Below are 54,969 nucleotides of genomic sequence, written 5' to 3' on the forward strand. Positions count from 1 at the left end.
TGCTGGCGGCGTTCATTCCCTTGCTCGGTGGCACCGGCGGCAACGTGGGGGCCCAAAGCTCCACGGTGGTGATCCGTGGTTTGAGCACCCAGAGCATTTCCAGCCTTGGCCCCTTGCGGGCCATTGGCCGCGAAGCCATGGCGGGGGCGTTGCTGGGGGTGTTGATGATGTTGCTGGTGGTTCCCTTTGCCTGGTGGCGTGGCGAAAGCGCACTGGTGGGACTCTCGGTGGGGATGAGCCTGCTGGCGATCACCACCCTGGCGGCCACGGCCGGTGCCGCGTTTCCGTTGCTGTTTGACCGCATGGGTCTGGATCCGGCATTGATGTCCACGCCCTTCATCACCACCTGCACGGATGTGGCGGGCACGCTGATCTACCTGAAGACGGCGGGATGGCTGCTGGTGCATCTGCCGCAGTTGGTGCAGGCCGCAGGTATTTCTACCCATTTCTTCACCTTCGGCATTTTCTGAGAGTCTGTTTACGTTTCTTAGGAGTACGCTTCACATAACTCAAAGAAGCGCCCCATGGCTCCGGCTGCGACCGCTGCTTCCAAGCCCAAAACTGCTGCGAAGGCTGCAAAAACAGTCACGGCAGACGTTGATCTGGTTCGTTCTTATTTGCGGGACATCGGACGTGTGCCGCTGCTGACCCACGAGCAGGAGATCACTCTGGGCCGCCAGGTGCAAGAGCTGATGGATCTGGAATCGCTCGAGTCGGAGCTGGAGAGCAAGGCGGGTGAGAAGCCCAGCCGTGACCAGCTGGCCAAGGCGTCCGGGCTGTCTTCGATGCAGCTCAAGCGCAAGTTGCAGCATGGCCGTCGCGCCAAGGAACGGATGGTGGCTGCCAACCTCCGGCTGGTGGTGAGCGTGGCCAAGAAGTACACCAAGCGGAACATGGAACTCCTGGACCTGATCCAGGAAGGCACCATCGGTCTGGTGCGTGGCGTGGAGAAGTTCGACCCGACCCGCGGTTACAAGTTTTCCACCTATGCCTATTGGTGGATTCGCCAGGGCATCACGCGGGCCATCGCGGAGAAGAGCCGCACGATCCGGCTGCCGATCCACATCACCGAGATGCTGAACAAGCTCAAAAAGGGTCAGCGAGAGCTGAGCCAGGAGCTGGGTCGCACGCCCACCGTCACCGAGCTGGCTGAGTTCGTCGAGCTGCCGGAAGACGACGTCAAGGATCTGATGTGCCGAGCCAGGCAGCCGGTGAGCCTGGAGATGAAGGTGGGAGATGGTGATGACACCGAACTGCTGGAGTTGCTCTCTGGCGATGGTGATCTGCCCAGCGATCAGGTGGAAGAGGATTGCCTCAAGGGCGACCTGCGCAGCCTTTTGGGCCAGCTGCCCCACCTGCAGGAGCAGGTGCTGCGGATGCGTTACGGCATGGATGGGGAAGATCCGATGAGCCTTACGGGCATCGGCCGGATCCTGGGCATGAGTCGCGACCGTGTTCGCAACCTCGAGCGTGATGGTTTGGCCGGTCTGCGCCGGGTGAGTGATCAAGTGGAGGCCTACGTCGCCTGCTGAATTGATTTTTTGTTGATCAGCCTTTGCAGCACCGGATTGACTTGATCCGGTGCTTCGTCGTGGGGGCAGTGGCCTGCGTTGTGAATCACTGAGAGGGATTGAACGCAGTTCAGGGTCTGGGCCCAGCGCTCGGCTTCAGCAATTGGCTCCCAGGGGTCGCGTTCGCCCCAGATCAGATCCACGGGGAGCTTGAGCTCTTCCATCAGTTGTGGTGCCAAGTAATCGTCGAACAGGTTGATGAATCCGCGGAAAGCCTCAGCGGCACCTTCGCGTTGGGTTGGTTGAAACAGCAGGTCCACCAGCTCGTCGTCGATGTTGGCGCCACTGGGATAAGCCTGCTTCAACACGCTGCGGATCACGCCGGGCCGTGCGGCATTGCGGAACAGCGCAGTGCTGAGCCAGCGCTGCCGCACCATCGTTTTCAGCAGCGGCCGGACCCATGCCATCCAGGCCGGTTGTGAGGCCAGTTGTTTGTCGTCCATCAAGCGCTGGGCGCAGTCGATCAGCACCACGCCACGGCAGCGCTCGCCGAGCAGTTGTGCGGCTCGCAGGGCAACGACCCCACCGATCGAGTTGCCCACCAGTCGCACCGGGCGATCGATGACTTGGCGGCAGAAGTCAGTCACCTGCTGCCCCCACAGATCAAAGCCGTAATGAACGGCATCCGCTGAAACGGATTCATCCTTCAAGCGAGCCCGAGGCTGATCGCTGCGCCCGAAACCGAGCAGATCGATGGCGTAGGTGGGCATCAGTTCGGCCAGTACCGGTTGGTTGAAGCGCCAGTGGTTGGTGTTGGCCCCGAAACCATGAATCAGCAACACGGCCTCTTCGGCATGGGGGTCGCCCATCAGGCTCCAGCCAATGGATCGCTCGTTCCAGCTCCAGAGGTTGTGGCTTGGGATCACGCCTTGGCTTGCTGCGCCCGTGCATCCTGGCGAGAGGAGCACTTGGATGACGGTCGTTGCTCGGGCCCTGTTCTGACGCCAATCGCGAACCCATGGATGCGTTGACCGAGGCCGAAGCTGCTGTTCTATCGACAGCCTTGCTGGCCTGGTGGGAGCGGCATGGCCGCGGCGGCATCCCCTGGAAGCAGTTGCCTGGCGGCGCGCGTCCAGCGCCGGACCAGGATCTCGATCCCTACGGCATCTGGATCGCCGAGGTGATGCTGCAGCAGACCCAGCTGGCCGTGGCTCTCCCCTACTGGACGCGTTGGATGGAGGCGTTTCCCTCTGTCGAGAGCCTGGCCGCGGCGTCTCTGGATGTGGTGCGGCTGCAGTGGCAGGGCCTGGGGTATTACTCGCGGGCGCGTCGGCTGCATGAGGCGGCGCAGCTGCTGGTGGGCCACCCGTGGCCGCACAGCTTGGAGGGTTGGATGGCCTTGCCGGGCATCGGTCGCACCACCGCCGGCAGCATCCTTTCCAGTGCGTTTAATGCACCGTTGCCGATCCTGGATGGCAACGTCAAACGGGTGCTGGCGCGATTGACGGCCCATCCGCGCCCACCGGCCCGTGACGATGCCTTGTTCTGGAGCTGGAGTGAGGCCCTGCTTGATCCGGTTCGGCCACGGGACACCAACCAGGCCTTGATGGACCTTGGGGCCACGCTTTGCACCCCCCTCCAGCCGGACTGCCACCGTTGCCCCTGGCAGCTGCACTGCGCTGCTTACGCTGCCGGCGATCCTTGCCGCTGGCCCGTGACCGACGCCCCCAAGCCCCTGCCCTTCCAGGTGATCGGTGTGGGGGTTGTGCTCAACGCGGCCGGGGAGGTGTTGATTGACCAGCGCCTGGAGGAAGGCCTGCTGGGGGGGATGTGGGAGTTCCCCGGTGGCAAACAGGAGCCGGGCGAAACGATCGAAACCTGCATCGCCCGCGAGTTGAAGGAGGAGCTGGGCATTGCGGTGACTGTCGGCGCTGAACTGATCACCGTTGATCACGCCTACAGCCACAAGAAGCTGCGCTTTGTGGTGCATCTCTGCGACTGGGTCTCGGGAGAGCCGCAGCCCCTTGCCAGTCAGCAGGTGCGTTGGGTGCGGCCGGAGGACCTGGGGAATTACGCCTTTCCGGCCGCCAATGCTCGGATCATTGCGGCGTTGCTTGGCAGCTTGGAAAGCTCTGCCCACCCTTAAGCAAAGTCCTGATGCGGTCGGATGGCGCTTGGTTCCGTTGTCGTTTGTCTCGGTGAAGCCCTGATTGACCGGCTCGGTCCACCGGGTGGTGATCCGGCGGTGGATCGTCCGGTCGAGGACCGTCTGGGAGGAGCGCCAGCGAATGTGGCCTGTGGCTTGGCCCGCTTGGGCACCCCTGTGGCTTTTGCTGGACGACTCGGCCAGGACGCCATTGGCACTGCCTTTTCCCGATTGTTTGTGGAGCGTGGTGTCGACACTGCGTTGTTGCAGCGGGATGCCGAGCGTCCCAGTCGCATCGTGCTGGTGCGCCGTGCGCGGGATGGGGAACGACAGTTTCAGGGCTTTGACGGAGATCAGGGGGCCGGCTTTGCCGACCAGGCGTTGGAGCCAGTTGCCCTACCCCCGGCCCGATGGTTGTTGATTGGCACGCTTCCGTTGGCAGCACCAACGTCGGCTTCGACGTTGTTGTCGGCCGTGCGCCAGGCCAGCAGCCAAGGCACGGCGATTGCCCTTGATGTGAACTGGCGCCCCACGTTCTGGGATGCCAGCGTTGATCCCGCGGCGGGTCCGTCGGCTGCGGCGAAGGCTGCGATTCAACCGCTCCTGGACCAGGCGGCCCTGATCAAGCTGGCGCGGGAGGAAGCGCTCTGGTTGTTCAACAGCGACGATCCCGGCGCGATCCAGCAGGCCTTGCCCCAGCGGCCCGATGTGGTGGTCACCGATGGGGCGGCCCCGGTGCGCTGGCAATTGGGGGCTGATTGCGGTCAGCAGGTCGCCTTTCAGCCCCCCAGTGTCGTCGACACCACCGGTGCCGGTGATGCCTTCACGGCCGGGCTGTTGCACCGCTGGGCCGCCGCGCCCCAGGAGCGCATTCGCTTTGCGGCTGCCTGTGGTGCTCTGGTCTGCGGCGGGGCCGGTGGCATTGATCCCCAGCCCACGCAGGCTCAGGTGGAGGCCTTTCTGGGAGAGGTGAGCTGAGCGAGCCGCCCTTCGTCTTGATGGCGAAGCTCCAGGTGCCAGGCCTCGGCCAGATCGAGCCCCAGCCGTTCCGGCCACTCCACGGCCATCAACGCCCCGGTGGCGCTGGCCTCCTCCTCCTCCTGAAGAAACAGTTCATCGGCAGAGGCCGGTTGCTCCAGGCGATAGAGATCAAGGTGCACCAGCTGTGGTTCCCCCTGGGGGTAGTGCTGGGCCAGGGCAAAAGTGGGGCTGGTGATCGCCTCGCTGATCCCGAGGCCCTCGGCCAGGCCCTGCACCAATGATGTTTTGCCGGCGCCAAGGGGCCCGCTCAACAGGAGAATTGCTCCCGTTGGAAGCTCGCGCGCCAGCAATCGGCCCAGGGCCCGGGTGGTCTCAAGGGTCTCAAGAGCCCAGACATGCCCTGTAGAGTCCGACTCAAGCGAGCCCGAAGCCTCGGCGTCTCTGCAGAGATTCAACTCCACGATTCATTAGGGAGCACCGAAACCATGGTGGCAGCGCCCACGTCCCCGGCTGAGCTGAAGCTCGGCGTTGATTGCGTTATTGCCGATATCAATCAGGCCGATTTCGGCCGCAAGGAACTCGACATTGCCGAGACCGAGATGCCCGGTCTGATGGCGCTGCGGGAGAAGTACGGCAGCGAGAAGCCCCTCAAGGGCGCCCGCATCGCCGGCTCCCTGCACATGACGATTCAGACCGCGGTTCTGATCGAGACCCTGGTGGAGCTCGGGGCTGAGGTGCGCTGGGCCTCCTGCAACATCTTCTCCACCCAGGATCACGCTGCTGCGGCCATTGCCGCCCAGGGCATTCCGGTCTTCGCCGTTAAAGGCGAGACCCTCGAGGAGTACTGGGACTACACCCACCGCATCCTCGAGTGGGGTGACGGCGGTTCTCCCAACATGATCCTGGACGATGGTGGCGATGCCACCGGTCTGGTGATGCTGGGCAGCAAGGCCGAGCAGGACATCACCGTTCTGGACAACCCCGGCAACGAAGAGGAGACCTTCCTGTTCGCTTCGATCAAGAAGAAGCTGGCCCAGGACCCCAGCTTCTATTCGCGCACCAAGGCTCAGATTCAGGGCGTGACCGAGGAGACCACCACAGGTGTGGCACGTCTGTACAAGATGCAGAAGAGCGGTGAGCTGCCCTTCCCCGCCATCAACGTCAACGACTCGGTCACCAAGAGCAAGTTCGACAACCTCTACGGCTGCCGCGAGTCACTGGTGGACAGCATCAAGCGCGCCACCGATGTGATGGTGGCGGGCAAGCAGGCCCTGGTGATCGGCTACGGCGATGTGGGCAAGGGTTCCGCCCAGTCCCTGCGCGGCCTCGGTGCCACCGTCTGCATTGCGGAAGTGGATCCCATCTGCGCGCTGCAGGCGGCCATGGAGGGCTACCGCGTCGTGCGTCTTGAGGACGTGGTCGAAGACATGGACATCTTCGTCACCGCCACCGGCAACTACCAGGTGATCCGCAACGAGCACCTGGTGAAGATGAAGGACGAGGCCATTGTCTGCAACATCGGCCACTTCGACAACGAGATTGATGTCGCCTCCCTCAAGGAGTACGCGTGGGAGAACATCAAGCCGCAGGTGGATCACATCACCCTGCCCAGCGGCAACAAGATCATCCTGCTGGCGGAAGGCCGCCTGGTGAATCTGGGCTGCGCCACCGGCCACCCCAGCTTTGTGATGAGCAACTCCTTCACCAACCAGGTGCTGGCTCAGATCGAGCTGTTCACCAAGGGCGATGAGTACGCCAAGGAGGTGTACGTGCTGCCCAAGCATCTCGATGAGATGGTGGCTCGCCTGCACCTCGGTCGCATCGGGGCCAAGCTCACCGAGCTCAGCAAAGACCAGGCCGACTACATCAATGTGCCCGTGGAAGGTCCCTACAAGCCCGACCACTACCGCTACTGATCACGATCCAGCGGATCGGAACCTGATCCTTACGGCCCCATGGAAGACTTGCGCGATCAAGCGCAGTCTCCATGGGGCTTTCCGATCTGATCACACAACTGCCGGAGTTGATCGGCCAGGCGGTTGAGGCGAATCAGTGGCTGGGTTACACCGCGATCTTCGCGGCGATGTTTCTTGAGAATCTGTTCCCGCCGATTCCGTCTGAGCTGATCATGCCCCTCGGGGGCTTTTATGTGCAGCAGGGTCAGCTGGATCTGGTGCCTGTGGTGCTGGCCGGTTTGCTGGGCACGGTGCTTGGTGCCCTGCCCTGGTACGGGGTCGGTCGCTTGATCAACGAGGAACGGATCGAAGCCTGGTTGCAACGTCACGGTCGCTGGATCGGCATCAGTGCCGATGAGTTGGCCCGCAGCCGCCGCTGGTTCAGCCGTTACGGCACCGCCCTGGTGTTCTGGGGGCGTTTGGTGCCTGGCATTCGCACGCTGATCTCGGTCCCGGCGGGCATTGAAATGATGCCGATGGCGCCGTTTCTGCTCTGGACCACCGCTGGCAGCCTGATCTGGACGGCCCTGCTCACCGTGGCCGGCATGGTTCTCGGAGAGGGCTACAGCAACGTTGAGCTCTGGATTGACCCGGTCTCCAAGGCTGTGAAGGTGTTGCTGGTGGTGTCGCTGCTGGCGGGCGCGATCTGGTTGGTTCTGCGCATCTGGCGCCGGCGTCAGTCGTCCGACTGATCACCGGCGCGAGGGTTTCCCTGGGGGAGAGGATCAGAAGGGGATGTCCTCATCGGAGGCCTGGCCGCCAAAGCTGCCTGCGGCCTCCTGGTTGTCCCGTTTGGAGCCGAGCAGTTCGAGCCGATCCACACGGACCACGGGCTTGCTGCGCTCTTCGCCGCTGGCACGGTCGGTCCAGCGGTCCAGCTTGAAGCTGCCGATGATGCCGAGCAAGGAGCCCTTCTTCACGTAATCCGCAGCAACCTGGGCCTGCTTGCCCCAGATCTCGAGGTTGAACCAGTCGGGTTCATCGTCGCGGCTGCGACGGTTCACCGCCATGGTGAGGTTGGCCACCATGCTGCCGGACTCGAAGTAACGCACTTCGGGATCGCGGCCGGCACGGCCGACGAGGGTGACGGAATTAACGCCCATAGACAATTCATCTCCTGAATTTGGATTCATGATGCGGCACCGGTTGGGTGACTGCTTTTAAGGAGTTCCACCCAAGCCGCTGGGTGTAACAGGCAACCGCTGAGAACGCCCCTATGATCCGGCGGTCTTAATTGCGGTGTCTGTGTTCTTTCGTCGTTTCCAGCTGTCGCGCGACATCGGCATCGACCTGGGCACCGCCAACACCCTGATCTACGTTTCCGGCCGGGGAATCGTGCTGCAGGAGCCATCAGTGGTGGCTCTTGATCTCGAGCGTGGCACCACCATGGCTGTGGGCGATGAAGCCAAATTGATGCTCGGCCGCACGCCTGGAAACATCCGGGCCGTTCGTCCGCTGCGTGATGGGGTGATCGCGGATTTCGATGCCGCTGAGCAAATGCTCAAAACCTTCATCACCAAGGGCAATGAGGGCCGCGGCATCATGGCCCCACGTCTGGTGGTGGGCATCCCCAGTGGCGTGACGGGTGTGGAGCGTCGCGCCGTCCGTGAAGCCGGGATGGCTGGGGCGCGCGAGGTTCACCTGATTGATGAGCCGGTGGCAGCTGCCATCGGTGCTGGCCTTCCGGTCACTGAGCCTGTTGGGACGATGATTGTTGATATCGGCGGCGGCACTACTGAGGTGGCGGTGTTGAGCCTGGGCGGAACGGTGCTGAGTGAATCCGTCCGCGTTGCCGGCGATGAGATCAGCGACTCCATCAGCGTCTACCTCAAAAAGGTGCACAACATGGTGGTGGGTGAGCGCACGGCCGAGGAAATCAAGATCCGCATCGGCTCCGCCTTCCCCGACGACGAGTTCGATCAGCAGTCCATGGATGTGCGGGGTCTCCACCTGCTCTCCGGTTTGCCGCGCACCATCAATCTCAAGGCCGGTGATCTGCGGGAAGCCATCGCCGAACCGCTCAATGTGATTGTGGAAGCGGTGAAGCGCACCCTGGAGCGCACACCCCCTGAGCTGGCGGCCGACATCGTGGATCGCGGCATCATGCTGGCTGGCGGTGGTGCGTTGGTGCGGGGCATCAGCGACCTGATCAGCCATGAGACCGGCATCTTTGTGCACATCGCCGAAGACCCACTGCTCTGCGTGGTGAACGGATGTGGTCAGGTGCTGGAGGATTGGAAACGCCTGCAGCGGGTGGTCGACACCCCCGAATTCGTCCGCGCTGCGGCAGGCGTCTGAAGTCATGGCCCCGACGCTCCGTCCCGGCAAGAGCCGCTGGCGCGGATTGGGGCAACTCACCCCCTGGCTGCTGCTTGTGGCCGGGCTGTTGATGGTGCGTCTGAGCAAGGGCGCTGGTTTCAGCGATGCCTATGCCCTGCTCAGCCGTCCGTTCTGGCCTGGGTCTGCCCAGCGGGAATGGGTCATGGCTGCAGCGGATTTGGAGGAGCGCTCTCGCCTGCAGCTGCTGGAAGAGGACAACCGGCGCTTGCGCACTCTGCTGGAGCTCAAGCAACAAGGATCAGCGCAAGGAAAAGTCTCGGCTGCAGTGATCTCCCGCTCGCCGCGGGGATGGTGGCAGCAATTGCAACTGGGCAAGGGCTCGCTGCAGGGCATCGGTCGGAGCGATGCGGTTCTTGGCCCCGGCGGTTTGGTGGGTCGCATCGACAGTGTCACCCCCGCCACGGCGCGGGTGAAGTTGCTCACCGCCCCGGGCCATGAGATCGGCGTCTGGCTGCCCCGCAGCCGCCGTCATGGGTTGCTGGTGGGCCGCGGCAACAGCCGTCTGTCGCTTCGTTTCATCGACAAGGACCCCAACGTGCGGCCAGGGGATCTTGTGGCCACGTCCCCGGCCAGCACCCTGTTGCCCCCCAACGTGCCGGTGGGGGTGATCCAGTCGGTGGACGAACAGGCTGTTCCTGCACCGGTCGCTGTGGTGCAGTTGATCGCAGCACCGGAGGCGATCGACTGGGTGCAAGTGCAGACCCGTTGAGATGAACCACTGAAATGACGCGTCTGCACCGCCAACCGATCTGTGTGGCCTCAGCCTTGGTGGTGCCGTTTCTCGCCCTGGCGTCGCCGCCTTGGTTGGCCATCGATGGGGTTGGGCCTGCCTGGGCCGTTCTCTGGCTGTTGCCCTGGGCTCTCGTGGATGGTCCGTTGTCGGGGGCGTTGTCGGGTGTGGCGTTGGGGCTGGTGCTGGATGGTCTCAATCTGGGCGGTGTCAGTCAGGTGCCGGCGTTGCTGTTGCTGGGCTGGTGGTGGGGACGGCTGGGGCGGCGTGCAGCGCCGATCCAGCGCAGCCTGAATCTGGGCTTGTTGGCCTGGCTCGGGTCCGTGGGTCTTGGTTTGTCGTTGATCCTTCAGCTCTGGTGGCGTCAAGGAGGAGTGTTGGATCCCCTCACCCAGAGCTGGGGCCTGCAGACCCTCTGGTGCCAGGCCCTGGTGACGGGTTTGCTGGCGCCGGTGTTGGTGTCGTTGCAGTTGCTGCTCTGGCGCAGGAGGGTTCCCTCATGAGGCTGACGCGTCGGGATCTGCTGCTGGGGACAGCGGCGATGGGACTGGCGGCTTGCGGCCCGAGGACCCCACAGACCAGGGCCCTGGAGTTGTGGACCCTGCAATTGGCTCCCAAGTTCAACCCCTATTTCGCCGATGTTCTGGGGGCCTGGGGCGGCGTCCATCCCGATGCGCCTGTGCGCTGGACGGATCTTCCCTGGGGGTCCGTGGAACGCAAGTTGTTGGCGGCGGTGTTTGCGCGCACGGCCCCGGATGTGGTGAACCTCAATCCGCCCTTCGCGGCCAATCTGGCCAGCAAGGGGGGACTGGCTGACTTGACCCCGCTGCTGCCGGCTGCTGCCGCTGGCCGTTATCTGCCCTCGGTGTGGCAGGCCTGCCGTGACCCCGATGCCGGGCAGATCGCTGTGCCCTGGTACCTCACGGTGCGGCTGAGCCTGGTGAACCGGGCGCTGTTGGATCAAGCCGGCATTGCTGCTCCGCCCAGCCGCTGGGAGCAGGTGCCGGCCTTCGCCCGTCGGATCCGCGAGCGCACGGGTCGTTATGGCTTGTTTCTCACCACCGTTCCGGACGACTCGGCCGAGCTCCTGGAAACCCTGGTGCAGATGGGAGTGACCCTGCTGGATTCCCAACGCAGGGCCGCCTTCGACAGCCCTGCGGGGTTCCGGGCCTTTCGTTTCTGGAGTGATCTCTACCGGGAGGGGTTGTTGCCCCGGGAGGTGGTGAGTCAGGGGCAACGTCGGGCGATCGAGTTGTTCCAGAGCGGTGATCTGGCCCTGGCGGCCACGGGGGCGGAATTCCTGCGCAGCATTCAGACCAATGCGCCCGGGGTGGCCGCGGTGACAGAGCCCCATGCCCCAGTGACCGGTGCCGATGGCACAGCCAATGTGGCTCTGATGACGTTGGCAGTGCCGCGTCAGAGCCAGCGCGCCCAGAAGGCTGTGGATCTTGCGCTGTTCCTGACCAATGCTGATCAACAGGCGCGCTTCGCGGCTGAGGCCCGGGTGTTGCCGTCGTCGTTGGAGGCCTTGGCCCGGGTGCGCGCTGAATTGGAGGATCAGGCGCCTGCCACGGCCGAGGAGCGTCAGATTCGCCAGGCCCGTTTGTTGTCGGCCAGCACGTTGGAACGAGCCAGGGTGTTGGTGCCGGCGCTGCCGGGGATCAAGCGCCTGCAGAAGATCATCTACACCCAGATGCAGCGGGCGATGTTGGCCCAGGTCAGCCCTGAGCAGGCCCTAACAGCGGCGGCATCGGAATGGAACCGTTACGCCCGTTCGCGCTGGCCTGAGGGCGCCGGCAATTCTTAAAACAATCGGTAAACCGGCTGCGCGCCAGGGTGTTTGCGTCGGTGTCCAGGCCCTGACCAGTAAGGTTGCAGCTCGTTAAGGGTTTGATTCGGATGACGGGCGACCTGCCCTCACAACCGAAAGCGACCATCCTTGTCGTTGATGACGAGGCTGCAGTCCGGCGCGTCTTGGTGATGCGCCTGCAGCTCTCGGGTTACCGCGTCATCTGTGCTGAGGACGGTGAACAGGCCCTGGAGATGTTCCACAACGAGTCCCCCGACCTGGTGGTGCTCGATGTGATGCTGCCCAAGCTGGATGGCTTTGCCGTCTGCCGCCGCTTGCGGGCTGAACCTGCGTGCCGATCATTTTCCTCTCCGCGGTTGAAGCGATCTCGGAGCGGGTGGCTGGCCTGGATCTGGGTGCCGACGACTACCTGCCCAAGCCCTTCAGCCCCAAGGAACTCGAGGCACGCATTGCCACGATTCTGCGCCGGGTGGGCCGGGGCAATGCGGTTGTTGAAAGCCGCGAACTGCCCACAGGACAGGGTGTTTTGCGTTTGGGCGATTTGGTGGTGGACACCAACCGACGCCAGGTCACCCGTGGATCGGAGCGCATCAACCTCACTTATACGGAGTTCAGCCTGCTGGAGTTGCTGTTCCGCGATCCCGGCCATGTGGTGCCACGGGCTGAAATCCTCGAGCAGCTCTGGGGTTATCCCCCTCGCCGTGCAGCCGATCTGCGCGTGGTGGATGTCTACGTGGCGCGTTTGCGAGGAAAACTGGAGCCTGACCCTCGCAATCCCGAGCTGATCCTCACGGTGCGCGGCATTGGTTACGCCTCCCAGCGCATGGGCGAAGCCTCCGCTGCCGGTTGACCAACCCGCGGGCGGGCAGGATGGCGCCCGACTGACCTGCTGCTGTGTCTGAGCTACGCGACACCCGTCTGGAAAAAGCCAAGACCTTGGAAGAGCTGGGGCAGGGCCCCTATGCCCTCACCTTCAGTCCCAGCCATCGCATGGCTGAGCTGCAGGAGACCCATGCCGATCTGCCCAAGGGGGAAGAGCGGGACGTCAGCGTTTCCGTGGCGGGACGGGTGATGACCCGCCGGGTGATGGGAAAGCTGGCCTTTTTCACCCTGGCGGATGAGACGGGCTCCATTCAGCTGTTCCTGGAGAAGGCGGGTCTCGAGGCCCAGCAGGAGGGCTGGTTCAAACAGATCACCACGCTGGTGGACAGTGGCGACTGGCTTGGGGTGAGCGGCACCCTGCGTCGCACCGACCGTGGCGAGCTGTCGGTGAAAGTGAGCGATTGGCGCATGCTCACCAAGGCGCTGCAGCCCCTTCCCGACAAGTGGCATGGTCTGGCCGACGTGGAGAAGCGCTACCGCCAGCGCTATCTGGATCTGGTGGTCTCCCCCGACAGCCGTGAGACCTTTCGTCGCCGCGCTCGCCTGGTGAGCGGCATTCGCCGCTGGCTCGATCAGCGTGATTTTCTCGAGATCGAGACCCCCGTGCTGCAGAGCGAACCCGGTGGTGCAGATGCTCGGCCGTTCGAGACCCACCACAACGCTCTCGACCTGCCCCTCACCCTGCGGATTGCGACGGAACTGCACCTGAAGCGCCTGGTGGTGGGTGGCTTTGAGCGGGTGTATGAGCTTGGCCGGATCTTCCGAAATGAAGGGGTCAGCACCCGCCACAACCCCGAGTTCACCTCGGTGGAGATTTATCAGGCCTACAGCGATTACCTCGGGATGATGGAGCTCACCGAGCAGATGGTCAGCGCGGTGTGCCAGGAGGTCTGCGGAATGACCACCATCACCTATCAGGGCACCGAGATCGATCTGGCTCCGCCGTGGCGGCGCGCCACCATGCATGAGCTTGTGCAGGACGCGACGGGGCTTGATTTCAACAGCTTCAGCAGCCGCGAGGAGGCGGCTGCGGCGATGACCGCCAAGTGCATGCATGCGCCTGAGCTGGCGGACTCGGTGGGCCGTCTGCTCAACGAAGCCTTTGAGCAAGCGGTGGAGACAACCCTGATTCAGCCCACCTTTGTTACCGATTACCCGGTGGAGATTTCGCCCCTGGCCCGGCCCCATCGGAGCAAGCCCGGCTTGGTGGAACGCTTTGAGTTGTTCATCGTCGGCCGTGAGCACGCCAATGCCTTCAGTGAGCTCACCGATCCCGTGGATCAACGCCAGCGCCTTGAGGCTCAGCAGGCGCGCAAGGCGGCGGGTGATTTGGAGGCCCAGGGGTTGGACGAGGATTTCGTCACGGCCCTGGAGGTGGGCATGCCCCCCACCGGAGGTCTGGGGATCGGCATCGACCGGCTGGTGATGCTGCTCACCGACAGCCCTTCGATTCGGGACGTGATCGCCTTCCCGCTGCTGCGGCCGGAGTCTCGCAAGGGAGAACCACCCTCAGTGGAATAATGGGAGGAGTGGCATGGTCCTATCCCCATGAGTGGAGAACGCGTCGGATTTCGCTTCAAGCACGCTGATGCCGTGGTCAAGCGGAATCCCCAGGGCCGTTCCCGCCGGGGATGGGTGATGGAGCCGGTGGAGCAGACCACCAGCCGTGGCACCAAGATGCCTGCTTACCGCATCCGCTGGCGCGACAGTGAGCGCCCGGAAATCGTGCTGCAGCACATGCTGATCGCCGATCCGGATCCCACACCTCCGCCCGAGGGTGTGAGCCTCGAGCCCCCTGCTCCCAAGGCCTGATCTAACTCAGCCCAGCGTTACGGCGCAGCTGCTCAAGCTCCTGTTCCGCTTCAAACAACGCCCAGTCCTTCTCCAGTGTTGAGGGGCTGGGCGTTTGCTTTTGCTGTTGAAGCTCCTGCAATTGCCGCTCCACCTCGTTGAAGCGGCGTCCCAGATCCTCTAGGTCAGCCCAGAGGGCGCGGCCCTGGTTCATCAGGCTGGTGAGATGTTGTTCGGCGCGTCCGGCCAGATCGGCTGCGCCGGCTGCCCTGGCCCGCTCCACCCGACTGCGCCAGGCCCGCACGTCCTCGGCCAGCCTCAGCAGCTGCTGGCGTTGCTGCTTCGCCTCGCCCTGCAGTTGCTGGCGTTGCCGTTGCAGGGCTGCGGCCCGATCCTTCAGGTGCTGTTCGCTGAACAGGTGCTCCTGAACGGGGTTGTTGCGCAGAAAGGCGGAGAGCCGGGCATCCAGCTCCCGCTCCAGCTGCTCTAGCCAGCTGCTCATGCTTCGCCTGGGGTGGTGATCACCGGTTTTTCGATCTCTTTCTCCAGGGGCTCGATTGCGGCGGTTTTGGAGTTGAGGATCATCTGGGTGAGTTGCGCTGCTTTCACTTCTCCCACTTCACCTTCCAGTTCCCCCAGGCGATCAAAGGCCGCCATGTAGACGGCTTCCAGGTCTTGGATCAGCTGCTCACGCTGCCGTTTGATCGCCTGACGCCGTTCGTCTGATTTCATGCCGTCAGAGCTCCTGGGCGCAATCTCTGCGCTCAGTTTGCCGGCAAAAGCAGATGCAGAGCGACCTGATGGTGTGGATCGGTCCAGCGGCGTTGGATCCGCCAGCCCTTTGCGGACCCTAGGGGGTGCAGCAAACCATCGGTACCATCAGCCTTCCATTTATTTGCGCTCGTGCCTGAGCCCACAACGTCACTGCGAACAAGCCGTGCGGAAGCTCGCGTGCAGGGAGCGGAGGGTCGTCTCTGGCCCGTGGTGATCGCTCTGGGGCTTTTGGCGCTGGTGGGCTCCGCCATTGGATGGTTCCTGCTTCCCCGCAGTTCACCTGTCGATACTGCGCCTGATCGTGAGGTTCAGCAGCCTGCCGTCAGCCTGCCGTCGGCGGAGCTGGATCAACGCCAGCAATTGCTCAGCCGGCTGCGGGCGCTTCAAGTGGATCGCGGCTGGTTTGTCGAACTTGTGGATGCCAGCCAGCTCAGCACGGAGCCGCAGCAGGATGCGCCGTACCGAAGGGTCTGGACCGAGCTGGCCGAGCAATGGCTGGCTCGGATTGCTTTGCTGCCGCCGGCGATTCGGGACCAGTTGGGCCGTCTGAAGGCAGCGGATTGGCAGCAGCAGCGTGAGGCACTGCTGAAACAGGGCGTTCATCCGCGGGTCATGGAGCATCTGGTGAGTGCTGGAGCCCAGGATCTGCTGCCGCTCGCCATGCGTGGCCGGAAACCCGCCAACCCCTTTCTTCAGCTCTGGATTGCAGCGGCGATTCAGAGCCTTGATGACGTTGAGATCATGCGTCTCAAAGCGCGCCCGCTCGAACACGCCATCACGTCGTTGCCTATCCCTGCCGGTGGCGCGCGTTTGGTGCTGGTGGAGGCTTCAGCAGGTGATGCCGTGGTCCTGGGCATCAACGGCACACCGCTGATGCAGATGATGGTTTTCGGCGTCAATGGGCAGGTGGAGGAGGAGCGTGGTCCGCTGCGGGTGACTCGGATTGCTCCGCAAGCGGGCTCGCCGCTGCAGGTGCTGGTCACCAACGACGGGGTCTCTTCGAGTCTGTTCTCCCTGTCCTGTCGGGCGAATCCGCTTGATCAATAGCGCTCCATCGCTGCTTTCACGTCCTTCTTGGATTGCTTTTCCTTTTCGGCGGCGCGCTTGTCGTGCAACTTGCGCCCTTTGCCCAGCCCGATGGTGAGCTTGATCCAGGACCCCTTGAGGTGAATGTTGAGGGGGATCAGCGTCAGGCCTTTCTGATCCACCAAACCACGCAGCTTGTCGATCTCCCGGCGATGGGCCAGCAGTTTGCGGGTGCGCAGTGGGTCGTGGTTGAAGTAACTGCCGGCGTGGGTGTGGGGTGAGATATGCACGTTGTGCAACTGCAGCTCTCCATTGCGGATCAGGCAGAAGCCATCGCGCAGGTTGGCCTTGCCGTTGCGGATCGACTTCACCTCGGTGCCCACCAGCTCGATGCCGGTTTCGAGGGTTTCCAGAATTTCGTACTGATGCCGTGCCTGCCGGTTGTCCGCCAGCATCCGATTGGCGGCGGCCCGTGCCGCGGCTGCGGCTGCTTTTTTCGCTCCTCCCTTGGCCATGGCTGCGGCTGCGTCTTCCGACCCTATCCAGGTCTGGGTACCCTGCCCGCATGGCGATTGTCTCTTCCAGCTCCGGTCGCAAGCCACCACGCCGCCCTGAAGCGCTAGTGGACCCTCAGCCGGCACCTGAAGAGGTGGTGAGTCGGCCGGAAGACAAGCTTCGGCCCCAGCGCCTGAACGACTACATCGGCCAGAGAGAGCTCAAGCAGGTGCTGGGCATTGCGGTGGAAGCGGCGCTTGGCCGCGGCGATGCCCTCGACCATGTGCTGCTCTATGGCCCGCCGGGTTTGGGCAAAACCACCATGGCCATGGTGTTGGCCGAAGAGATGGGGGTGCAGTGCAAGGTCACCAGTGCACCGGCCTTGGAACGCCCGCGCGACATCGTTGGGTTGTTGGTCAACCTTCAGCCCCGTGATCTGCTGTTCATTGACGAGATTCATCGCCTGAGCCGGGTGGCGGAGGAGCTGCTCTATCCGGCGATGGAAGACCGGCGCCTCGATCTCACCGTGGGCAAGGGCAGCACAGCACGAACCCGTTCCCTCGACTTGCCGCCCTTCACCCTTGTGGGGGCCACCACCCGCGCCGGATCGCTGAGCTCCCCGCTGCGGGACCGGTTCGGCCTGATCCAGCGGTTGGAGTTTTACGGCCAGGACGACCTGGAAGCGATCGTTGAGCGCACCGCCGGGTTGATCGGGGTCACCCTCACACCCCAGGCCCGCAGCAGCATTGCCGCCTCTTGCCGCGGTACGCCCAGGATTGCCAACCGCCTCCTGCGCCGGGTGCGTGATGTGGCCAGCGTGCGTGGCGGTCGTGGTGGAGCCATTGATCAGGCCCTGGTGGGAGAGGCCCTGAGCCTGCACCGCGTGGATCATCGGGGCCTCGATGCCAGCGATCGGCGTTTGCTGCAGCTGCTGATCGACCACCACGGTGGTGGCCCGGTGGGCCTGGAGACGCTGGCGGCGGCCCTTGGCGATGATCCCGTCACCCTGGAGACCGTGGTAGAGCCGTTTTTGTTGCAACAGGGGTTGCTGATGCGCACTCCCCGCGGCCGAATGGTCACGGATGCGGCCCGCAGTCATCTGGCCGAGGCTGCATGAATCGGTTTCTCGTCCTGTTGATGAGTCTGGTGCTGGCCCTGCCAGTGCAGGCCCTCGATCTGCAGGGGCTTTATGAGCAGGCGCTGACGGCAAGCCGTCAGGGGGATTTTGTGGAGGCGTTGCCCCTTTGGGACCGCTTCCTGGAGCAGGTTCCAGACGATGCAGCAGCGCTGAGCAACCGCGGCAATGTGCGTCTCGCTCTGGGTGATCCTTCCGGGGCCATCGACGATCAGAGCGCCTCGATTGTGCTGGCGCCGGAGGAAAGCGACCCGCATCTGAACCGGGGCACGGCGGAGGAAGCGCTTCAGGACTGGTCCGCGGCAGCGGACGACTATCTCTGGATTCTGGAGCGCGATCCGCAGGATGCCTCAGCCCTCTACAACCTGGCCAATGTGCGTGGCTCGCAAGGGGACTGGCCTTTGGCGCGAGAGCTTTATGGCCAGGCTGCTCTTGCCCGCCCCGGCTTCGCCATGGCCCGCTCCAGCGAGGCGCTGGCGGCCTGGCAAGCAGGAGATCTCGATTGGGCGGAGGCGGAATTGCGCAAACTGATCCGTCGCTATCCCTTGTTCGCCGACGCTCGGGCGGCCCTCAGCGGCCTGCTCTGGCGCGAAGGATCCAGTGGTGAAGCCGAAAGCCACTGGGCCGCGGCGGCCGGCCTGGATCAGCGTTACCGCCAGGCCGATTGGCTGGAGCAGGTGCGCCGCTGGCCACCGCAGCCGACGGCGGATCTGATGGCGTTCCTTGCCTTGGAGGCGTCCTGAGATGACCCAAGCGGCGTCCCTGTCCGATCGACTCAGCCGTGAGCTGCCTGAGCTGCTGAAGCTGCGCCGGCATCTGCATGCCCACCCTGAGCTCAGCGGTGAGGAACATCAGACGGCTGCTCTGGTCGCCGGTGAACTGCGTCAGCTGGGTTGGCGGGTTCGTGAGGGAGTTGGCCGCACGGGCGTGATGGCCGAGTTGGGGCCTGATCACGGCCCCACGGTGGGTTTGCGGGTGGACATGGATGCTCTTCCGGTGGAGGAGCGCACCGGGCTGAGCTATGCCTCCACCCGCCAGGGTCTGATGCATGCCTGTGGCCACGACCTTCACACCTGCACGGGCCTTGGTGTCGCGCGCTTGCTGGCTCAGGAGCCCCACTTAGGGGCTCGAGTGCGGCTGCTGTTTCAACCTGCCGAAGAGTTGGCCCAGGGGGCGGTTTGGATGCGAGATGCGGGGGCGGTGGAAGGCCTTGATGCCTTGTACGGCGTTCACGTGGTGCCGAATCTGCCGGTGGGCACCGTGGGAATACGGCGGGGTTGTCTTACGGCGGCGGCCGGTGAGCTGGAAATCTTTGTTCAGGGTCAGGGTGGCCATGGCGCCCGTCCCCATCAGTCGGTGGATGCTGTTTGGCTGGCGGCTCGGGTGATCACAGAGCTTCAGCAGAGCATCACCCGCCGCTTGGATGCGTTGCAGCCGGTGGTGATCAGTTTCGGCAAGGTGGAGGGCGGCCGCGCTTTCAACGTGATTGCCGATCAGGTGCGCTTGCTGGGTACGGTGCGCTGTCTGGATCTGCAGCAGCACGCCCAGCTGCCGGCTTGGATCGATGAGACGGTGCAGGGGATCTGTGCCACTGGAGGAGGTACTGCAGTGGTGAATTACCGCTGCATAGCGCCACCGGTGCACAACGATCCGCGGCTCACGACCTTGCTCGAACGTTGTGCGGTGGAGTGTCTGGGGCGCGACAAGGTGCTGCCGGTGGAGCAGCCCTCCATGGGTGCGGAAGACTTTGCTGAGCTGCTTCGGGATGTGCCGGGAATGATGGTGCGGCTGGGCGTGGCCGGGCCCGAGGGGTGTGCGCCGCTGCACAACGGAGCGTTCGCACTGGAGGAAGACGCCCTCGGTGTTGGCATTGCGGTTCTCACGGCCACTGTGCTGGCGTGGATCACGGAGAACACCTCGGCATGAACCAACGTCGTGCGGTGATTTGGGTTTCCCTCGGGGCTCCTTTGCTTATCCTGCTCGCGTTGTTGGCTACCAACCAGCGCCAAGGCAAGGACCGGGTGCAGGTGTTGCCCGCGATCTTGGTGGGTTCGGGTCTGATCATCAGCAGCGCTCTCGGTCGGCAGCGCCGCCGCGCCAGGCTGTTGGCCGATCTTCAACGGGCGCGCACCCCTGGCAGCAACCCATGAACGAGACCGATCCGCAACGCCCTGATCTCGAAGAGGTCCGCCAGGCCATTGCCAGTGGGGATCCGGTTCAGGCGATGCCGGCGATCACAAAGCTCCGCCATTGCTCGGATGCTGAGGCTGTGCCGTTGCTGGTGCTGGGCACGGAGCAGAAGCCCTTTCTGGTGCGTTCCTTGAGCTGCAGTGGATTGGGCTACAAGCGCACCGAACAGGGCTGGACTGTGCTGAGTGCGTTGATCACTGCCGATGAAGACCCCAATGTGCGGGCCGAGGCAGCCAATGCTCTGGCCAGCTATGGAGTGGAGCGGGCCTGGCCTTTGTTGCGTTCGGCCTTTGAAGCTGATGCCGCCTGGCTGGTGCGCTGCAGCATTCTGTCCGCCTTGGCGGAACAACCCGACATTGATCTGGGTTGGTTGCTGGAGTTGGCAACTATGGCGATTGCCGATGCCGATGGCACTGTGCGGGTGAGTGGAGCTGAAATTCTCAGTCGGATTGTTCGGGAGGGGGGTACCGATTCCATCGCGGTGCAGGCCAGAGGCTTGTTGCAATCTCTGCAGCAGGACAGCGATCACCGGGTGGTGGCTGCGGTGCTCAATGGTTTGCAGGTCAGCTGAACGAGTCTTAGAGCAACGCTTGCTAGCGTTCAAACATCACTAGGGGTGTCCGGGTTTTCTCATGAACCCAGACTGAGATCACACCCTCCGAACCTGATTCCGGGTCATGCCGGCGCAGGGAAGTGCTTGAGCGTGATCCACGGCCAAACGTCGACCCCTGGGCTATCCGTCGCACCTCAGATCATGCGCGCTTCCTGGGTTGAGTCCCGTAAGGGTCAGGCCAACGTCTCTCAGATGCATTACGCCCGTCAGGGCGTGGTCACCGAAGAAATGGCCCATGTGGCGAAGCGGGAGAACCTGCCCGAATCGCTGGTGATGGAAGAGGTGGCCCGGGGGCGAATGATCATCCCGGCCAACATCAACCACACCAATCTGGAGCCGATGGCGATCGGTATCGCTAGCAAGTGCAAGGTGAACGCCAACATCGGCGCCTCTCCGAATGCGTCTGATGCCGCTGAGGAGGTGAAGAAGCTGAAGCTGGCGGTGAAGTACGGCGCCGATACCGTGATGGATCTCTCCACCGGCGGCGTCAACCTCGATGAGGTGCGCACCGCGATCATCGGTGCATCTCCTGTTCCGATCGGCACCGTGCCTGTTTATCAGGCTCTTGAGAGCGTCCACGGATCGATCGAGAAGCTCGATGAGGACGACTTCCTCCACATCATCGAGAAGCACTGTCAGCAGGGCGTCGACTATCAGACCATCCACGCTGGCCTGTTGATTGAGCACCTTCCCAAGGTGAAAGGCCGCATCACCGGCATCGTCAGCCGCGGCGGCGGCATCCTGGCTCAATGGATGCTGTATCACCACCGTCAGAACCCGCTCTACACGCGGTTTGACGACATCTGCGAGATCTTCAAGCGCTACGACTGCACCTTCTCCCTCGGCGACTCGCTCCGTCCCGGTTGTCAGCACGATGCATCGGATGCTGCTCAACTGGCTGAACTGCACACCCTCGGTGAACTGACCCGTCGCGCTTGGAAGCACGACGTGCAGGTGATGGTGGAGGGTCCCGGCCACGTTCCCCTCGACCAGATCGAGTTCAACGTGAAGAAGCAGATGGAGGAGTGCAGCGAAGCACCGTTCTATGTGCTCGGCCCGTTGGTCACCGACATTGCTCCCGGTTACGACCACATCACCTCTGCGATCGGTGCGGCGATGGCCGGTTGGCATGGCACGGCGATGCTCTGTTACGTGACGCCGAAGGAGCACCTCGGTCTGCCCAACGCTGAGGATGTGCGCGAAGGCCTGATCGCTTACAAGATCGCTGCCCATGCGGCAGACATCGCCCGCCACCGCCCCGGCGCCCGTGACCGTGACGACGAGCTCAGCCGCGCCCGTTACAACTTCGACTGGAACAAGCAGTTTGAGCTGTCCTTGGATCCTGAGCGGGCCAAGGAGTATCACGACGAAACCCTGCCTGCTGACATCTACAAGCAGGCTGAGTTCTGCTCCATGTGTGGACCGAAGCACTGCCCGATGCAGACCAAGATCACTGATGAAGATCTCGAAGGTCTTGAAAAGGTGCTTGAAGCCAACACCGGCGCTGCAGAGCTGACGCCGGTCAAACTCGACAAAGCCGACTGATTGCCTGCTTGCAATCAGATCTTGGCCCGGCGTCCGTAAGGACGTCGGGCTTTTTTGTGTAAGGCCATTAGTCGGGTTGGTGGCATAAAAAAAGACCCCCTGCCGAAGCAGGAGGCCTTGTTGTTGAAATGTTCTGGCGATCAGCCGAGCAGAGCCTTGGCTTTGGCCACCACGTTCTCCACCGTGAAGCCGAATTCCTTGAGGCAGGTGCCGCCGGGGGCGGAAGCGCCGAAGCGGTTCATGGTGACGCTGTCGCCATCCAGGCCGATGAAACGGTGCCAGCCGAAGGATTCAGCGGCTTCCACCACCATGCGCTTGCGCACGGCGTTGGGGAGCACCTCTTCCTTGTAGGCGTCGGTCTGCTCGTCGAACAGTTCGACGCAGGGCATGGAGACCACGCGCACCTTCTTGCCTTCAGCAGTGAGCTGTTTGGCGGCCTGGACGCAGAGGTCCAGTTCGGTGCCGGTGCCGATCAGGATCAGATCGGGAGTTCCAGCGCAGTCTTCCAGCACGTAACCACCCAGGGCCACCTTGTCGATCGAGGAGTTCGCCTGGTTGGCCATGCCCTGGCGGCTGAGGCAAAGGGAGCTGGGGCGCTTGCGGTTCTGGATTGCCACCTTGTAAGCACCGCTGGTTTCATTGCCGTCGCCAGGGCGGAACACCAGCATGTTCGGCATTGCCCGCAGGGAGGGGATGGTTTCGATCGGCTGGTGGGTGGGGCCGTCTTCGCCGACACCGATGGAGTCGTGGGTGAGCACGTAGATCACGCCCAGCTCGCTCAGGGCGGACAGGCGCATCGAACCACGCATGTAGTCGGCGAAAACCAGGAAGGTGCCGCCGTAGGGGATCAAGCCGCTGTTGTGATAAGCGATGCCGTTGAGGATGGCGGCCATGGCGTGCTCACGCACACCGAAGTGCAGGTAGCGCTTCTCAGGGCTGCTGGCTTGATAAGAGCCGGTTTCACCCTTGATGTCCGTGTAGTTGGAGTGGGTGAGGTCGGCGGAGCCGCCGATCAGTTCGGGCAGGTTGGGGCCCAGAGCACCCAGGCAGATCTGGGAGTGCTTGCGGGTAGCCAGGCCACCGTCTTCGGGGGTGTAGGTGGGTAGGTCCTTGTCCCAACCCTCGGGCAGCTCGCCGCGCAGCATCCGCTCGAACTCGGCGGCTTCGCTGGGGTACTTGGTGCGGTAGGTGGCCAGAGTCTGGTTCCACTCGGCCTCGAGGCTGGCGCCGCGGTCGATGGCCTGGCGGAACTGGTCGTAGGCGTCCTGGGGAATTTCGAAGGGGGCGTAGTCCCAACCCAGTTGCTGACGGGTCAGGGCTGCTTCCTCCTCGCCCAGAGCAGCACCGTGCACACCGGCAGTGTCTGCCTTGTTGGGGGAGCCGTAGCCGATGGTGGTGGTCACCTTGATGATCGACGGCTTGTCTTTCACAGCCTTGGCAGCCTCGATAGCCTTGGCGATGGCATCCACATCGGTGTTGCCTTCGGCCACGTGCTGCACGTGCCAGCCGTAGGCCTCGTAGCGCTTCAGCACGTCCTCGGTGAAGGACACATCAGTGCGTCCATCGATGGTGATGCTGTTGTCGTCGTAGAGGGCAATCAGCTTGCCCAGCTTCAGGTGACCGGCCAGGGAGGCAGCTTCGGAGGAAACACCCTCCTGATTGCAGCCGTCGCCCATGATCACGTAGGTGTAGTGATCCACCACGGTGGCGTCGGCCTTGTTGAACTTGGCCGCCAGGTGGGATTCAGCGATGGCCAGGCCCACGGCGTTGGAGATGCCGGCACCCAGGGGACCGGTGGTCACTTCAACACCAGGAGTCTCGAAGGTTTCGGGGTGACCGGGGGTCTTGGAGCCCCACTGGCGGAACTGCTTGATGTCCTCAATGGAGACCGAGTCGTAACCGGTGAGGTGCAGCAGCGCGTACAGCAGCATGCAGCCGTGGCCGGCCGACAGAACGAAGCGGTCGCGGTTGAACCACTTGGGGTTCTTGGGGTTGTGCTTGAGGAACTTGTCCCAGAGGGCGTAACCCATGGGTGCGCAGCCCATCGGCAGGCCGGGGTGGCCGCTGTTGGACTTATTGATGGCGTCGACAGCCAGCATCCGAATGCTGTTGATGCAGAGCGTGTCGAGAGACGCGGGCGCAGCGACCATGGTGTTAAGAGAAAAAGTTGAAGCGATTTTGACGCACGACGTGAGCGCGGAGGCTCAGCTGGCGCGTTTGAAAGCCAGGCAGACGTTGTGGCCGCCGAAGCCGAAGGAGTTGGACAAGACCGTTCCCAGTGTCTGATCCCGCGCCTCATTGGGCACGACATCCAAAGCACAGTCGGGATCCGGCGTGGTGTGGTTGATCGTGGGGGGCACGACGCCGTGTTGCAGCGCCAGCACGCAGGCCACGGCTTCGATGCCGCCGGAACCACCTAGCAGGTGGCCGGTCATCGATTTGGTGGAGCTCACCGGAATCTGCAAGGCCCGTTCGCCCAGGGCGCTTTTGATGGCCGACGTTTCGTTCTTGTCGTTCGCCGGGGTGCTGGTGCCGTGGGCGTTGACGTAGTCGATCTCGGATGGATCAATGCCGCCATCGGCCAGGGCAAGGCGCATCGCTTCGGCACCGCCGACGCCCCCAGGGGTGGGGGAGGTGATGTGGTGGGCGTCGCAGGTCATCCCGTAACCCACCACTTCGCCAAGGATCGTGGCGCCACGGGCCTGGGCATGCTCGAGGGTTTCGAGCACCAGCACGCCGGCACCTTCGCCGATCACAAAGCCATCGCGTTCCTTGTCGAACGGACGGCTGGCCGTGGCCGGGTCGTCATTACGGAACGACAGGGCTTTGGCGCTGGCGAAGCCGGCCACGCCCAGGGGAGTGATCGCCGACTCGGCACCACCGCACACCATGGCGTCAGCTTTGCCCAGCTGCAGCAGCCGGAAGGCGTCGCCAACGGCATTGGAGCCGGCAGCACAGGCGGTGGCCACCGCGGAGCTGGGGCCCTTTGTGCCCAAAGCAATTGCTGCAAGGCCTGTGGCCATGTTGGGGATCATCATCGGCACCGTGAACGGGCTCACCCGTCCAGGACCTTTACCCTCCAACACGTGGGCCTGCGTCTCCATCGTCAGCAGGCCGCCGACGCCGGAACCGATGATCGTGCCGATTCGATCCGCATTTGCGTCGTTGATCTCAAGCCCGGCATGGGCGACAGCCTGTTTGGCTGCCACCACGCCGAACTTGCAGAACCGATCCCAGCGTTTGGCTTCCTTCGGTTCGATGTAGCCGGACGGATCGAAATCCTTCACCTCTGCCGCAAAGCGGCAGGCGTGTGCGGATGCATCGAACAGGGTGATGGCGTCCACTCCGTTGCTGCCGGAGGTGAGGCCGTTCCAGTAGTCCTGAACCGTGTTGCCGATCGGTGTGACCGCGCCGAGGCCGGTGATGACGACGCGATGGAGACCATCCACCATTGCGTTGCTCAGGCCTGCTTGTCTTCGATGTATTTGACGGCGTCACCAACGGTGGTGATGCCTTCAGCTGCTTCGTCGGGAATCTCGATATCAAAGGCCTCTTCCAGGGCCATCACGAGTTCCACGGTGTCCAGAGAATCAGCACCCAGATCGTTCTGGAAGTTGGATTCGGGCTTCACTTCGCCGGAGTCAACACTCAGTTGCTCCGCAACGATTGAGCGCACCTTTTCGAGAATCGCTTCCTGGGACATAGCCGTGGCAACGGGACGCTGCATCTTACGGGCACGCCTTCAGTGCCTTCTCACCAATGCCTGCGCCGTTAACAACGGTGACGGCCTGGCCATGGACCGGCGAAGGACGGGTACGTTTGCCGCAAGCCTTCGTATGCATCGGGCACATGTCCCACGCCGTCAAGATCTACGACACCTGCATCGGCTGCACCCAGTGTGTGCGTGCCTGCCCTCTCGACGTGCTTGAGATGGTGCCCTGGGACGGCTGCAAGGCCGGCCAGATTGCCTCCTCCCCTCGCACCGAAGACTGTGTTGGTTGCAAGCGCTGCGAGACCGCCTGCCCCACCGACTTCCTCAGCATCCGCGTTTACCTGGGAGACGAGACCACGCGCTCCATGGGTCTGGCCTACTGATTTGCCCCGTTTCACCTCATAAGCTCGGCCCGGCTTCAGCCGGGCTTTTTTTGTATGTGCGGAATCGTTGCCCTGGTCGGCTCCCGAGAAGCGGCACCCCAGCTCCTGGAGGGCCTTCGCCAGCTGGAGTACCGCGGCTACGACTCCGCTGGGATTGCCACGGTGGCTGCCCAGGGACAGCTGACTTGCCTGCGGGCCAAGGGCAAACTGCGCAACCTCACCGCTTGTGTGGACAAGGAAGGTGCTCCCGGGCAATGCGGCATTGGCCACACCCGCTGGGCCACCCACGGCAAACCGGAAGAGCGCAATGCCCATCCGCACCGCAGCAGCGATGGAGCGGTGGCGGTGGTTCAGAACGGAATTATTGAGAACCACCGGGCGCTGCGGGAGCAGTTGGAAGCTTCCGGGGTGGTGTTCCAGTCGGAGACTGACACCGAGGTGATTCCCCACCTGTTGGCTGCGGAGCTGAAGCAGCTGCAAGCTGCGGGTGGAATCCCTGGCGGTGGGCTGTTGCTGGAGGCTCTGCAGCGGGTTCTGCCCAAGCTGCAGGGGGCCTATGCCCTGGCGGTGATCTGGAATCAGGCGCCGGGGGCATTGGTGGTGGCCCGCAAGGCGGCACCCCTGCTGATCGGCTTGGGAGAAGGGGAATTCCTCTGTGCCAGCGACACGCCGGCCCTGGCGGGATTCACCCGCACGATCCTGCCGATGGAAGACGGCGAGGTGGCCTTGCTCTCACCCCTCGGCGTTGAGCTTTACGACGCAGCGGGGGCGCGCCAGCAACGCATGCCCACCCAGCTCAGCGGAGTGGACCATGTGGCGGACAAGCGTGAATTCCGCCACTTCATGCTCAAGGAAATCCATGAGCAACCGGAGACGGCAGAGCTCTGGGTGACGCGCCACCTGCCCCAGGGACTGCCGCCGGAACAGCCGGTGGCGCTGCCCATGGACGATGCCTTCTACGCCGGGATTGAACAGATTCAGATCCTGGCCTGCGGCACCAGTCGTCATGCCGCGATGGTGGGGGCGTACCTGCTGGAGCAGTTCGCCGGGATTCCCGCATCGGTGCACTACGCCAGTGAGTTCCGCTATGCGCCGCCGCCGCTCGCCCCCCATACCCTCACGATTGGTGTGACCCAGTCGGGTGAGACGGCCGACACCCTGGCCGCCCTGGCGATGGAGGCCGAGCGGCGTCTGGCCCATGGGGATCCGGCCTTTGCTCCCCGCCAGCTGGGGGTGACCAATCGACCGGAGAGCTCCCTTTCACGTCAGGTTCCCCACATCCTCGACATCGGGGCCGGCATCGAAGTGGGTGTGGCGGCCACGAAGACCTTCCTCGGCCAGCTGCTGGCCTTCTACGGCCTGGCGATGGCCTTCGCGGCCCGCTGTGGCTCTCGCCCAACAGCGGAGATCAGGGCTCTGCGGGACGAGTTGCGCCGCCTGCCTCAGCAGTTGCGCCAGCTTGTGGATCAGCACGATCAGCGGGCGGAGTCCCTGGCCCATCGCTTTGCCGATACCCAGGATGTGATTTTCCTGGGCCGGGGAATCAACTACCCGATCGCCCTGGAGGGGGCGTTGAAACTGAAGGAGATCAGCTACATCCATGCCGAGGGGTACCCGGCCGGAGAGATGAAGCACGGTCCGATTGCCCTTCTGGATTCCCGCGTGCCGGTGGTGTCAATCGCCGTGCCCGGTGCGGTGTTCGAGAAGGTGCTCAGCAACGCCCAGGAAGCCAAGGCCCGCGATGCCCAGCTGATCGGTGTTGCCCCCGAGGGGCCCGACACCGATCTCTTTGATGAACTGTTGCCGGTGCCCTCGGTGAGCGAGTGGATCAGTCCTTTGCTCACCGTGGTGCCGATGCAGTTGTTGAGCTATCACATCGCCGCCCATCGCGGCCTGGATGTCGATCAACCCCGCAACCTGGCCAAGAGCGTCACGGTGGAGTGAGCATCAGCTGACGCTGATGCTGAGATCGCTGCGGCCGTAGCGGTCCTGAAAGCGAACGATGTCGTCTTCACCGAGGTACTCGCCGCTTTGAACCTCGATCAGTTCCACGGGGATCCGACCGGGATTGGAGAGGCGGTGTTTGCAACCCATCGGGATGTAGGTGCTCTGGTTTTCCCCCACAAGCTGCTTAGTGCCGTCGCGCTCGACCAGGGCTGTGCCCTTCACTACCACCCAGTGCTCGGCCCGGTGGTGGTGCATCTGCAGCGACAGGCTGGCGCCGGGTTTCACCGAGATCCGTTTCACTTGCCAGCGGGTTCCTTCGGTGACGCCGGTGTAGTGGCCCCAGGGACGGTAGATCTTGCGGTGCGCCTTGCTCTCCGGGCTGCCGGCGGCCTCCAGCTGCTTCACCACGGTCTTGATCTCCTGGGCCCTGGAGCGATCCGCAATCAACACGGCGTCGTCGGTTTCCACCACCACGAGGTTTTCAACCCCCAGCCCCACCACCAAGCGGTGTTCGCTGCGCAGGTAGCAGTCGCGGTTGCCTTCGCTGATCACGTGGCCCTGCAGCACATTGCCTTGGGAATCCTTTTGCTCTGAGGTTTCCCAGAGTGCGCTCCAGCTGCCGACGTCGTTCCAGCCCGCATCCAGTGGCAGCACACTGCCCAGTTCCGTTTTCTCCATCACGGCCACGTCAATGGCCACGTTGGGGCACTTGGCAAAGGCTTCCCGCTCCAGCCGATGGAATTCCAGGTCAGCTGTGTCCTGCTCCAGAGCGGCCCGGCAGCAGCTCACCACTTCCGGGGCTAGTCGCTCCAGTTCCGCCAGCATGGCGCTGGCGCGGAACAGGAACATGCCGCTGTTCCAGGTGAAGCGGCCGGTGGCCAGAAATTGCTCTGCTGTGGCCTGATCGGGCTTCTCCACGAACCGCTTGATCGGCACATGGGGCGATCCCCCAAGGGAGAAGGGTTCGCTGGCTTCGATGTAGCCGTAGCCGGTTTCCGGGGCCGTTGGCACGATCCCGAAGGTCACCAGTCGTCCCGCTTCGGCGGGTTTGCGGCCGGCGTTGATGGCTTGGCGGAACTGGGCGGCATCGCGGATCAGGTGATCCGCCGCCAGCACCAGCAGCAGGGGGTCTTCGCCGTTGGCCGTGGCCTGAAGCGCGGCCACCGTCACCGCCGGGGCGGTGTTGCGGCCCATCGGTTCCAGCAGGATCGCGTTCGGTTCGACCCCGATCTGCCGCATCTGCTCGGCCACGATGAAGCGGTGGTCTTCATTGCAGATCAGCAGGGGAGCCGCCAGGGCGTCCAGGCCATAGAGCCGCTGTTGGGTTTGCTGCAGCAATGTGGCTTCGCCGTCTCCGCTCAACGGCCAGTACTGCTTGGGGTAACTCGCCCGCGACAGCGGCCAGAGCCGTGTGCCGGTGCCCCCGCAAAGGATCACAGGAATCAGCGGTGTGGAGGCCATCACGTCCTGAGAGCGGTGACCCAGAATCGCTTGCCCTATGGGGTTCTGTCGATGCCCCGAGAGAGATCTGTCAGAGCTCCAGCAGGCCCGGCGGTGGCGTGAGCAGCAGCCAGCCGTCCTCCAATTGCACCTCCGGCACGATCGCCTCCACGAAGGGAATCAGCAGCTTGTGGCCCTCCGATGTGGTGATCTCCAGCAGGTCGTTGCCGCCGCTGATCAAATCGCTCACGGTGCCAACGGCAGGGCCATCGGCCTCGAGCCGTGCCTCCAGGCCCAGCAGATCAAGCAGGTGAAATTCCCCCTCGTCCAATTCGGGCCGGTCATCGGCTGACACCAGCAGTTCCTGGCCCACAAGGGTTTCGGCGGCGCTACGGCTGTCGATTCCTTCAAGCCGCACCACGAACAGCGACTTGCCGGGCAGTTGCCGCCCCTTCTTGAGTTGGATCTCCGTCGGTTCAGCCCCCTTGCGGCTGCGCAGCCAGCGGGGCCCCGGCGCTGTGAACCGCTCGGGAAAATCACTGGCGGGGTTCACCCGCAGTTCCCCCTGTAGCCCCTGGACTCCCACGATCTTGCCCACGCTGAGCCAGTCGTCGCTTTCCGCCATGCCATCCGCCACGCACTCTGCCGATAATGGCTCCAGAACAGTCCGAGAATGAGCCATGGCGCCTGCAACCGCTCCGATCCTCCCTGGCTCCACCGTCACCGTGGCGGATGCCACCTCGATTTACAACGGTTACACCGGTTTTGTGCAGCGAATCAGCGGCGACCGTGCGGCCGTTTTGTTCGAAGGTGGCAACTGGGACAAGCTGGTCACTCTGCGGTTGAAGGACCTCCAGCCGGCCTGAGCGATGGAGAAGGACCGAAGCCTGCGACAAAGGCTGTAGTCCACTGTGCTGGAAGCCAGCACCCCGGCGGGCAAGGGCTACAACGCTGTCATTTCGGGGCAATGCTTCTGAGTGTTCTGGCCCTGCTGCTGGAACCCGACTCCTTGGGCAACTCAGCCCTGCGCCAAACCAATGTGCCCTGGATCGATCTGGTTCAGAACGTTTGCTTGGCGGTGTTTGCGGCGGATTTCGTCCTGCATCTGGCCTTGGTAGAGAGGCCTCGCCGTTACCTGTTCAGCTTCACCGGATTGATTGACGCGTCCGCGGTGTTGTTTTTCTTCGTGCCGCAGCGGATCAGTTGACGCTCAAGTTTGCTTTGGAGGGGTGGTGTGATCCCAATTTCTGCTCCATTCCAGGGGCGATCCATCTCACTGGTGCAATGTTTGGCGAGTGGGGTGCGCCATCACCAGCAGCGGACGGCCGAGCTGGTCTGCAGCAGCTGCGGGCGTCAGGGGCACCGCAGGGATGCCCTTCACTGCAATGCCTGTGGCGCGTCGTTGCCTTCCAGGGCCTGAAGAGCGGCTGTTGCCGCGTTCTGCTCGGCCTCCTTGCGGGATCGGCCTTTGGCCTCCGCCAGCTCCTGGTCTTGGATGCTCACCCGGCAGCGAAAGCGTTCGGGGTCGCCGTGATGGCGGCTGCATTCTTCGGTGGCGTAGTGGGGCAGTCCCAGCCCCTGGCCCTGGCTCCACTCCTGCAGGGCAGTTTTGCCGCCGAACTGATGGGGTGTGGCCAGCACCACCTCGGCTGTGGCGCGCCAGTGGGGGATGAGCCAGCGGTGAATGGCCTCCAGGTCCCCAAGGGCGCTGTACAACGCACCGATCAGAGCTTCGGTGGCATCGGCTTGCAGCCTGGATTCGGCGGACCGATCCCCCTGGGCGTGCCGCCCCAGCAGCAGATGCTGTTCGATGCCAAGTGCTGAACCCACGTCCGCCAGCCAGCGATCGCTGACCAGCTGGGCCCGAAGGTTGGAGCAGGCACCCACCGCGAGATCGGCGTGGTGGCGATCAATGAATTCGGTGGCGGCGAGCCGCAGCACCGCATCACCAAGGAACTCCAACCGTTCCAGGTTGCGGGCCCGGCCGCTCGATATGTGGGTGAGGGCCTGATCCACCAGGGCGAGTAGCTCAGGGTTGATCGGAATCTCAGCGTCGAGGCGCTGAATCAGGTTGGTGAGCTCTGCAGCGCGGGATGGATCCACAAAGACTCCTGAGCAACGCTGATGTGGGGTGAAAGCAGGACATAAGCCGGGTTCTGTTCACACCCCACAGATGTTGGTCTGCAGAGGGTGGGTGGCTATCTATCTGGGACCGCCGTTACCGACGGCCTCAAGCGGCGCGTTCAAACGGAACGGGGCCAATGGCCAGCCGTCGTTCCTTGGCCTTGCTCCCAGCCGGGGTTTACCGAGCCAGCACCTCTCGATGCTGCTGGTGCGCTCTTACCGCACCTTTGCACCCTTGCCTGTGCCGGCGAGCCGGCCATCGGCGGTGTGTTTCTGTGGCACTCTCCTCACGGTCACCCGCACTGGGCGTTACCCAGCAAGCCTGGCCATCAGGGAGCCCGGACTTTCCTCAGCCGACACTCAAAGAGATCGGCCGCAACCACCTCGCCTGCTTTCAGATCTCATCATGCCTCGTGGGCATAATTCAGAGGTCTGGGGCTGTAGCTCAGCTGGATAGAGCGACGGTTTCCTAAACCGTAGGTCGTGGGTTCGAGTCCCGCCAGCCCCGTGAGAATTGCTCAAGAGGTAGTGAGCGCTACATCTGGTGGGGTGTTCAGATCGTTCACCACCGCTAGGGTTGGTGCAACCGGGTTTGGGTGCCATGACCCAGCTTCACGATCTCCGTCTGCGGCTGTTGGTGCAGCAGGAAAGTGAGCGGATTGCTGAATCCCAGCCCACGGATCTGGACTTATCAGTGGTGCAGGCTCGTTGCCTGTGTTGGCTCGCCCTCCTGGCGGAAGCCCATGAAGACCAGGCCAGTGACGCGGAACGTCGCGGCGATACGGAACAGGCCATGGGTTGGTTCGCCGATTCGATGCGGCTGCGGGATGTGATCGGTGTGGTGTCCTCCATTGAGATCCCTCTGCCCGACACCGCTGGTGAGGATGGCCCCCAGGCTGAGGAGGATCTGGGGCCTCAGGCGGCTTGATCGGTGGCATAGTGGGGAATGACCGCGAGGGACTGCATTGCCGGAAGAGCCCTGCCAGTGCCCGGATTGCCAACGGTTTTACCGGGAGCATGACCGGCTGATCCGGGAGTCCCCCACGCTTCGTCAGCAACAGGAGCTCAACTGGGCAGCACTCCAGTCGTTCCGCACCCTGTCGGGCCGGGTGCTCGAGGACCTTCAGAAGCAGCACGGGTCCCGGCAGACCGCCGATGCAGCTGCTTCGAAGCCTGCAGCATCCGGTGCTCCTGTGCCGGAGGAATCAGGTGATGGCATCCAGCAGGCCATTGCCGATCTGGAGAACATCAACGCCCATCTGTTCTCGATCGAGGCGTTGATGGAGCGGGTGTTTGATGTGCGCGTCCCGGAAGAAATCGAGCAGAAGTTCCGCGAACTGGCCGGTGAGCTGGCTCCAGACCCGTTGAATGTGGACCGTCTACGGCTCAACCGTCTGTTGCATCAGACGCCGGATCTGCCCGATCGGAACTGAATCACTGAATCTTGGTTCCAAGCCCTGGACAGGATCCAGGGCTTTTGTTGTGGCCGTTTTCAGCGCACGTCGCAGGTGATCTCCACGTTCAGTGGATCCACGGCCCAGATGTTCTTGCAGTACTCGCTGATCGACCGGTCGGAGGAGAAGAAGCCGGTGCGGGCCGTGTTCAGCAGCGACATCCGATTCCAGTGCATCCGATCGCTCCAGGCACGGCTCACCGCCTCCTGGGCCCGCAGGTAGTCGGCGTAGTCGGCCATCACATAGAAGGGGTCGTTGCCGGTGAGGTTGTCGAGCAGAGGGCGGAACAGTTCCCCGTCGCCGTTGCTGAAGTGCCCCATCTCGATCAGCCGCAGGGCCTCCTGCAGTTCCGGAAGTGCCGCGATCACATCGCGAGGGCGGTAACCGCCCTGCTTTAGGGCCGTGATCTCTTCCACGGTCTTGCCGAACAGGAAGAAGTTGTCGCTCCCCACCAGCTCGCGGATCTCCACATTGGCCCCATCAAGGGTGCCGATGGTGAGGGCCCCATTCATGGCGAACTTCATGTTGCCGGTGCCGGAGGCTTCCTTGCCGGCCGTGGAGATCTGTTCGGAGAGGTCGGAGGCGGGATACACCTGCTCTCCCAGCTTCACGTTGTAATCCGGCAGGAACACCACCCGCAGCAGGCCATCCATGTCGGGGTCGGCATTGATGGTGTCGGCGATGCCGTTGAGGAAGCGGATGATCAGCTTCGCCATGTAATAGCCGGGAGCGGCCTTGCCGCCGAAGATCACGGTGCGAGGCGCCATGCCGTCGGTCTTGCCGTTCTTGATCCGCAGGTACTGGGTGATCACCTGCAGGGCGTTGAGGTGCTGGCGCTTGTACTCGTGGATGCGCTTCACCTGCACGTCGAACAGGCTGGCGGGGTCCACCAGCACGCCGGTGTTGCGGTGGATGTAGGTGGCCAGCTTGCGCTTCACCGACAATTTGGTGTTGCCCCAGAGCTCGAGGAAGCCCTGGTCGTTCTGCCGCTCCTCCAGCTTGCGCAGGCTCTCCATGTTGGAGATCCAGTCCGGCCCCACGTGCTGATCCAGCAGGGCTGACATCTCGGGGTTGGCCAGGGCGACCCAGCGGCGCGGGGTGACGCCATTGGTGACGTTGGTGAATTTCTCCGGCCACAGCGCCGCGAACTCAGGCAGCAGGTCGGTTTTCACCAGATCGGAGTGCAGCGCAGCCACACCGTTCACATGGTGGGCACCGATTGTGGCCAGGTGGGCCATGCGCACGGCCTTGCTGCCCTCTTCATCGATGATCGAGAGCTTGCGCTGGATCGCGTCGTTGCCGGGGTAGCGCAGCCTCACCTGCTGCAGGAAGCGTCGGTTGATCTCGTAGATCAGCTCCAGATGGCGCGGCAGCAGGCTGCTGAACAGGTTGAGGTCCCACTTCTCAAGCGCTTCGGGCAGCAGGGTGTGGTTGGTGTAGGCCACGGAGCGGGAGGTGATGTCCCAGGCCCGGTCCCACTCCAGATGCCGATCGTCGATCAGCAGTCGCATCAGCTCCGCCACGGCGATGGCCGGGTGGGTGTCGTTGAGCTGAACCGTCCAGTAGTTGGGGAAGTCCTCGACGGACAGTCCGCGGTTGTCGAGGCTGCGCAGCATGTCCTGCAGCGAGCAGCTGACGAAGAAATGCTGCTGCTTCAGGCGCAGACGCCGGCCTTCGTCGGTGCCGTCGTTGGGGTACAGCACCTTGGAGAGGGTTTCGCTGCCCACCTTTTCCTCAACGGCGCCGTAGTAGTCGCCGATGTTGAAGGCATAGAAGTCGAAGCTTTCGGTGGCATCGGCACGCCAGAGCCGCAGCCGGTCGCAGATGTTCACCCGATAGCCCAGCACCGGCACGTCATGGGGAATGCCGATGGCGTGTTCCGCCGGGATCCAGCGGGAGCGGTAGTTGCCTTTGTCGTCGATGTAGCTCTCGGTGCGGCCGCCGAAGCCCACGAAGCAGGCCTCATCGGGCTGGGGCAGTTCCCAGGGCCAGCCGCCCTTGAGCCATTTGTCGGTGATCTCCACCTGCCAGCCATCGCGGATCAGCTGATCGAAGATGCCGAACTCGTAGCGGATGCCGTAGCCGGTGGCCGGGATCTTCAGGCTGGCCAGCGATTCCATGTAGCAGGCCGCCAGACGGCCGAGGCCTCCATTGCCCAGACCCGGTTCCTCCTCCACATCCAGGATCTGCTGCAACGACTCGATGCCGAAATTCTTCAGGGCCTCTTCGGCTTCCTTCTGAATTCCCAGATTCAGCAGGTTGCTGTGGAGCTGCGGACCGATCAGAAATTCCGCTGACAGGTAGGCCACCGATTTCTGCGGGCGGGCCCGCATCGCTTCGGTGGTGGCCAGGTAGCGCATCATCAACCGATCACGCACCGCATAACTCAGGGCCATGTAGAGGTCATGGCGGCTAGCGGTGGGGGCGAGCTTGCCGAGCGTGAAGAACAGGTGTTCCGTCATGCCGTCGAAAACGCTCTTGGCATCGAGGCCGGCGCGTTCTGGGTCGTTGTGACAGCCGGGGGTCGGCAGACGCAGATCAAACGGTTGTGACGTGGTCATGGGGGTTCAGCGAGCCATGGAGCGTGGAATCACCGTCAGGCCAGGGGTGCTCGGAGCCCAACTCAATGAATTACCCGGACCGTAGCCATCACAACTGGGGCTGCCTGAAAAAAAGCGCTTAATACAGCATTCCCGGTCAATCGGGATCATCCAGCGAACAGTTCAGCGGCGGAATCACCATTAAGGTTCGGCGTGAGACATGCCCGGCTTGATGCTGCTGCCCACCCTGCTGAGCGAAATCAGCAGTCACGACCTCGAATTGGCGGAAACGCTGATCGGCGTCCTTCGCTTCATGCTGATCTTCGTGGCGGCCCGCACCCTTGCTGAGGTGCTGGTGCGCTTTGAGCTCCCCACGATTCTTGGGGAACTCCTCGCTGGCGTGCTGATTGGTGCCTCTGGCCTTCACCTTCTGGTGCCGCCGGAGACTCAAGTGCAGCTTTCCGGAGCGTTCTCCGAGGTGGTGGCTGGCCTTTCCCATGTGCCGGTGGAGGAGATTCCAGCCCTCTACAACGAGAGCTTTGGCGCCCTGCAGGCGGTGGCCACGCTGGGGCTTTATTCCCTGCTCTTCCTCACGGGTCTTGAAAGTGAGCTGGAGGAACTGATGGCGGTGGGGGCTCAGGCCTTCAGCGTCGCTGTGGTCGGCGTGGTGCTGCCCTTCGCCCTTGGCACCCTTGGCTTGATGGCGATCTTCCACGTGGATGCGATCCCGGCCATCTTCGCCGGTGCCTCGATGACGGCCACCAGCATCGGCATCACCGCCAGTGTTTTCGGTGAACTCGGCTATCTGCGCACCCGTGAAGGCCAGATCGTGATCGGAGCCGCCGTGCTCGATGACATCCTCGGCATCGTCATCCTGGCCATCGTGGTGTCCCTGGCGGCGGGCGGAACTCTGGAGATCGGACCCATCGTTCAGCTGGTGGTGGCGGCCGTTCTGTTTGTTGTGGTGGCCTTGTTGTTGAGCCAGAAGGCTGCCCCCGCCTTCGACTGGGTGATTGATCAGCTCAAGGCTCCCGGCGCCAAGCTGATCGGCTCCTATTTGCTGCTGGCCGTCAGTTGTTTTGTCGCTTCTGCCATTGGTCTGGAGGCTGCACTCGGGGCCTTCGCCGCTGGTTTGATCGCCAGCACCTCCAAGCATCGCCACGAGATTCAGGCGGCGGTAACCCCCATCGTTGGCTTGTTCGCCACCGTCTTCTTCGTGCTGGTGGGTGCAGGAATGGACCTCTCAGTGATCAACCCCTCTGATCCGGGGGCCCGTTCCGCCCTGGTGGTGGCAGCCTTCCTGTTTGTGGTGGCGATCATCGGCAAGGTGGCTGCCGGCTGGGCCATCTTCAGTAAGGAAAAAACCAACAACCTGGTGGTGGGGCTGGGAATGATGCCCCGCGGCGAAGTTGGCCTGATCTTTCTGGGCCTGGGCACCGCTTCAGGGCTGCTCAGCCCTGGCCTTGAGGCGGCGATTCTGCTGATGGTGATCGGCACCACGTTCCTGGCGCCAGTGCTGCTGCGCATCGTCCTCAAAGACAAGCCCCCTGAAGACGGCAATCAGGTTCCCGACGAATTTGCTGCCGATCCTCTGGCGGGTGCCTCCTGAGTCAGTCGTCTTTTCCGGCATTGGCCAGGACGATCAGAACACTCCAGCCCACGGCCACAACACCAAGGCTGGAGGCCCAGCTCGGACCCAGGACCCAACTGAATCCGAGCTGGGTGACAATGCCCACGACGAGGGCCAGCAGCAGGCTGCTGATCACCAGCACCGGTTGACGCACCGCTTCGGGAAGACCACCTTCCTCCAGGCTGGATTCCAACGTGCTGAGCGGTGCGCTCAGCGGCACGTAAAGGGCGATGGCCCAGAGCAAAGCTCCGCGCCAGACGGATGCGTCCGCCAGCGGTCCGCCCATCACCTCGTAGCTCACCATCCAGGCCGCTTCAGTGCTGCTTAGCATCGCGTCCCTCGCAGCCGGCTGTGGATCGCGTCACCTGGAGCCATCTCGGCCACGCCGTGCATACGGTGCAGCAGCATCCCGAGCAGGACAACACCGATTGCCCGGCGCTTCTGTTGGTGCATGGGTTCGGAGCATCCACCGATCACTGGCGCCACAACATTCCCGTGTTGGCCCAGACCCACGCCGTGCATGCAATTGATCTGCTGGGCTTCGGCAGAAGTGCCAAGCCGGCGGGTCTCAATTACGGGGGAGCCCTGTGGCGCGATCAACTGGTGGCCTATGTGCGCGAGCGGATTGGCCGTCCGACGGTGATCGCCGGCAATTCCCTCGGTGGTTTTGCGGCCCTTGCTGCTGGGGCCGCGTTGGGATCGGACTGTGCGGGAGTTGTGCTGCTCAATGCCGCCGGTCCCTTCAGTGATGAGCAGAAACCGCCGCAAGGCTGGGGTGCCATCGCCCGCCAGAGCATCGGCACGGCCCTGCTGAAGAGTCCGGTGCTGCAGCGGTTGCTGTTCGAGAACCTGCGCCGTCCCGCCACGATCCGCCGCACCCTCAATCAGGTGTACGTCGACAAGACCAACGTCGACGATTGGCTGGTGGAGTCGATTCGGCGTCCCTCACTGGATCCAGGCGCCTTCGGGGTGTTCCGCACGGTGTTCGATATCCCCCGCGGTCAGCCCCTCGATGAGCTTTTCGCGGAACTGACGGCGCCGCTGTTGTTGCTTTGGGGCATTCGTGATCCTTGGATCAATGCCCCCGGTCGCCGCTCCACCTTCCAGCGCCATGCTCCGGAGGCCACCACTGAGGTGGTTCTGGAGGCCGGACACTGTCCCCACGATGAGGTGCCGGATCAGGTGAATGCGGCGCTGCTGCAATGGATGGAGAGCCTGAAGTCGGCTGCTGCACCGACAAATGTTGATCTGCTGGCTAAGTGAATGGATGAGCCACCCCGCATCGGCGGATGCCCATGACCCTTACCCAGCAGTCGGCCCCCTACGCCCACTGGGACTTTGTGCATCCCAGCAGTGGTGATCGGTTGCGAATCATTCCCGAGCGGGGTGGTCTGGTGAGTGGTTGGTCTTGCGGGGGACGGGAGATCCTTTATTTCGATCAAGAGCGTTACGCCGATCCCAGCAAAAGCATTCGCGGCGGCATTCCGGTGTTGTTTCCGATCTGTGGAAATCTGCCCGGAGATGTGCTGCCGGTGGATGGCGTCGACCATCCCCTCAAGCAGCACGGCTTCGCTCGGGATCTTCCCTGGCAGCTCCAGTTGCTTGAGGATCAGTGCGGTGTATGCCTCAGCCTCTCCAGCAGCGACGAAACGCTGAAGGCCTATCCCTTCCCCTTCCGTTTGGAGATGGAGCTGCGCCCGGTGGCCTCTGCCTTGGAGATCTCCACCACGGTGCACAACTGCGGTGATGCCCCCATGCCGTTCAGTTTCGGCTTGCACCCTTACTTCAACGTGAGCGATCTGGCCCAGACCCGGCTCACGGGTCTGGCGGAGCGCTGCCTCAACCATCTGGAGATGGTGGAGGCAGCCACCGCCGATCAGCTCAAGCGCTTGCCCGAAGGGGTGGATTTCCTCTGCCGGCCTGCGGGGCCTGTCAGCCTGATCGACGACGCCACCGGCGTGACGCTGCAGCTGCAGCATCAGGCACCGCTGGATCTCAGTGTGGTGTGGACCGAGCCCCCGCGGCCAATGGTTTGTCTGGAACCGTGGACCGGTCCGCGCCAGGCCCTGGTGAGTGGTGATCGAAAACTGGTGCTCGAGCCCGGGACGAAGCAGACCCTGGCCTGTCGCTACAGCGTCTCCTGATTCACCCCCGGCAGACGGCCGCGGCTGAGCTGCTGCTTGGGGTCGAACTGGCGTTTCACCGCTTCGATTAGCGGTCGGGATGGACGGTCAAGCCAGACCGGCACGGTTGAGCCAGCCGCGCGTTTCAACAGCGTGATTTCGCCGCCGAGGCGGATCACGCTGCGGCGCAGCGCCTCCAGCTGGTGATCCGCTGTCGCCGCGTCGCACCAGCCATCACCGCAGCCGGCTCCTGCGGCCAGTTCCCAGGTCCATGGTTTGAGGGCCCTCATCGCCTCATCCCGCAACAACCGGTGCAACTGGGCCGGCGGTAGCACCAGCCGCACCAGCTGCGCAGAGGGGCTGGCATCGAAGGGTGTGGTGAGGGCATCGGAACAAGCCTGGCGTTCGGCGCTGAGCTGTTGGTTCAGCGCCAACCCCTCGAGCTGCTTCAGCTGATCGTTCACCGCCTGCTCCGACACGCTGCTCACCACCAGCCGCAGCCGCCAGGCACCATCGCCGCCGTTGATCCAGTCACAGCGTTCCGGTGTGAGGCTGGAGCGCAGCAGGTCGCTACGAAAGGCCTCCTGGGCCTTCAGGTCGCCTTCCACCAGCAGGCCGCTCCGGGCGGGGCGCAGCGGTTGCAGCCGCAGGGTGAGTTCGGTGATCAGCGCCAAGCTGCCCCAGCTGCCGCAGAGCAGCCGCATCAGGTCGTAGCCCGCCACGTTCTTCACAACCCGTCCACCGGCATGGGCTTCGACGCCATCCGCCCGCAACAGGCCGATGCCGATGATCTGATCGCGCACCCCCAGATGGCGCTGCCGCAGTCCCCCCGCCAGTCCACGGGCCACCAGGCCGCCGATGCTTCCGGGAGCGCCGGCCCGGGGCCAGTCAATGGGCAGCCATTGCCCCTGCTCCGCCAGCAGATCCTGCAGGTCCTGCAATGGCAGGCCGGCTTCCACCGTGATGGTCAGATCGTCCACGGCATGGTCGATCACCCTGTTGAGCTGCTGGCAGGAGAGCACCTCATGGCAGGGATCCAGCGGAGGACCCCAGTCCAGGCGTGTGCCCAGCCCGCTGGGACTCCAGGGGGTGCCGCTCTGGTGCCACTGGCGCACCAGATCAATCAGGGCATTGCGGCTGGCGGGGGAATGGCTCACGGCACGATGGTGCCATGAAGGTTGTGGTCATTGACGACGATCCCACCGGCTCGCAGACGGTGCATAGTTGCCCGCTGCTGCTGCGCTGGGATGTCGACACCTTGCGCCGGGGGCTGCGCCATGCGTCGCCTCTGTTGTTTCTGCTGGCCGACACCCGGGCGCTGATGCCCACGGATGCCGCGGAACGCAACCGCGGCATTGCGGTGGCCTTGGATCAGGCGCTGCAGCGGGAGGGATTGGCGCGTGATCAGGTGCTGCTGGTGAGTCGTGGTGATTCGACCTTGCGCGGCCATGGGGTGCTGGAGCCTGAGGTTTTGCAGGCGTCCTTCGGGCCTTTTGATGCCACGTTCCATGTTCCGGCGTTCTTGGAAGGGGGTCGCACCACCGTGAACGGGGTGCATCTCCTCCACGGGGAAGCGGTGCACACCACGCCGTTTGCCCAGGACCGGCTGTTCGGTTTCAGTAACAGCGATCTCGCCTGCTGGCTGGAGGAGAAGAGCGACGGGGCCATCGCCGCGGCGTCGGTGCAGCTGATCAGTGGCCGGGAGCTCGATGCTGCCTGCGCTGCTGGGCTGCCGCTGTTGATCGAGCGTCTGCGTGGGCTCCAGGGCAATGCATCTGTGGTGGTGGATGCCGAGCGGCAGGAGCAGCTCACCGCTCTGGCCGCAGCGGTGCGCGCCCTGCAAGGGCAGAAACGCTTTCTGTTCCGTTCCGCCGCCAGCATGGTGAAGGCCCTGGCGGATCCAGGCCCGCCGCCGCTTGATCCCAAGGGCTTAGCGGGGTTGCGACGGTTGGCTGACGATGGAACGCCTCTGCCGGGCCTGGTGATGGTGGGCTCCCATGTGCCCTTGGCGGATCAGCAGCTGGAGCTGTTGCTGCAGGAATCGGGTTGCCAAGGTGTTGAACTGCCGGTGCCGCGCATCGCCCGGGTGCTGGAGGGGCCGACACCCGACCTGTTGCTGGCGGATTTAGAGCGGGTCTGGTTGCAGCAGCTGCGGGCGCTGCTTGATCGAGGTCTGACGCCGGTGCTGTTCACCAGCCGCGGTGAGCTGCGTTGCGCCTCCGAGCATGAGGGCCGGCGCTTGTCCTGCGCTCTGGCCGAGTTGATGGGTCGATTGGCGGCAGCTCTCGCGCCTGATCTGGGCTACTTGATCAGCAAAGGCGGCATCACCAGCCAGACGCTGCTGGCTCGGGGTCTGGCCCTTGAGTCGGTACAGCTGGAAGGGCAGCTGCTGCCGGGTTTGTCGCTGGTGCGTCCGTCAGCGGGGCCCTGCAGCGGACTGCCGATTCTCACCTTCCCCGGCAATCTCGGCGATGCCGGCACCCTGCGGGAGGCCTGGCAGCGGATGGAGGCCGGCTGAGGCGGCCAGTAGTTCCATCGGGTGTTGCACCCGGGCCCGATCGCCCAGGTGCCGCCGCAGTTGCAGGGTGCAACCGATGTTGGCGCTGGCTACCAGTTCAGCACCGGTGCCGCTGAGGTCGTCGGCCTTGATCCGGCCCAGTTTGGCGGCTTCCTCCGGCTGCACCAGGTTGTAGATGCCGGCGCTGCCGCAGCACACCCCCGCTTCGGTTGCTTCCCGCAGCTGAAGGTTGGGGATGGCCCGCAGCAGCTGACGGGGCTGGGCCTGGATTCCCTGGCCGTGAATCATGTGGCAGGCGTCATGCATGGCCACGACGCCGGGAAGTGGTTGCAGTTGGGTGCGGAATGTCTCCAGGAGGCCGCGGTCCGCCAGGAATTCCTGCACATCCAACACCGGAGCGCGGAAGGCAGCTTTCCCGTTCAGGAGCTCGCCGTAGGCCTTCATCGTGTGGCCGCAGCCCGAAGCGGCCACCAGCACCGCATCCAGATCTCCCTTAACGGCATTCATGCTCCGAATCAGATCCGTCGCCAATTGGCGCGTGAGTTCCAGCTCCCCCTGGTGATGGCTCACCGCCCCGCAGCATCCCTGGCCTGGCGGAATCACCACCTCAAATCCGTTGGCTTGCAGCACCTTCACCGTTGCGGTGCTGACGCTGGGATCGAAGCAGCGCTGCACGCAGCCCAGCAACAGCGCCACGCGGCCGCGGCGTTTGCCGGAGGCGGGATTGATCTGGGGCAGTCGGTCGCTGAAGCTCTCCGGCACCAGGGGCGGCAGCAGCTGCTCCATCGCTTCGATTTCCGGCCCGAACAGACGGGTGAGCCCGGAGCGGCGGGCCAGCTGTTGCAGCGGTGTGCCGGCATAGGCCCGCAGGGGTTGCAGCAGGGCCCTCAGGCGCTTGGGGTAGGGCAGCACCTGCAGCAGCAGCTTGCGGAAGCTGGTTTGCCAACTGCTGCGCTGGTTGGCCTGATTGAGCTTGGGGCGGGTGGCTTCGATCAGCTGGTCGTAGCGGACTCCTGAAGGACACGCCGAAACACAGGCGTAACAGCCCAGGCAGGTGTCGAAATGGCTGGCCACCGTGGCATCCAGCTCCAGGTCACCGGCTTCTATCGCCCGTAGCGCGTGAATACGGCCGCGGGGCGAGTCCATCTCGCTGGCCAGCACGCGATAGCTGGCACAGGTGGGAAGGCAGAAGCCGCAGTGCACGCAGGGGTCTGCTGCGCCGGCGGGAAGCCCGGGGAGCTGGGTGGGAGAGGCCATCGCCTGAGTCTGGCGTGAATGGCAGCTCTGGTGATCAGAAGCGCTGGATGACCGCGTCGGCAAAACCGCTGCAGCTCACTGGATCCACTTGGGGCTCCATCAGTCGGGCCAGGTCGTAGGTGACCTGCTTGTCCGCGATGGCGGCACTGAGACCCTTGGTCACCAGATCCGCAGCTTCCTGCCAGCCGAGGAACTCCAGCATCATCACGCCGCTGAGGATCACTGAGCCTGGGTTGATCCGGTCGAGGCCAGCGTGTTTCGGGGCGGTGCCGTGGGTGGCTTCGAAGATGGCGGCGTTCTCGCCGATGTTGGCGCCGGGGGCCATGCCCAAGCCACCGACCATCGCAGCGGCGGCGTCGGAGATGTAATCGCCGTTGAGATTGAGCGTGGCGAGGATCGAATACTCCTGGGGGCGGGTCTGGATCTGCTGGAAAATGCTGTCGGCGATGCGGTCATCCACCAGCACCATCTCCTTCCACTTGCCGCCACCGTGGCTGCTACCGATGGCGTCGATCACCGCCTGCACCTCGGCATCAATTTCAGCCTTTTTCTCCGGGGTCAGGCTGTCGTAGCCAGGCTCGATCATCCGGGCGTTGGCCTGCACGCTCAGGTTGGGATCCTTCTCGAGGTTGCCGAGAATCCAGCTTTCCCGCTCAGTGATGCACACGTCGCGGAATTCTGTGGTGGCCAGCTCGTAGCCCCAGTCGCGGAAGGCTCCTTCCGTGAACTTCATAATGTTGCCCTTGTGCACCAGGGTCACATGGCGCTTGTCGCCCTGAAGACGCAGGGCGTGCTGGATCGCCTTGCGGATGTGGCGCTGGCTGCCGGCTTTGCTCACCGGCTTGATGCCGATGCCGGAACCCTCGGGGATCTGACGCTTGCCCAGCTTGCCGTTGGCGGGGATGACCACCTCGTTGAGGTGCTTGCGCAGCTCCTGGCCAACGGCGTCATCGGCTTCCCATTCCACCCCCATGTAGATGTCTTCGGTGTTCTCCCGGTAGACGATCACGTCCAGATCCTGGGGACGTTTGTGGGGGCTTGGGGTGCCCTCGTAGTAACGGCAGGGGCGCACGCAGGAATACAGATCAAAGATCTGGCGCAGGGCCACGTTCAGCGACCGGATGCCGCCACCCACCGGAGTGGTGAGGGGGCCTTTGATGGCCACGCCGTAGGCGCGGATCGCCTCGAGGGTGTCCTCCGGCAGGTACTGGTAGGTGCCGTAGAGGTCGCAGGCCTCATCGCCGGCGTACACCTTGAACCATTCGATGCTCTTGCTGCCGCCGTAGGCCTTGGCCACAGCCGCATCCAACACTTTCTGGGTGGCGGGCCAGATGTCCACCCCGGTGCCATCGCCCCGGATGAAGGGGATGATCGGGTTGTCGGCCACCACGGGCTGACCGTTCTCGAAGCGGATCGGTGTGCCCTGGCTGGGGGCGGTGAGCTTCTCGAACTGGGCCATGGCGGTTGGTCGGGCGTCAGCAGGCCGAGCCTATGACTGAGCCGGGAGCCCTACGGTTTCAAACAGTGCAGACCGCGCATCAATGGCCAGCGAGCAGGTGTGGGTGGTGGCGGCCTGCTTCAACGAAGAAGCTGTGATCACCCGCTTCATCGAGCGGGTTCTGGTTGTCCCTGGTGTGGACCATCTGGTGTTGATCGACGATGGCTCCAGGGATGCCACCGTTCAACAGATCCGCGATTTCATGACACAGCGCCGCAGTCAGGGCCTGTTGGTTCCGGTGACCCTGCTGGAACTCACCCGCAACTTCGGCAAGGAGGCCGCCATGCTCGCGGGACTGGATCACGTGCGTGAACGCTGTGCTGCGGCTGTGCTGATCGACTCCGATCTTCAGCATCCGCCTGAGTTGATCGAGGCGATGGTGGCGGAATGGCGCGCTGGGGCCGAGGTGGTGTCGGCGGTGCGTGATGACCGTGATCAGGAGTCGCGTCTGAAGGTGCTGAGTGCCTCGTGGTTCTACCGGGTGTTCAACAAGATGGTGGATTCCATTCAGCTCCGGGAAGGGGCTGGTGATCAGTTGATTCTTCTTGACGCAGCCGCTGTGAAGGCGATCACGTCGATGCGCGAATCCAGTCGTTTTTTCAAAGGGCTCATGCCGTGGACTGGCTATCGAGCAGTCGCACTGCCCTACCAACGGGTCAAACGGGAAGCAGGGTCCACGTCCTGGAGTCCCCTCAAGTTGTTTGGTTATGCCATCGACGGAATTTTCTCGTTTTCAGTTCTGCCTCTCAGGGTCTGGACGGGGCTGGGTCTGATGGTCTCCAGTTTCAGTCTTCTCTATGCCTTCGTGATCGCACTTCGCACACTTCTCTTTGGCAGGGATGTTCCGGGTTATGCCTCATTAATGGGGGCAGTTTTGTTCCTCGGCGGCATTCAACTGATCGGCATCGGCGTGCTGGGTGATTACATCGGTCGGATCTACATCGACGTCAAACGGCGGCCGCACTATTTCGTCCGAGCCGTGCATCAGGGATCAGAGTTGTTGCGCTGATGTCCATTCCTTCTTGCGGGCCTTGGCACTGAACAGGGCCGCTCGGCTCCAGATCACGACATTCAGCAGCGTGGGGGTGAACACCAGCACAAGGGTCGGGGCCTGGAGTAGCGGTAGGAGGGCGCACACGCTGAGGTTGACCACGTACTGCAGCAAAAGCCAGCGACGGGCGAACTGGCGTCCCCCCGTCTCTTTCCGGAACGTCAACAGGGAATGGCCGAAATAGCTCGCCACGGAGGCGGCCAGGAAGGCAATGGGGTTGGCCAGGCTCAGGCTCATCCACGGGCCCAGAAGCAGCAGCACGCTGATGTGAACAGCTGCGGCCGTGCCCCCCACCAGGCCATAGCGCAGCACGCGGTTCAGCAGGGGCATCATGCGCACTATCGGGGCGTGTTGTTGCAGTGCTGCAGCAGGGCCTCAATCAGCCGCCAGGCCTGTCGTTCGTAGCGTTTGACGAAGTCTTCGAAGCTTTGGGAGGCCGTTTCGTCGGCACCATCGGAAATCACCCGCAGCACCAGCCAAGGCACACCTTCCTGCTCGGCCACCTGCGCGACAGCAGCACCTTCCATCTCAACGGCCTGCAGGTCGGGCAGGGCATCCCGCAGCGCCTGCAGCACCGCTGGATCTCCGATGAAGCGATCCCCCGTGGCGATCAGACCGCTCCTGGGCCGTGCGAACCCGTCCAGGTCGCCTGCATTGTGAGCCTCCATCAGAGCGGTCTTGGCCCAGTTGAACCAAGGTGGCTGCGGTTGGAGCCGGTCCTGGTTCAGTGCTGGCAGCGTGAAGCGTGGGAACAGTGGCCGGGCATCCATGTCGTGCTGCACCACGGCATCAGCCAACACAACATCCCATTGACTCAGGGCCGGATCCGCAGCCCCGGCAACGCCGGTGAACACCAGCAGATCGATGCTGGGATCGCTGGCGAGCAGGCGAGTGGCGGCCCGCGCAGCGCTCACCTTCCCCCAGCCGCTCCAGGCCAGGCTGAGGCGCACCGTGTCGTTCCACGATCCCCTGTGGATTCTCAGGTCGCCATGGTCGCTGCAGCTCAGATCCGTGAGGTGGCTTAGATCAGAGCCGATCTCTTCCGGCATGGCGCCCAGCAGGCCCAGGTGCAGCGGTTGCGTCATGGTTTCGTGAACCTCGCTCAACCGTAACGGCGACCTTTTGCATCTCCCCCCACACTGTGCGGAATGACGAGGTTGCAGTGAACGCGGGCGAATCGGTACACAGCGTGGCCCGGATGCGAGCGCTGGCATCCACGATCACGCTTGTTCGTCGCCAGTTTCCCGCTGCACAGGCCAACCTCAGCCCCTGGCGGGACGACCCGCAGACCCGGCAGTGGAGTGAATCGGAATCGCTGGACCTCTCGTTTCACTTCCCTGGCTGGAGTCCACGCCTGGAATGCCGCAGTTTGCTGATGCAATTGCGCATCAGCACGGATTGTGGTGACGATCAGCTGCGCCTGCTGGGAGTCTTGATGCGGGGCATGACCTACGACGGTGAACGCTGGCGCCTCGCCACGGTTGGTGAATGGTTGCCGGAAGGCCCCCACCTGCCTCAGCAGCGGCAGGTGAAGCAGCTTCAGCAGATTTGTCGCGAGCTGTTCGAACTGTTTGATCGGAATGCTTCGTCCGATACAGCGGCGTAACCCTTCGCAACGCTCGTGGCCACCCTTCCGTGGACTGCTTATAGGGTCCTCCTATCGGTCCAATCACAAGCATTCATGTCCGTTGCACTGGCTGCCCAGATTCGTGAAGGCACGAAAAAGTCGCACACCATGGCCGAGAACACCGGCTTTGTGAGCTGCTTCCTGAAGGGTGTCGTCGACAAATCCAGCTATCGCAAGCTTGTTGCAGACCTCTACTTCGTCTACGAGGCGATGGAAGAGGAGATCGACAAGCTGGGTGATCATCCGATTGTTGGACCGATTGGCAAGAAAGAGCTCAATCGTCGCGAATCTCTCGAGCAGGACCTCACCTATTACTTCGGTGCAGGTTGGAAAGAGCAGATTCAACCCTCTCCGTCCGCAGCGGCTTACGTTGAACGGATTCATGCCGTAGCGAAGGAGTCCCCAGAGCTCTTGGTCGGCCATCACTACACCCGTTATCTCGGTGATCTCTCTGGTGGTCAGATCCTCAAGAACATCGCCCAGAAAGCGATGAACATGGATGGCGACGACGGACTTCGTTTCTACGTCTTCGATGACATCGCCGATGAGAAGGCGTTCAAGGCCAATTATCGCGCTGCGATGGATAGTCTTCCGATCGATCAGGCAACGGCCGACCGCATCGTCGAGGAAGCCAATCATGCTTTCCACCTGAACATGAACATGTTCAAGGAGTTGGAAGGCAATCTTGTTGCCGCGATTGGCAAAGTGCTGTTTGGCTTCCTCACCCGTCGTCAGCGGGCAGGCAGCACCGAGGCCGCAGCCGCTTGAGTGTTCACTGGTGCCCACCCAACTGATTCGTTTCCTGGTCCCCGGGATCAGCAGTCGCTTTCGTTGTGGAGGGCTCAGCGTCGAACAACAGACCGCCCGACTAGTGGCGAATCTGTGCCCGACGGAACTGGTCACCTACCGCGAACGCTCACCCGAGCATCCGTACCTGGACGACTGCCTTCGCCTGGAGCCCCCGGATACCAAGGTTCTCTGGGTGGTCAGCTGGGGCTTTGATGTTCCTGGCTTAATCCGTCGCTTAGATGGCCGTCGGGTTGCGTACCACGCCCACAGCAGCGCCTACGGCTTTGACTTGCCGCCAGGTGTTCCTGTCTTGGCCGTCAGCCGCAACACCTTGGGCTATTGGGGCAACCAAGCTCCCCGCAACCCCCTTGCCCTGGTCCCGAATGCTCTGGACCAGACCTGGCTCGACCGTGGCGACCGTGCGGTAAGCCAGCGCCGCCCGATCGATGTGTTGGTTCAGGCCCGTAAGAGCAGTCCTTATGTTCTGAGGCAACTGGTGCCAGCCTTGCGACAGGCGGGCCTTGTGGTGGAAGTTCAGACGGGCTGGGTGGATGACCTGGTGGATCTGTTCAACCGCTCCACGGTGTATCTCTACGACTCAGCGGAGTACTGGCGCGGACGTGGCGTGACCGAGGGCTTCGGCTTGCCGCCGCTGGAGGCATTGGCCTGTGGATGCGTTGTGTTCAGCAGCCTCAATCACGCCCTGGCGGACTATGGAGATCCAGGTCACACCGTGCATCAGATCGGTTGTGGGCGGCTGCGTTTCGATCTTGAGCGGATCCAGGCTGCTGTTGCATCCCCTCAGCGCTGGCGGCCCTCCAGCGATTATTTGGAGGACTTGCTTCACGAGTGTTCAGAAGCTGTGCTGCTCGAGCGCTGGCGTGGTGCCTTCGCACACCTGGATGCAATCGAGGCAGTATCGGGGCCTCTCCTCAGCAGTTCTCCCACGTGGCGGTTGAGACTGCAGCATCTGATCGATCGACTCCAGCGAGTGGTCAATCGGTTGCCCGGCTGGCCGAAAGGCCTGCTGCACCGATAGCTTTTGCGACTATGGATAAGAGGAGATGGATGGTGGTGTTTATCGCTGAATGATTGAGGCTTTGCAGCGATCCATCCAGAGTCAGACCTGGAGAGAACTTCAAGTTCTGCTTCGTGAGCTAGCGCCAGAAAGACGACGGTTTCTCGCTCTGGTCCTGTTGGCGTCGCTCTTGCAGGGATTGGTCGATATTTTTTTGGTGGGTTTGTTGGCGCGTTTGGTCGGCTTGCTAGCTGGAGCCAAGCTCGGTGACCAGATTCCTGGGATTCGTTTTTTTGGCGGAGGTTTACAAGATCAGGTCGGCTGGATTGTGGTCTTGCTGATAGCGGCTTACTGGTTGGTATCTGGTATTCGTTTCGGGGTGGCCTTGCTCGAATCTTTATTGACAGCGGAGATTTGGGCAGACCTAGTGAATAAAGTTTACCGGAATTTGATGTTGCAGCGTTATGAGTTTTTTGTGCTTAATCGCAAGGCGTTGTTGTCTGAGCGCTTTAATCGAATTCTGTCGCGTGTGACAGGAACTGTGATTACTCCAATGATTGCTATTTCGGCAAGCTTTGTGTCTGTCACCGCGCTGATTCTCGGAGTGGGATTGATGCTTGGCAGTACATCTCTGTTTATTTTCGTCCTGCTGTTTGTTGCCTATGCACTTTCTTCGAGAATAATTACTCCTTATCTTAGGTTGGCTCTGCGTCAGAAAATTCGTTATTCAAGGCGCCTCAAATTAATCTTTTCTGAGTCAATGAGATCGATTAGAGATGTACAATTATATTCTTCGCATGAATATTTTGTCAATCGATTCTCTAGCTCAGGAGTTCTAGCGAAGAGGAGTGATCGTCTTTCAAAGTTATTGCCTGCGGTTCCGCGATTTGTCATAGAACCCGCAGGTATCACAATTCTTTTTGTGGTGGGACTTGCCCCTGCGATTTCCTCCGGAGATGCTGACCGTCTGCGTGAGGCGCTTCCGGAATTGGCGACGGTTCTGGTGGTGCTCTTGCGTATTACGTCGCCTTTGCAAACCGTTTTTAGCAATGTCAATAAGTTGCGTGGTGGGCTTCCTGAGGTGAAAGATGCTTTGGAGTTGCTCAGGATGAGACCCAACCGATTGTCTCTTGGTGATTCAGGAGTTCCCTCTTCGGACGGCATCATGCCGAGTCGGTTGATTGAGCTCAGTGGAGTCAACTTTTCTTATCAAGAAAGTGATCGACTCGTTCTTGAAAATGTGAGTCTTTCAATTCCTGTGGGCTCTCGAATTGCCCTTGTTGGCAGCACAGGGAGTGGAAAAACAACCATTGCCCATCTTTTGCTTGGTCTTTACACGCCTTCGACAGGTGGCTTGTTGCTCGACGGTGTGCCTGTCTCTGCGGAGGAAATGCCGGCATGGCAGGCGAATTGTGCATTCGTTCCCCAAAATATTCGCTTGCTTGATGCAAGCGTCAGAGAAAATGTTGCCTTTTGCGAGGATCCAGATTCAATCGATGACAATGAAGTTTGGGCGGCTTTAGAAGCCGCTCAGTTTTCTGAATTTGCAGCCCAGATGCCCTACGGTTTGTACACAATCTGTGGTGAGGATGGCATTAAGCTTTCGGGAGGTCAATGTCAGCGCTTGGCGTTAGCTCGAGCTTTTTATCGAAAAGCCAAACTCATGGTTTTGGACGAGGCTACAAGTGCTTTGGATAACAAAACAGAGCATGATGTGATGCATGCCCTCGACTTGATAGGAAGACGATGCACCATGGTTGTGATCGCGCACCGCCTTTCAACGGTTAAAAAGTGCGATCGTATTTTTGAGATTTCCCAGGGCCGTATTGTTGCTTCGGGAGACTTTGAAACTCTCAAGAAGCTTTCACCAAGTTTTCGCGAGATGACCATGTTGGATGCGGTTTAGGTAGTCGTGGCCGACATTGTTCTTCTGGCCACGTCGGACTGGGACCATCCGCTCTGGACCAACAAGCAGCATGTGACCTGTGCGCTGGCAGAGCTGGGTCATCGCGTTCTTTATGTGGATTCCCTTGGGGTCCGTGCTCCACGGGTTGATCGCTCCGACTCGGGTCGGATTTTGAGGCGTTTGCGTCGGGGATTTCGTGGGCCGCGTCAGGTGAGGCCAGGGGTATGGGTCATGTCGCCTCTGGTGCTGCCGGGGCAGACCCGAGGCTGGGCCGGACTCCTAAACCGTTGGAGTCTCAATCTCAGCCTGTTGGTGGCCGATTGTCTGCTCGACCTGCGCCTTCCGTTGCTTTGGACGTTCAATCCCCAGGCCCGCGATTATTTGCGCTTGAGCCGGTTCCATGCCGTGGTGTATCTCTGCGTGGATCGCATTCAGGCGCAGCCGGGGATGCCGGTGCAGCCTCTGGAGGATGCGGAGCGTGATCTCTGCTCTCTGGTTAATGCGCTGTTCACCACCTCGCCGGAACTGCAGGCCTCGCTCGGGCCTCTGAATGCCGGCAGCCATGGTTTTGGCAATGTGGCTGATGCCACCCATTTCGGTCAGGCCCTGCATGCCGGCCTGCCCCGACCAGCGGATTGGCCCGCCACCAAGGGGCCAGTGCTCATCTTCATTGGTGCGATCGATGCCTACAAGCTCGATCTCACCATGCTCGAGGCCTTGATGGAGCGAACCCCCCATTGGACTTATCTCTTCATCGGTCCTGTGGGGGAGACCGATCCCAGCACTGACGTCAGCACCTGGAAGCGCTTTCCCCATGTGCATCAGCTGGGCCCGAGGCCTTACGCCAGTCTCCCCGCTTACCTCGCCCATGCCGATGTGGCGTTGTTGCCGCTGCAGATCAATGACTACACCCGTCATATGTACCCGATGAAATTCTTCGAGTACCTGGCGGCCGGTCGCCCAGTGGTGGCCACGGCGATCCCCGCCTTGTGCGATCAGGGGGATGTGGCTCTGCTTTGTGAACCTGAGGTGTCCGCTTTTGAGGCGGCGATTCAGCAGGCGTTGGCAGGGGAGGGGCCGTCCCTGGAGCACCGGCTTGAGCGTGCCCAGCTGCATACCTATCGCACGCGCACCCAGGCGATGCTCGACTGCCTCAGTCAGCACGGCCTGATGCCAGATGAGCCCTTGGCTCCCCAGGCTCCCCGCTATTTCCATTTGCTTACTCAGCTGGGTCGACCCCACCTTTCAGCTCAGCTGCGCCTCGCCCAGTTGCGCGTGCTGGAAAGCTTGGGGCAACAACAGTGGGCTGAACGTTGCCTGCGTCGCTGGCTGGTGCGGGAGCCGTTCAACATCACTTTGCTGAATGATCTGGCCCGGCGTCGTTTCGCTCAGGGCGACCATCGTGAGGGTCGACGCGTGATTGAACGGGTCTGGAAGGAAGACGGTGAAGCCGAAATCCTGCACCAACTGTTATCGCGCCGCCGGTCTTTACAGGGCAGCCGCATCGATCAGCTGGCGATGTTGGATGAACTGGCCTCCAGCACGGTTTTGCCGATTCACTTCGTGGGCTACTGCCGGATGGTGTGCACCTATCTGGCCATTGATGCCAAGGATGTGGCGGCGTTGCGCCGGGGTGTGGAAGGACTGGAGGTGATCTTGGCGGAGTTGGAGTGCGATCCCGATACCTTCCGCTGCCTCCAGCCCAAACGGAAGAACCGAGCCAAATTGCTGATCTCAGCGCACCTCACGCGTCTTCGTGCCTTGATAGCGCTGAAAGACACCGCAGCTTTGAATCGGGCCTCATGCGATCTGCTGGTCATCGCCCGGCGCTACGACCCTTTCGCCACTGATCGCGTCACGGCCATATCCATGACCCGCAGCGTCATGGGCTGTCTCACCATTGCCGCGGTGATGGCTTGGCATGCCGGCGATCCGCGGCGTTTCGATGCCGTGGTCGATGAAATGGAGCGTCTGTGCAAAGCCTGTCATGCCGATCGCTTCGACGTGATCGCGGGCGAAACTCACGAAGACCATCGAGGTTTTGCTGATGCTGTAGTGGCTAGGCTTCAAGCATGCCGCTGGTCGGTATCGGAACCCAGCGCGCGTCCGTCCAGGCACCAGTTGGTTGATCCTGTCCAGCGGGTGTTTTTCTCGGATTTGCGTCGGGAACGAGCCGCCAAAGCCGAGAGCTTTCTGCAATCGCTTGGGTTGCGCTGATGGCCGTGCTGCGGGTGGTGTTCATCATTGATTCGCTCAAGCTCGGTGGTGCGGAGCGGGTGTTGCTCCGCTGGGCCGGCTGGTGCCGTGAGGAAGGTTGGCAGGTGTTGATAATCACGCGGCATGGTCCCCAGCGTGATGCCTATCCAGTTCCCGACGGGGTGGAACGCTGGGTGGAGCCCCGGCTGTCAGTGCCCCTGGAGCGGTTGGGCTGGTTTGCTTTCCCCTGGCGGCTGTTGGCCTTGCGCCAGTTGTTGCTTCGATACCGCAGTGATGTGGTGGTGGGCGTGACCACCTTGCCTGCGGTGAAACTGCTGCTGGCCAGTGCAGGACTGCCATTGCGCACCGTGGTTTCTGAACGCAACTACCCGCCGGCCAAGCCTCCGTCCCTGCTCTGGCGATGGTTGCGGCGCCTCACCTATCCCTGGGCCGATTTGCATCTGGTTCAGACCGTCCCCGCCGGTGTTTGGCTGCGCGATCACTGTGCTGTGACGCGCCAACGGTTGCTGCCCAATCCGGTCAGCTGGCCGCTGCCGGAGCGGGAGCCTGTGGTGTCGCCTGAGGACTGGCTGGCAGCCGATGCTCCCTTGATCCTTGCGGCGGGAACAAAGTCGCATCAGAAGGGATTTGATCGTTTGATGCCTGTGTTCGCTGAGCTGGGGCTGCGGTTCCCCAGCCTGCATTTGGCCTTGCTTGGACTCGCGCCGGGTCGCTATCACGGCCGCGACCAACAGGCCGACTTGCGCCAGGCTCTCGGTGACAACTTTGACTTGCAGCAGCGGATGCTCTTGCCGGGCGTCAGCGGGAGCATGGCTCGTTGGTATTCGCGGGCCACGGTGTTCGTGCTGCCATCGCGCTATGAGGGTTTTCCCAATGTGTTGCTGGAGGCGATGGCAGCCGGTTGTGCCTGCATTGCTAGCGACTGCCTCACTGGGCCTTCGGATCTGATTCGCGATGGTGAAAACGGACTCCTTTTGCCGCCCCAAGCCACCACCGACGCTTGGGTGGACGCGATCGAAACGTTGCTGATGGATCCGGAGTACCGGTGCCGGTTGGGCGCTCGGGCGGCAACGGTGCGGCAGCGTTATGCCGCTGAACGCCTGCGGCGTGATTTTCTAGAGGCGTTGCGCCCACCGCGCCATGGATGATCTCTGGGTTGTGCTTCCCCATATCGGTGCTGGCGGTGCCCAGAAGGTAGGCCTGCTCGCTGCGGAGCATTTCGCGGTTCAGGGATTCAAGGTGCGGGTGCTCTCTCTTCGCCATGGCCATCCCATCAAGCATGCGATCCCCGATGGTGTGGAGCTCTTGGATCTGGGCCCGGATGTTGAGGGCGGTGAGAATCGTTCGTTGATCGCGCGGCTGCGTCGCTTCACTAATGCTCAGTTGATCAAGTTATGCCGTTTGCTGACGTTGGCCGGCCTTCAGCTCACCTGGCGTTGGTGTGAGCACAAGGTTCAGCCTGATGCCGATGCTTGGGTGACTCGCCTGCTCGCATGGTGTATGGAGGGCCTTGGTGGTCTGCGCTACCGACGTCTTCGAGTGCTTTTGCAGCAGCAGCGCCCGAAGCGTGTGTTGGCACTGCTCACCAAAACCAACATCCTTTGCGCGGCTGCGGTTTGGGACCTTCCCATTCATCTCGTCGTGTCTGAACGCAATGATCCGCGCCTTCAGCAACTCGATCGTCTCTGGAGTCGGTTGCGCTCCGTTTACTACCGCCGTGCCGATGTAGTGACGGCCAATACGGAGGGGGTTCTGGATGCTCTTCAGGCCATGGGACCATGGAAACGTTTAGCTCTCTTGCCTAACCCCCT

56 protein-coding genes, 1 tRNA gene, 1 other RNA gene, 1 pseudogene and 1 riboswitch (2 of these 60 running past the window's edge) are annotated in these 54,969 nt (G+C 62.7%); of the genes and pseudogenes, 39 read left to right on the forward strand and 20 right to left on the reverse strand.

The features are described from left to right. Window positions 1-470: the final stretch of a magnesium transporter gene (gene mgtE / locus SynM161_RS00550; protein WP_186541664.1), read on the forward strand. The gene continues 991 nt to the left of window position 1, outside the view; 470 of the gene's 1,461 nt are visible here — the last part of the coding sequence; the start codon falls outside the window, past its left edge; its stop codon occupies window positions 468-470. 54 nt (window positions 471-524) lie between these two features. After that, window positions 525-1,532, forward strand: a complete 1,008-nt coding sequence (locus SynM161_RS00555) for an RpoD/SigA family RNA polymerase sigma factor (RefSeq protein WP_255441825.1) — start codon at window positions 525-527, stop codon at window positions 1,530-1,532. On the opposite strand, the gene SynM161_RS00560 is transcribed toward SynM161_RS00555, so the two are convergent. Then, a complete protein-coding gene (locus tag SynM161_RS00560) occupies window positions 1,517-2,380 on the reverse strand; it encodes an alpha/beta fold hydrolase (protein WP_255442003.1) in 864 nt (287 codons plus the stop codon). The genes SynM161_RS00555 and SynM161_RS00560 overlap by 16 nt on opposite strands. Before the next feature lie 149 nt (window positions 2,381-2,529). On the opposite strand from SynM161_RS00560, the gene mutT reads away from it, so the two are divergent. Further along, window positions 2,530-3,657 (forward strand): 8-oxo-dGTP diphosphatase MutT, encoded by a 1,128-nt coding sequence (gene mutT, locus SynM161_RS00565; RefSeq protein WP_186541666.1) that lies wholly within the window; start codon window positions 2,530-2,532, stop codon window positions 3,655-3,657. Between the two features lie 21 nt (window positions 3,658-3,678). Next, window positions 3,679-4,635 carry a carbohydrate kinase gene (locus SynM161_RS00570; RefSeq protein WP_186541667.1) on the forward strand — a complete coding sequence of 319 codons (957 nt, stop codon included), beginning with the start codon at window positions 3,679-3,681 and terminating at the stop codon, window positions 4,633-4,635. On the opposite strand, the gene tsaE is transcribed toward SynM161_RS00570, so the two are convergent. Then, on the reverse strand, window positions 4,602-5,093 hold the full coding sequence (tsaE, locus tag SynM161_RS00575) for a tRNA (adenosine(37)-N6)-threonylcarbamoyltransferase complex ATPase subunit type 1 TsaE (RefSeq protein ID WP_186542315.1): 492 nt from the start codon (window positions 5,091-5,093) through the stop codon (window positions 4,602-4,604). The two genes, SynM161_RS00570 and tsaE, sit on opposite strands and share 34 nt — an antisense overlap. A gap of 30 nt (window positions 5,094-5,123) precedes the next feature. Here tsaE and ahcY point away from each other — a divergent pair, with 30 nt between their 5' ends. Then, entirely contained in the window at window positions 5,124-6,554 is a 1,431-nt protein-coding gene (gene ahcY, locus SynM161_RS00580; RefSeq protein WP_114988039.1) for an adenosylhomocysteinase, read from the forward strand. A gap of 71 nt (window positions 6,555-6,625) precedes the next feature. After that, entirely contained in the window at window positions 6,626-7,285 is a 660-nt protein-coding gene (locus SynM161_RS00585) for a DedA family protein (RefSeq protein ID WP_186541668.1), read from the forward strand. Window positions 7,286-7,318: 33 nt separating this feature from the next. On the opposite strand, the gene SynM161_RS00590 is transcribed toward SynM161_RS00585, so the two are convergent. Beyond that, the gene (locus SynM161_RS00590) at window positions 7,319-7,696 is read right to left on the reverse strand and encodes a single-stranded DNA-binding protein (RefSeq protein WP_114988041.1); all 378 of its coding nucleotides are present in this window, start codon (window positions 7,694-7,696) and stop codon (window positions 7,319-7,321) included. A gap of 142 nt (window positions 7,697-7,838) precedes the next feature. Here SynM161_RS00590 and SynM161_RS00595 point away from each other — a divergent pair, with 142 nt between their 5' ends. From SynM161_RS00595 to SynM161_RS00625, 7 genes and pseudogenes are all read left to right on the forward strand, one after another. Further along, window positions 7,839-8,891, forward strand: a complete 1,053-nt coding sequence (locus SynM161_RS00595) for a rod shape-determining protein (protein WP_115131659.1) — start codon at window positions 7,839-7,841, stop codon at window positions 8,889-8,891. A gap of 4 nt (window positions 8,892-8,895) precedes the next feature. Continuing rightward, complete coding sequence (gene mreC, locus SynM161_RS00600) at window positions 8,896-9,642, forward strand: rod shape-determining protein MreC (protein WP_186541669.1); 747 nt, start codon at window positions 8,896-8,898, stop codon at window positions 9,640-9,642. Between the two features lie 14 nt (window positions 9,643-9,656). Beyond that, a complete protein-coding gene (locus SynM161_RS00605; protein ID WP_186541670.1) occupies window positions 9,657-10,166 on the forward strand; it encodes a rod shape-determining protein MreD in 510 nt (169 codons plus the stop codon). After that, window positions 10,163-11,470, forward strand: a complete 1,308-nt coding sequence (locus tag SynM161_RS00610; protein ID WP_186541671.1) for an ABC transporter substrate-binding protein — start codon at window positions 10,163-10,165, stop codon at window positions 11,468-11,470. Before SynM161_RS00605 ends, SynM161_RS00610 begins: the two co-directional genes overlap by 4 nt. A 92-nt stretch (window positions 11,471-11,562) precedes the next feature. Then, a pseudogene (gene rpaB / locus SynM161_RS00615) lies at window positions 11,563-12,323 on the forward strand (response regulator transcription factor RpaB). A gap of 44 nt (window positions 12,324-12,367) precedes the next feature. Continuing rightward, on the forward strand, window positions 12,368-13,876 hold the full coding sequence (lysS, locus tag SynM161_RS00620; protein ID WP_186541672.1) for a lysine--tRNA ligase: 1,509 nt from the start codon (window positions 12,368-12,370) through the stop codon (window positions 13,874-13,876). Window positions 13,877-13,903: 27 nt separating this feature from the next. Beyond that, on the forward strand, window positions 13,904-14,167 hold the full coding sequence (locus SynM161_RS00625) for a hypothetical protein (protein ID WP_006851112.1): 264 nt from the start codon (window positions 13,904-13,906) through the stop codon (window positions 14,165-14,167). A gap of 1 nt (window position 14,168) precedes the next feature. On the opposite strand, the gene SynM161_RS00630 is transcribed toward SynM161_RS00625, so the two are convergent. Both SynM161_RS00630 and SynM161_RS00635 read right to left on the reverse strand, forming a co-directional pair. Further along, entirely contained in the window at window positions 14,169-14,648 is a 480-nt protein-coding gene (locus SynM161_RS00630; protein ID WP_186541673.1) for a hercynine metabolism protein, read from the reverse strand. Then, window positions 14,645-14,878, reverse strand: a complete 234-nt coding sequence (locus SynM161_RS00635) for a hercynine metabolism small protein (protein WP_115009649.1) — start codon at window positions 14,876-14,878, stop codon at window positions 14,645-14,647. The genes SynM161_RS00630 and SynM161_RS00635 overlap by 4 nt, the downstream gene beginning before the upstream one ends. Before the next feature lie 171 nt (window positions 14,879-15,049). On the opposite strand from SynM161_RS00635, the gene SynM161_RS00640 reads away from it, so the two are divergent. Continuing rightward, window positions 15,050-15,967 (forward strand): hypothetical protein, encoded by a 918-nt coding sequence (locus tag SynM161_RS00640; RefSeq protein WP_370593087.1) that lies wholly within the window; start codon window positions 15,050-15,052, stop codon window positions 15,965-15,967. Here the strand turns inward: SynM161_RS00640 and smpB are convergent. Beyond that, complete coding sequence (gene smpB / locus SynM161_RS00645) at window positions 15,961-16,461, reverse strand: SsrA-binding protein SmpB (RefSeq protein ID WP_115009647.1); 501 nt, start codon at window positions 16,459-16,461, stop codon at window positions 15,961-15,963. The two genes, SynM161_RS00640 and smpB, sit on opposite strands and share 7 nt — an antisense overlap. Before the next feature lie 50 nt (window positions 16,462-16,511). On the opposite strand from smpB, the gene ruvB reads away from it, so the two are divergent. The 6 genes from ruvB (at window position 16,512) to thiC (ending at window position 21,924) form a co-directional block, all read left to right on the forward strand. Further along, window positions 16,512-17,558 carry a Holliday junction branch migration DNA helicase RuvB gene (ruvB, locus tag SynM161_RS00650; RefSeq protein ID WP_186541674.1) on the forward strand — a complete coding sequence of 349 codons (1,047 nt, stop codon included), beginning with the start codon at window positions 16,512-16,514 and terminating at the stop codon, window positions 17,556-17,558. After that, window positions 17,555-18,319, forward strand: coding sequence for a tetratricopeptide repeat protein (locus SynM161_RS00655; RefSeq protein WP_186541675.1), 765 nt, complete (start codon window positions 17,555-17,557; stop codon window positions 18,317-18,319). Before ruvB ends, SynM161_RS00655 begins: the two co-directional genes overlap by 4 nt. A gap of 1 nt (window position 18,320) precedes the next feature. Continuing rightward, window positions 18,321-19,502 carry an amidohydrolase gene (locus SynM161_RS00660; RefSeq protein ID WP_186541676.1) on the forward strand — a complete coding sequence of 394 codons (1,182 nt, stop codon included), beginning with the start codon at window positions 18,321-18,323 and terminating at the stop codon, window positions 19,500-19,502. Beyond that, entirely contained in the window at window positions 19,499-19,726 is a 228-nt protein-coding gene (locus SynM161_RS00665) for a DUF3188 domain-containing protein (protein WP_011363156.1), read from the forward strand. The genes SynM161_RS00660 and SynM161_RS00665 overlap by 4 nt, the downstream gene beginning before the upstream one ends. After that, complete coding sequence (locus SynM161_RS00670; protein ID WP_186541677.1) at window positions 19,723-20,337, forward strand: HEAT repeat domain-containing protein; 615 nt, start codon at window positions 19,723-19,725, stop codon at window positions 20,335-20,337. Before SynM161_RS00665 ends, SynM161_RS00670 begins: the two co-directional genes overlap by 4 nt. A gap of 31 nt (window positions 20,338-20,368) precedes the next feature. Beyond that, window positions 20,369-20,475, forward strand: a riboswitch (TPP riboswitch). A 45-nt stretch (window positions 20,476-20,520) separates the two neighbouring features. Then, window positions 20,521-21,924, forward strand: a complete 1,404-nt coding sequence (gene thiC, locus SynM161_RS00675; RefSeq protein WP_115009642.1) for a phosphomethylpyrimidine synthase ThiC — start codon at window positions 20,521-20,523, stop codon at window positions 21,922-21,924. Between the two features lie 140 nt (window positions 21,925-22,064). Here thiC and tkt read toward each other — a convergent pair whose 3' ends face one another. The 3 genes from tkt to acpP are packed head-to-tail and all read right to left on the reverse strand — an operon-like array spanning window position 22,065 to window position 25,627. Further along, window positions 22,065-24,074, reverse strand: a complete 2,010-nt coding sequence (gene tkt / locus SynM161_RS00680) for a transketolase (RefSeq protein WP_186541678.1) — start codon at window positions 24,072-24,074, stop codon at window positions 22,065-22,067. Between the two features lie 54 nt (window positions 24,075-24,128). Next, on the reverse strand, window positions 24,129-25,376 hold the full coding sequence (gene fabF, locus SynM161_RS00685; RefSeq protein WP_186541679.1) for a beta-ketoacyl-ACP synthase II: 1,248 nt from the start codon (window positions 25,374-25,376) through the stop codon (window positions 24,129-24,131). Window positions 25,377-25,384: 8 nt separating this feature from the next. Continuing rightward, the gene (gene acpP / locus SynM161_RS00690) at window positions 25,385-25,627 is read right to left on the reverse strand and encodes an acyl carrier protein (protein WP_011363161.1); all 243 of its coding nucleotides are present in this window, start codon (window positions 25,625-25,627) and stop codon (window positions 25,385-25,387) included. Window positions 25,628-25,773: 146 nt separating this feature from the next. Here acpP and psaC point away from each other — a divergent pair, with 146 nt between their 5' ends. Both psaC and glmS read left to right on the forward strand, forming a co-directional pair. Next, window positions 25,774-26,019, forward strand: a complete 246-nt coding sequence (gene psaC / locus SynM161_RS00695; protein ID WP_006850103.1) for a photosystem I iron-sulfur center protein PsaC — start codon at window positions 25,774-25,776, stop codon at window positions 26,017-26,019. A gap of 54 nt (window positions 26,020-26,073) precedes the next feature. Continuing rightward, window positions 26,074-27,963 carry a glutamine--fructose-6-phosphate transaminase (isomerizing) gene (gene glmS / locus SynM161_RS00700; RefSeq protein WP_186541680.1) on the forward strand — a complete coding sequence of 630 codons (1,890 nt, stop codon included), beginning with the start codon at window positions 26,074-26,076 and terminating at the stop codon, window positions 27,961-27,963. 3 nt (window positions 27,964-27,966) lie between these two features. Here the strand turns inward: glmS and SynM161_RS00705 are convergent, their stop codons facing one another. Both SynM161_RS00705 and rimM read right to left on the reverse strand, forming a co-directional pair. Continuing rightward, window positions 27,967-29,427 (reverse strand): mannose-1-phosphate guanylyltransferase/mannose-6-phosphate isomerase, encoded by a 1,461-nt coding sequence (locus SynM161_RS00705; RefSeq protein WP_186541681.1) that lies wholly within the window; start codon window positions 29,425-29,427, stop codon window positions 27,967-27,969. 70 nt (window positions 29,428-29,497) lie between these two features. Beyond that, window positions 29,498-30,031: a ribosome maturation factor RimM gene (rimM, locus tag SynM161_RS00710; RefSeq protein ID WP_186542317.1), complete on the reverse strand. Its 534-nt coding sequence runs from the start codon at window positions 30,029-30,031 to the stop codon at window positions 29,498-29,500. 55 nt (window positions 30,032-30,086) lie between these two features. Between rimM and SynM161_RS00715 the strand changes: the two genes are divergently transcribed. Both SynM161_RS00715 and SynM161_RS11965 read left to right on the forward strand, forming a co-directional pair. After that, window positions 30,087-30,272 (forward strand): NAD(P)H dehydrogenase subunit NdhS, encoded by a 186-nt coding sequence (locus SynM161_RS00715; protein WP_114988059.1) that lies wholly within the window; start codon window positions 30,087-30,089, stop codon window positions 30,270-30,272. Window positions 30,273-30,373: 101 nt separating this feature from the next. Then, on the forward strand, window positions 30,374-30,613 hold the full coding sequence (locus tag SynM161_RS11965; RefSeq protein ID WP_255441826.1) for a hypothetical protein: 240 nt from the start codon (window positions 30,374-30,376) through the stop codon (window positions 30,611-30,613). A gap of 170 nt (window positions 30,614-30,783) precedes the next feature. Here the strand turns inward: SynM161_RS11965 and rnc are convergent, their stop codons facing one another. Next, window positions 30,784-31,509 (reverse strand): ribonuclease III, encoded by a 726-nt coding sequence (rnc, locus tag SynM161_RS00725; RefSeq protein ID WP_186541682.1) that lies wholly within the window; start codon window positions 31,507-31,509, stop codon window positions 30,784-30,786. A gap of 26 nt (window positions 31,510-31,535) precedes the next feature. Continuing rightward, an RNA gene (rnpB, locus tag SynM161_RS00730) (RNase P RNA component class A) lies at window positions 31,536-31,926 on the reverse strand. 38 nt (window positions 31,927-31,964) lie between these two features. On the opposite strand from rnpB, the gene SynM161_RS00735 reads away from it, so the two are divergent. The 3 genes from SynM161_RS00735 to SynM161_RS00745 all read left to right on the forward strand — a co-directional run bounded on the left by SynM161_RS00735 (window position 31,965) and on the right by SynM161_RS00745 (window position 32,963). Next, a tRNA-Arg gene (locus SynM161_RS00735) sits at window positions 31,965-32,038 on the forward strand. 93 nt (window positions 32,039-32,131) lie between these two features. Then, window positions 32,132-32,458, forward strand: coding sequence for a hypothetical protein (locus SynM161_RS00740; protein ID WP_025362017.1), 327 nt, complete (start codon window positions 32,132-32,134; stop codon window positions 32,456-32,458). A 37-nt stretch (window positions 32,459-32,495) separates the two neighbouring features. Then, the gene (locus SynM161_RS00745; protein WP_186541683.1) at window positions 32,496-32,963 is read left to right on the forward strand and encodes a hypothetical protein; all 468 of its coding nucleotides are present in this window, start codon (window positions 32,496-32,498) and stop codon (window positions 32,961-32,963) included. Between the two features lie 59 nt (window positions 32,964-33,022). Here the strand turns inward: SynM161_RS00745 and SynM161_RS00750 are convergent, their stop codons facing one another. Beyond that, window positions 33,023-35,545: a glycogen/starch/alpha-glucan phosphorylase gene (locus SynM161_RS00750; RefSeq protein WP_186541684.1), complete on the reverse strand. Its 2,523-nt coding sequence runs from the start codon at window positions 35,543-35,545 to the stop codon at window positions 33,023-33,025. Between the two features lie 211 nt (window positions 35,546-35,756). Here SynM161_RS00750 and SynM161_RS00755 point away from each other — a divergent pair, with 211 nt between their 5' ends. Then, window positions 35,757-37,133, forward strand: a complete 1,377-nt coding sequence (locus SynM161_RS00755) for a cation:proton antiporter (RefSeq protein WP_186541685.1) — start codon at window positions 35,757-35,759, stop codon at window positions 37,131-37,133. Between the two features lies 1 nt (window position 37,134). Here SynM161_RS00755 and SynM161_RS00760 read toward each other — a convergent pair whose 3' ends face one another. Continuing rightward, window positions 37,135-37,485 (reverse strand): hypothetical protein, encoded by a 351-nt coding sequence (locus SynM161_RS00760; RefSeq protein WP_186541686.1) that lies wholly within the window; start codon window positions 37,483-37,485, stop codon window positions 37,135-37,137. Window positions 37,486-37,505: 20 nt separating this feature from the next. Here SynM161_RS00760 and SynM161_RS00765 point away from each other — a divergent pair, with 20 nt between their 5' ends. Together SynM161_RS00765 and SynM161_RS00770 are read left to right on the forward strand one after the other, a co-directional pair. Further along, window positions 37,506-38,417 carry an alpha/beta fold hydrolase gene (locus tag SynM161_RS00765; RefSeq protein WP_186541687.1) on the forward strand — a complete coding sequence of 304 codons (912 nt, stop codon included), beginning with the start codon at window positions 37,506-37,508 and terminating at the stop codon, window positions 38,415-38,417. A 26-nt stretch (window positions 38,418-38,443) separates the two neighbouring features. After that, complete coding sequence (locus tag SynM161_RS00770; RefSeq protein WP_186541688.1) at window positions 38,444-39,298, forward strand: galactose mutarotase; 855 nt, start codon at window positions 38,444-38,446, stop codon at window positions 39,296-39,298. Here the strand turns inward: SynM161_RS00770 and SynM161_RS00775 are convergent. Then, window positions 39,283-40,434: an FAD-binding oxidoreductase gene (locus SynM161_RS00775; protein WP_186541689.1), complete on the reverse strand. Its 1,152-nt coding sequence runs from the start codon at window positions 40,432-40,434 to the stop codon at window positions 39,283-39,285. The genes SynM161_RS00770 and SynM161_RS00775 overlap by 16 nt on opposite strands. Before the next feature lie 14 nt (window positions 40,435-40,448). Here SynM161_RS00775 and SynM161_RS00780 point away from each other — a divergent pair, with 14 nt between their 5' ends. After that, entirely contained in the window at window positions 40,449-41,795 is a 1,347-nt protein-coding gene (locus tag SynM161_RS00780) for a four-carbon acid sugar kinase family protein (protein ID WP_186541690.1), read from the forward strand. Here the strand turns inward: SynM161_RS00780 and SynM161_RS00785 are convergent. Next, on the reverse strand, window positions 41,694-43,052 hold the full coding sequence (locus SynM161_RS00785; RefSeq protein WP_186541691.1) for a (Fe-S)-binding protein: 1,359 nt from the start codon (window positions 43,050-43,052) through the stop codon (window positions 41,694-41,696). The two genes, SynM161_RS00780 and SynM161_RS00785, sit on opposite strands and share 102 nt — an antisense overlap. A gap of 34 nt (window positions 43,053-43,086) precedes the next feature. Beyond that, window positions 43,087-44,511 (reverse strand): NADP-dependent isocitrate dehydrogenase, encoded by a 1,425-nt coding sequence (locus SynM161_RS00790; RefSeq protein ID WP_186541692.1) that lies wholly within the window; start codon window positions 44,509-44,511, stop codon window positions 43,087-43,089. Between the two features lie 82 nt (window positions 44,512-44,593). On the opposite strand from SynM161_RS00790, the gene SynM161_RS00795 reads away from it, so the two are divergent. Next, complete coding sequence (locus SynM161_RS00795; protein ID WP_186541693.1) at window positions 44,594-45,559, forward strand: glycosyltransferase family 2 protein; 966 nt, start codon at window positions 44,594-44,596, stop codon at window positions 45,557-45,559. Here SynM161_RS00795 and SynM161_RS00800 read toward each other — a convergent pair. Further along, window positions 45,542-45,931, reverse strand: a complete 390-nt coding sequence (locus SynM161_RS00800) for a GtrA family protein (RefSeq protein WP_370593089.1) — start codon at window positions 45,929-45,931, stop codon at window positions 45,542-45,544. The two genes, SynM161_RS00795 and SynM161_RS00800, sit on opposite strands and share 18 nt — an antisense overlap. 8 nt (window positions 45,932-45,939) lie before the next feature. After that, window positions 45,940-46,686: a 5'-methylthioadenosine/adenosylhomocysteine nucleosidase gene (locus SynM161_RS00805; protein WP_186541694.1), complete on the reverse strand. Its 747-nt coding sequence runs from the start codon at window positions 46,684-46,686 to the stop codon at window positions 45,940-45,942. Window positions 46,687-46,763: 77 nt separating this feature from the next. Between SynM161_RS00805 and SynM161_RS00810 the strand changes: the two genes are divergently transcribed. The 7 genes from SynM161_RS00810 to SynM161_RS00840 all read left to right on the forward strand — a co-directional run. Then, entirely contained in the window at window positions 46,764-47,207 is a 444-nt protein-coding gene (locus SynM161_RS00810; RefSeq protein ID WP_255441828.1) for a hypothetical protein, read from the forward strand. Between the two features lie 75 nt (window positions 47,208-47,282). Then, window positions 47,283-47,996 carry a heme oxygenase (biliverdin-producing) gene (locus SynM161_RS00815; RefSeq protein WP_186541695.1) on the forward strand — a complete coding sequence of 238 codons (714 nt, stop codon included), beginning with the start codon at window positions 47,283-47,285 and terminating at the stop codon, window positions 47,994-47,996. Window positions 47,997-48,006: 10 nt separating this feature from the next. After that, window positions 48,007-49,056, forward strand: a complete 1,050-nt coding sequence (locus SynM161_RS00820) for a glycosyltransferase (protein ID WP_186541696.1) — start codon at window positions 48,007-48,009, stop codon at window positions 49,054-49,056. Window positions 49,057-49,105: 49 nt separating this feature from the next. Further along, the gene (locus SynM161_RS00825; RefSeq protein WP_186541697.1) at window positions 49,106-50,941 is read left to right on the forward strand and encodes an ABC transporter ATP-binding protein; all 1,836 of its coding nucleotides are present in this window, start codon (window positions 49,106-49,108) and stop codon (window positions 50,939-50,941) included. A gap of 6 nt (window positions 50,942-50,947) precedes the next feature. Next, window positions 50,948-53,158, forward strand: a complete 2,211-nt coding sequence (locus SynM161_RS00830) for a glycosyltransferase (protein WP_186541698.1) — start codon at window positions 50,948-50,950, stop codon at window positions 53,156-53,158. Beyond that, window positions 53,158-54,306 (forward strand): glycosyltransferase, encoded by a 1,149-nt coding sequence (locus SynM161_RS00835; RefSeq protein ID WP_186541699.1) that lies wholly within the window; start codon window positions 53,158-53,160, stop codon window positions 54,304-54,306. Before SynM161_RS00830 ends, SynM161_RS00835 begins: the two co-directional genes overlap by 1 nt. Beyond that, a protein-coding gene (locus tag SynM161_RS00840) for a glycosyltransferase (protein ID WP_186541700.1) crosses the window boundary here: on the forward strand, window positions 54,299-54,969 show its 5' portion. It continues 589 nt past the right edge of the window; only the first 671 of its 1,260 coding nucleotides appear in the window; its start codon is at window positions 54,299-54,301; its stop codon lies beyond the right edge, outside the window. The genes SynM161_RS00835 and SynM161_RS00840 overlap by 8 nt, the downstream gene beginning before the upstream one ends.

The sequence above is a fragment of the Synechococcus sp. M16.1 genome (assembly GCF_014279895.1).
GTDB lineage: Bacteria > Cyanobacteriota > Cyanobacteriia > PCC-6307 > Cyanobiaceae > Parasynechococcus.

Coding starts and splice junctions, on each gene's coding strand:
- tkt (WP_186541678.1), bottom strand. CDS start 24,074: ATGGTCGCTGCGCCCGCGTCTCTCGACACGCTCTGCATCAACAGCATT.
- mreC (WP_186541669.1), top strand. CDS start 8,896: ATGGCCCCGACGCTCCGTCCCGGCAAGAGCCGCTGGCGCGGATTGGGG.
- ahcY (WP_114988039.1), top strand. CDS start 5,124: ATGGTGGCAGCGCCCACGTCCCCGGCTGAGCTGAAGCTCGGCGTTGAT.
- SynM161_RS00805 (WP_186541694.1), bottom strand. CDS start 46,686: ATGACGCAACCGCTGCACCTGGGCCTGCTGGGCGCCATGCCGGAAGAG.
- SynM161_RS00660 (WP_186541676.1), top strand. CDS start 18,321: ATGACCCAAGCGGCGTCCCTGTCCGATCGACTCAGCCGTGAGCTGCCT.
- SynM161_RS00740 (WP_025362017.1), top strand. CDS start 32,132: ATGACCCAGCTTCACGATCTCCGTCTGCGGCTGTTGGTGCAGCAGGAA.
- SynM161_RS00665 (WP_011363156.1), top strand. CDS start 19,499: ATGAACCAACGTCGTGCGGTGATTTGGGTTTCCCTCGGGGCTCCTTTG.
- mutT (WP_186541666.1), top strand. CDS start 2,530: ATGGATGCGTTGACCGAGGCCGAAGCTGCTGTTCTATCGACAGCCTTG.
- SynM161_RS00780 (WP_186541690.1), top strand. CDS start 40,449: ATGAAGGTTGTGGTCATTGACGACGATCCCACCGGCTCGCAGACGGTG.
- SynM161_RS00655 (WP_186541675.1), top strand. CDS start 17,555: ATGAATCGGTTTCTCGTCCTGTTGATGAGTCTGGTGCTGGCCCTGCCA.
- thiC (WP_115009642.1), top strand. CDS start 20,521: ATGCGCGCTTCCTGGGTTGAGTCCCGTAAGGGTCAGGCCAACGTCTCT.
- SynM161_RS00800 (WP_370593089.1), bottom strand. CDS start 45,931: ATGCCCCTGCTGAACCGCGTGCTGCGCTATGGCCTGGTGGGGGGCACG.
- SynM161_RS00590 (WP_114988041.1), bottom strand. CDS start 7,696: ATGGGCGTTAATTCCGTCACCCTCGTCGGCCGTGCCGGCCGCGATCCC.
- SynM161_RS00815 (WP_186541695.1), top strand. CDS start 47,283: ATGTCCGTTGCACTGGCTGCCCAGATTCGTGAAGGCACGAAAAAGTCG.
- SynM161_RS00560 (WP_255442003.1), bottom strand. CDS start 2,380: ATGGGCGACCCCCATGCCGAAGAGGCCGTGTTGCTGATTCATGGTTTC.
- smpB (WP_115009647.1), bottom strand. CDS start 16,461: ATGGCCAAGGGAGGAGCGAAAAAAGCAGCCGCAGCCGCGGCACGGGCC.
- SynM161_RS11965 (WP_255441826.1), top strand. CDS start 30,374: ATGCTTCTGAGTGTTCTGGCCCTGCTGCTGGAACCCGACTCCTTGGGC.
- SynM161_RS00630 (WP_186541673.1), bottom strand. CDS start 14,648: ATGAGCAGCTGGCTAGAGCAGCTGGAGCGGGAGCTGGATGCCCGGCTC.
- SynM161_RS00555 (WP_255441825.1), top strand. CDS start 525: ATGGCTCCGGCTGCGACCGCTGCTTCCAAGCCCAAAACTGCTGCGAAG.
- SynM161_RS00715 (WP_114988059.1), top strand. CDS start 30,087: ATGGCGCCTGCAACCGCTCCGATCCTCCCTGGCTCCACCGTCACCGTG.
- SynM161_RS00835 (WP_186541699.1), top strand. CDS start 53,158: ATGGCCGTGCTGCGGGTGGTGTTCATCATTGATTCGCTCAAGCTCGGT.
- SynM161_RS00795 (WP_186541693.1), top strand. CDS start 44,594: ATGGCCAGCGAGCAGGTGTGGGTGGTGGCGGCCTGCTTCAACGAAGAA.
- SynM161_RS00790 (WP_186541692.1), bottom strand. CDS start 44,511: ATGGCCCAGTTCGAGAAGCTCACCGCCCCCAGCCAGGGCACACCGATC.
- SynM161_RS00825 (WP_186541697.1), top strand. CDS start 49,106: ATGATTGAGGCTTTGCAGCGATCCATCCAGAGTCAGACCTGGAGAGAA.
- SynM161_RS00585 (WP_186541668.1), top strand. CDS start 6,626: ATGGGGCTTTCCGATCTGATCACACAACTGCCGGAGTTGATCGGCCAG.
- SynM161_RS00760 (WP_186541686.1), bottom strand. CDS start 37,485: ATGCTAAGCAGCACTGAAGCGGCCTGGATGGTGAGCTACGAGGTGATG.
- SynM161_RS00625 (WP_006851112.1), top strand. CDS start 13,904: ATGAGTGGAGAACGCGTCGGATTTCGCTTCAAGCACGCTGATGCCGTG.
- fabF (WP_186541679.1), bottom strand. CDS start 25,376: ATGGTGGATGGTCTCCATCGCGTCGTCATCACCGGCCTCGGCGCGGTC.
- SynM161_RS00610 (WP_186541671.1), top strand. CDS start 10,163: ATGAGGCTGACGCGTCGGGATCTGCTGCTGGGGACAGCGGCGATGGGA.
- SynM161_RS00705 (WP_186541681.1), bottom strand. CDS start 29,427: ATGGCCTCCACACCGCTGATTCCTGTGATCCTTTGCGGGGGCACCGGC.
- SynM161_RS00570 (WP_186541667.1), top strand. CDS start 3,679: ATGGCGCTTGGTTCCGTTGTCGTTTGTCTCGGTGAAGCCCTGATTGAC.
- SynM161_RS00770 (WP_186541688.1), top strand. CDS start 38,444: ATGCCCATGACCCTTACCCAGCAGTCGGCCCCCTACGCCCACTGGGAC.
- SynM161_RS00605 (WP_186541670.1), top strand. CDS start 9,657: ATGACGCGTCTGCACCGCCAACCGATCTGTGTGGCCTCAGCCTTGGTG.
- glmS (WP_186541680.1), top strand. CDS start 26,074: ATGTGCGGAATCGTTGCCCTGGTCGGCTCCCGAGAAGCGGCACCCCAG.
- ruvB (WP_186541674.1), top strand. CDS start 16,512: ATGGCGATTGTCTCTTCCAGCTCCGGTCGCAAGCCACCACGCCGCCCT.
- SynM161_RS00635 (WP_115009649.1), bottom strand. CDS start 14,878: ATGAAATCAGACGAACGGCGTCAGGCGATCAAACGGCAGCGTGAGCAG.
- SynM161_RS00670 (WP_186541677.1), top strand. CDS start 19,723: ATGAACGAGACCGATCCGCAACGCCCTGATCTCGAAGAGGTCCGCCAG.
- acpP (WP_011363161.1), bottom strand. CDS start 25,627: ATGTCCCAGGAAGCGATTCTCGAAAAGGTGCGCTCAATCGTTGCGGAG.
- psaC (WP_006850103.1), top strand. CDS start 25,774: ATGTCCCACGCCGTCAAGATCTACGACACCTGCATCGGCTGCACCCAG.
- SynM161_RS00785 (WP_186541691.1), bottom strand. CDS start 43,052: ATGGCCTCTCCCACCCAGCTCCCCGGGCTTCCCGCCGGCGCAGCAGAC.
- rimM (WP_186542317.1), bottom strand. CDS start 30,031: ATGGCGGAAAGCGACGACTGGCTCAGCGTGGGCAAGATCGTGGGAGTC.
- SynM161_RS00750 (WP_186541684.1), bottom strand. CDS start 35,545: ATGACCACGTCACAACCGTTTGATCTGCGTCTGCCGACCCCCGGCTGT.
- SynM161_RS00755 (WP_186541685.1), top strand. CDS start 35,757: ATGCTGCTGCCCACCCTGCTGAGCGAAATCAGCAGTCACGACCTCGAA.